This window comes from Streptococcus salivarius (genome assembly GCF_002094975.1).
Classification (GTDB): Bacteria; Bacillota; Bacilli; order Lactobacillales; family Streptococcaceae; genus Streptococcus; species Streptococcus salivarius_D.
In genome coordinates, this window is the sequence record NZ_CP015283.1 from 1936273 (window position 1) to 1993943 (window position 57671).

Sequence of the window (57671 nt, forward strand, 5' to 3'; positions counted from 1 at the left end):
GTCACTTTACGTGGCTGAGCTTTCATACCAGATACTTTTTCAGCACGATCTTGGCGAACTCCAGTTGCAACAACAGTTACACGGATTTCATCTTTCAATGTATCATCGATAGATGTACCAAGCCAAATGTTAACACCGTTACCAGCTGCTTGACCAACAATTTCAGATGCTTCTTCTGCTTCTGTAAGGGTCATATCAAGACCACCAGTTACGTTAACGATGACATCTTCTGCACCATCAATAGTAGTTTCAAGAAGTGGTGAATAGATTGCTTTGCGTGCAGCTTCAACAATACGTTCTTCACCTGAACCAATACCAATACCCATAAGTGCATTACCTTTATTTGCCATAACAGTTTTCACATCGGCAAAGTCAAGGTTGATCAAACCTGGGTTAGTGATAAGGTCTGTAATACCTTGGACCCCTTGACGAAGAACATTATCTGCTTCACTAAGAGCTTCAAGAAGTGGTGTTTTCTTATCAACAATTTCAAGAAGGTTATTGTTTGAGATAATAAGTAGGGTATCAACTTGCTCACGCAGCTCTTGAATACCTTCAACAGCGAAGGCACCACGTTTGTTACCTTCGAAGCCAAATGGACGTGTCACAACTGCAACTGTCAATGCACCCAAGCTTTTCGCAATACGTGCAATAACTGGTGCTGCCCCTGTACCAGAGCCACCACCCATACCAGCAGTGATAAAGACCATATCAGCTCCTGTAAGTGCTTCTGTAAGTGTTTCTTCACTTTCTTCAGCTGCCTTACGACCAACTTCAGGTTGACCTCCGGCACCAAGGCCACGAGTCAATTTAGGACCCAATTGGATTACTGTTTCTGCTTTAGAAGAGCTGAGTGCTTGAATATCAGTATTAGCTGCAATAAATTCAACACCAGCAAGACCTTCTTCAATCATTCGGTTGATGGCGTTTCCGCCACCTCCACCGACACCGATAACTTTAATTACCGCACCTTGAACTGATGCGCTATCAAATGAAAAACTCATTTTATTTCCTCGCTTTTACTAGATTCAATTAATCAAACATACTGCCGAAAATACCACGAACACGATCACCAAGTTTTTGTTTTTGTTCATGATTTTCTTCTTCAACTGGCAGAGGTACCTCAATGGTGTTCTCAACTGGAACAGGATTTGGCTGAGGAGCCACTCGAGGTGCTGGAGTAGGAGTTCTATCAAAACTCAAGGCAGGAGCCTCATTGTCGATTGGTTTACGACGAAGATACTCTTCACCAGACACAGCCTGTTGTGCGATGATATCAACTTCTGTAAGAAGACCAACATACTCAACAAGACTAATCACATTTGCAAACATTGGATTACGGATACCAACTTGATTTGGCACGTAAAGTTTAACATTTGTCTCAAAAATTTCTTGAGCAACTTCAACCACACCTGGCATGATAGCTGTTCCACCTACAAGGACAATGCCACCAGGCAAATCAAGTAGACGTCCTCGAGTCAAGTCTTGTTTAACTCTATCAAGGATATGCTTCACACGAGCTGAGATAATCTCAGCAAGGTATTTTTCTGTAATCTCAACTGGTGAATTCTCACCTACAACTTCTACTTGGACAGTTTCTGTTTCGCTTGCTTCTTCAATATCTGCATTACCAAAATTGAACTTAAGTGCTTCAGCAATCTGCATTGAAGTCTTCAAAACTTTTGAAATATCCTTAGTGATGTACTCGCCACCTTCAGAATAAATATTGGTAAATTGAAGTTCTTGAGCACGCATGCTTGCAACAGTTGTTTGACCGCCACCCATATCAATAACAGTAGCACCAAACTCACGTTCACCTTCATTTAGAACAGCACGTGTCATTGCAAGAGGAGAGATGATAATATTCTCTACTTGAATACCCGCACGTTCAACTGTCTTACGAAGGTTGTGAAGAATCGTTGTTGGACCTGTGTAAATGAGACCTCTCATTTCAAGACGAATCCCCATCATTCCACGAGGATCACGAATTCCTTGGAAGCCATCAACAATAAACTCTTCAGGAACTAGTGAGATAACCTCACGCTCAGGTGTAATGCTCTTTGTCAAGGCTGAGCGAACAACACTTTCAACATCTTCATCTTTGATTTCTTTTGATTCACTTGTTACAGGAATCATACCTTGTGTAGGCTCAATTTGAAGAAGATTAGCTGGAAGCCCAACGTTCACTTGCTCAATAACAATCCCAGCTTTTTCTTCTGCTTGTTCAATAGCTGTTTTGATTGATTTCGCTGCAGCGTCAATGTCAACAATGATGCCATCTTTCACACCAGAACTCTTAACATTACTTACTCCGATGACATTCATTGATCCATCAATAAACTCAGCAACAAGAACCTTAATCGAGCTAGTTCCTATATCTAATCCTGTAAAAAAGCCATCTCTAGCCATTCACTCGACCTCTCAATCTTTCCATTCAATATCTTTGTAAACTGTATAAAAACAGAATTATTCGGATACTATTGTACCATAAAAAAACGTAAAATGTCAGCATTTTACGTTTTTTATTATTCAATATTAGCCTTGAGCAGGGGAAGTCCGATGAGTTGTTTCTTGACCAACAGTTGGATTTTCTTGTCCTTGAATACCCGGATTTTCAGAATTAGACTCTTCCTCAGAATGCTGTTCCATTGATGTTGTAGTATCTTGACCTTCTTCAGAAGTTGCATTTTCTTCTTTTTTATCAGTCTTATCTTTATCTTTCTTTTTATCCCCATCAGTTTTTGATGATTCAACTTCAGGAGTCGTTGTATAAAGTCCAACTTCCATATCTACAATACTTCCATCTGAAAGTTGACTCTTAATTTTCTCGTAGTAAGGAAGCTTAACTGTTAATTGAGAAAGTGGAACACGAATGGAATTGCCATCATACAGCTCAATCGTTAGTAAATCTGAAGTTGCTTTAGTAGGCGTAAGATTAATAATTTGAATATTATTCTTGATTTTTGTATCAAGTTTATTTAATTCTTTTACTAACTCTTCAATTTTCTTCTCGTCATCCATCTTTAAGGTGATGAATTTATCAGGTAGATTACTAGTTGAAACTGTTCCTCCTGTCTTACCACTTTGAAGAATAGAAACATAACCATTTGTAGTTTGACGATAAGCCACGATTGGGTATTCTTTTACTGCAATATTAAATTGATTTGGAAAACTATATGTTACTGTAGCCTTTTTAACCCAAACATTGGTTTTTTCAACAGTTGATGCAATCTTTCCTTGGTTGAAAAAGACATGAGTGATATAGTCTGTATCAAGAATACCACTTGCAACTTTCACATCTTCTGGTAAAGCATTTTTTGTTCCTGATACAGTGAGAACCTTTTGTTTTGACCAAGGTGAAATAAAGAAAAGTGAAAATACGATTAGGAGTGCAGCGATAAAAATAACTAGTCCTGCAAGATTTTGTTGTGCAATTGGAATATTACTAGCCGTGTTCCCTTTTTTTCGTTTCTTCCTTTTGGTCTTTTTTTTCTTTCTAACCTTCTTTTTCACTGGTGGCTGGTTCTCATTTGAAGTCGCTTCTTCTGAATGCACGACCTTTCCATTCGCAAATTCTTCAGAATCTTCGGTTTCTTTTTTTCTCAAAAATTCGAGGTTTCTCTTCTGCCACTCTGTGAGAACTTGTTTTTCTTGTGATTCTTGATCCTTTTTTGCCATGAAATTCCTTTATTTTTTTGAAATACTAGTCACTAATAGGTTATAAAAATCATCAGGAGAAGTGATTTCCTCAGATTTAGCCATAGCTTCTTTGTAAGTCTCTGCATGTTCAACAAGTTGTTCAAGCTCATGATTTAAGGTTTCCCAACTTAATTCTGTTTCCTGTAATTGACGTGCGTAACCTTTTCGTTCAAAATAAGCAGCATTTTCAAGTTGGTCTCCTCGGCTAGCTTCTTTCCCTAAAGGAATAATTAAATGAAGTTTTTTCATAGCCAACAATTCGAAAATCGTATTTGAGCCACCACGAGTTACAACTAAATCTGCCGTATCCATAAGAGGTTGGTACAAATCTGTCACATAATCAACTCTATAAAGATGACGTTCTAAGGTATTCAATGAAGAGTCCCCAGAAATATTAATGACATTATATTTTTCCGTCAGTTGTGGAGTATTACTAATAAAATCATTAAATACCTTTGCACCAGCTGATCCACCAATAAAAAGGACAGTTTTTAAGTTGTCATCAAACTGTTCTTTAATCTTATCAAGGGCATCAGACTGATTAGATGTCGCCATTCCTACCTTTGTAATCGCACCTACATGTTTTGTCTTCGCCAATCCTTTTGATTGTTCAAAAGTCGTAAACATAGTAGTCGCAAATTTGTAGGCAATTTTATTGGCCAAGCCCATAGAGAGGTCAGACTCATGCACATAGACAGGAACCCCTAATAATTTAGAAGCAATTACCGGTGGCACTGAGACAAATCCACCCTTTGAAAAGAGTGCTTGGGGACGAATCTTGGCAACAATTGCAATAGACTGTAGAATCCCCCAACCAACTTTAAAGACATCCAACATATTTTGCCATGAAAAATAACGACGTAGTTTACCTGTAGCAATACTATGGAAAGTCACATCTAAGCCAGATTTATCAATCTGCTCATGTTCAATCCCGTGCTTATCACCGATATAGTGCACTTCCCATCCATCTTTGAGAAATTTTGGAATTAAGATAAGATTTAAAGTCACATGTCCAACGGTTCCACCACCGGTAAAAACAATCTTTTTCGCTTTTGCCATAGACTATCCCTTCAATTGCTCAACAGTTGTAATAAATTCGTCACCACGCACTTCGAAATTCTTGTACATATCCCAGCTTGCGTTTGCAGGACTCAACAAGACAACATCTCCTGCACTGGCTTGATCAAAGGCAATACGTGTCGCATCTGCCACATCTTTGGCATCAAGATAAGTCACGCCCGCTTTATCAGCAGCACGTTTGACACGAGGAGCTGATTCCCCTAAAATCACCATTTTCTTAAGACCAGTAATGTCAGGAATGAGTTCATCAAATTCATTACCACGGTCCAAACCACCGGCAATCAAAATGACTTTACTATTATCAAACCCAGAAAGTGCTTTTTGTGTCGCTAAAATGTTTGTTGACTTACTGTCATTGTAGAATCTTACTTCATTGATAGTGTCAACGAATTGGAGACGGTGCTTAACCCCACCAAAGCTTGCGAGGGTTTCCTTGATAGCTTGGTTTGAAATACCTGACAATTTTGCTACAGCTATAGTTGCCAAGGCATTTTCAACATTATGACTACCAGGAACGCCAATCTCATCAGCTTGCATCACCAATTCACCTTTGAAGTAGAGGCCACCATTTTCAAGATAGGCACCATCTACTTTTTCCACTGTTGAGAATGGTACTACTTGTGCTTTAGTTTGTGTAGCTAATTCCTTAGCCAAATCTTGATTGAAGTTCAAAACAACAAAATCATCCGCAGTCATCTGATTTTGAATATTCCATTTGGCAGCCACATATTCTTCAAAACTACCATGATAGTCAATATGTGTCGGCATCAAGTTAGTAATCACAGCAATATGTGGATGGAAGCTATCAATCCCCATCAATTGGAAAGAAGACAATTCCATAACTAAGATATCTTGAGCAGTAACTGACTGTGCAACTTCTGACGCAGGGAAACCGATATTTCCAGACAAGACACCCGATTTGCCACCATGGTTTAGGACATCAGCAATCATAGTTGTCGTTGTTGTCTTACCATTTGAGCCTGTAATACCGATAATAGGTGCTTCAGATACTAGGTAAGCCAATTCCACTTCAGTCCAAACAGGAATGCCTTTTTCAAGTGCACGAGCTACCATTGGATTGTCATAACGAATTCCAGGATTTTTCACCATTAATTCAAAATTTTCATCCAAAAGTTCAAGAGGATGTCCGCCACAGACAACCTTGATCCCTTCTTCAAGAAGCGCCTGTGCTGATGGATTTTCCTCAAATGGTTTCCCATCATTTACTGTGACAATAGCACCCAACTTAGCCAATAGGCGGGCAGCTGCTTCACCAGATTTAGCCAAACCAAGGACCAAAACTTTTTTATTTTCAAATTGTGTTACTGATTTCATAATTCGTCCATTCTCTCAAATTGTATCATAATCATTTTACCCTTTATCCCAAGCTATTTCAAGGAGTTACCTCTTCTTGGCAAAAGAAAAAGCCAATCTATCCGATTGACTTTTAATCTCATGCTACTTACTTATCTTCATGTTCAGCTTTTTCATGATTAAGCTCTGACATGGCGAAAAAATCTTTCAAGGTGAAATAGCTCAATACAAGCATTCCCACCGTAACAAAGAACTCACCAGGTAAACTGAAGAATTTAATGATTGATAGCAATGCTAAAAGTAGGAGCAATGCTAAAGTAGCCATGACAAAGAGAAGATTCATGGTGTTTTTTACCGACTTTGGTGCAATAAAGAAATAGAATGATGCAATCAATATAGCAACAATCAGATAAAACATCTCTTCTCCTCTCTATATATTATTCAGCTTCTGCTGCTTTTTTCTTACGTTTATTGGCTTTATCACGCTCTGCTTTATTCAAAATTTGTTTACGCAAGCGGATAGATTCAGGCGTTACTTCCATGTACTCATCATCATCCAAGAATTCAAGCGATTCTTCAAGAGTCAAGATACGTGGAGTCTTGATAACAGCCGTTTGGTCCTTAGTTGCTGAACGCACGTTTGTCATTTGTTTTGCTGTAGTGATATTGACACCAAGGTCATTTTCACGAGCATTTTCACCAACAATCATACCTTCATAAACTTCAGTACCTGGGTTAACAAAGATTGTACCACGTTCTTCAATACGCATGATTGAGTAAGTTGTCGCTTTACCAGTATCGATAGAAACGAGGGCACCACGGTGACGTCCACCAATTTCACCAGCAACAACTGGCAAGTATTGGTCGAAAGTATGGTTCATGATACCGTAACCACGTGTCATAGACAAGAATTCAGTTGAGAATCCAATAAGTCCACGAGCTGGTACGAGGAAGATAAGACGTGTCTGACCGTTACCAACCATTTGCATATCAAGCATATCACCTTTACGTTCTGAAAGGGCTTGGATAATAGAACCTTGGTACTCTTCTGGAGTATCAATTTGAACACGTTCAAATGGCTCACATTTCACGCCATCAATTTCTTTGATGATAACTTCTGGACGAGATACTTGAAGTTCGTATCCTTCACGACGCATTGTTTCGATAAGGATTGACAAGTGCAATTCCCCACGTCCTGAAACTGTCCATTTATCTGGTGAGTCAGTTGGATCTACACGAAGAGATACGTCTGTTTGCAACTCTGCCAAGAGACGCTCTTCAACTTTACGTGATGTCACGTGTTTACCTTCACGACCTGCAAATGGTGAGTTATTAGCCAAGAAAGTCATTTGAAGTGTTGGTTCGTCAATACGAAGAACTGGCAATGGTTCAACAGCATCAGTGGGTGTAATTGTTTCACCAACGAAGATGTCTTCCATACCTGAGATGGCAATCAAATCACCAGCTTTTGCTTCTTCAATTTCACGACGTTCCAAACCAAAGAAACCGAAAAGTTTAGTAACACGGAAGTTCTTTGTTGTTCCATCAAGTTTTGAAAGGGTAACTTGGTCACCGACTTTTACAGTTCCACGGAAGATACGTCCGATACCGATACGTCCAACGAAATCATTGTAGTCAAGAAGTGACACTTGGAATTGAAGAGGCTCATCTGAGTTATCTACAGGAGCTGGGATGTGGTCAATAATAGTGTCAAAGATTGGAGCCATAGTGTGCTCTTGATCAGCAGGGTTATCTGACAATGATGATGTTCCGTTAATCGCTGATGCATACACAACTGGGAATTCCAACTGATCATCATCGGCACCAAGCTCGATGAAAAGTTCAAGAACTTCATCAACAACTTCTTCAGGACGAGCTGATGGTTTATCAATCTTGTTAACAACAACGATAGGTGTCAAGTTTTGCTCAAGCGCTTTTTTCAACACAAAACGTGTTTGAGGCATTGTACCTTCGTAGGCATCGACAACAAGGACAACCCCATCAACCATTTTCATGATACGTTCAACTTCTCCACCGAAGTCCGCGTGACCTGGTGTATCCATGATGTTGATACGCGTACCATTATAAGCAACGGCTGTATTTTTGGCAAGGATGGTAATTCCACGTTCTTTTTCAAGATCGTTTGAGTCCATTGCACGCTCATCAAGCTCTTTACGCTCGTCAAGAGTGTGTGATTGTTTCAACAATTCATCAACAAGTGTTGTTTTACCGTGGTCAACGTGGGCAATGATGGCTACGTTACGGATATCTTCTCTAAGTTTAGTCATTTTTTCCTCTTTAATTTTTATTTCAACTTTTAAAGTATACCACATTTTCAACAAAATGGCAGAGCTCAGCTGATTGTAAACGTTTTTCAACAAGAAAAAGGTGCTGTCCACCTATAATTGGTCAGACACACCTTCTGTCATTCATTAGTTATCAATTGTAAGTGCAAGACTAGCAGCTCCGATGATACCAGCATCATTTCCAAGTTCTGCTAATTTCACTTTTGTTGTACGGCGAACTTGTGGGAATGCATAACGTGTAAAGTATCCTTCGACACGGCTACGCAAGAATTCACCAGCTGCTGAAACACCACCACCGATGACAACTGAATCTGGGTTAAGAATATTTGAGATATTTGCTGTTGCAAGTCCGAGGTATTCAGAGACTTTGTCAACGATGCTATCAGCAAATTTGTCGCCTTCGGCAGCGGCAACGAAAATATCTTTACTTGTTACTTGCTCACCATTATCTACAGCAGCTTTAATAGAAGAGTCACCTTCATATCCTTCTGCTAAATGACGTGCCAAACGTACGACACCTGTTGCAGAAGCTACAGTTTCCAAGCATCCTTTGTTTCCGCAAGTACATTCAAATCCTGTTTCAGCCTCAACGATAATGTGGCCAATTTCACCACCAGCACCGCCAACACCATGGATCAAGTTACCATCAGCGATAACGCCGCCACCAACTCCTGTTCCTAATGTCACAAAGACAACATCAGGATTGTTAGCACCAGCACCAACCCAACGTTCACCGAGGGCAGCAACGTTAGCATCATTATCAATTGCAAATGGAATACCGAGTTCTTTTTCGATGACAGATCCAACTTCTTGAGTTTCTGCCCAGTTCAAGTTGAAAGCACCAGTGACCGTTTTATTTTCACGATTAACAGCTCCTGGAGAACCCATACCAATTCCAATGAAATCTTCTGCAGTAAGTCCGTACATTTCCAAACGGTGTTTCAAAGACTCCACGATGTTAGGGACGATGTGACGACCATTTTCAAGCGTATTTGTTTCAATCGCCCATTTTTCTTGCACTTCACCTTCTGAAGTCAAAATACCAAATTTAACAGTTGTTCCACCAAGGTCAATTCCCAAGAGTTTTTTACTCATTTTCTTTCTCCATTTCAATGCGATGTTCACGTCGTAAAATCATTTCAGCAGTAAGATAGTTGTCCTTATCCACCAAACCATTCTGGTAGAGGGCTTCTAACTCAATCTTCATCATTTCGATATCATAAAGCCTTTTCCCTAGGTAAACTACTATGCCAAACTGTTTCAACAACTGTTGAACGTCATATAAAGTTTTCATAGCAATATTTTAGCAAAAAGCTTCTGCCATGACAAGATAGTTTTGAAAACCTTTACAGATTATTGTATACTTCAAAAAAACCTGAGTCATTTAGACTCAGGTTTTTGAAAATTCGGGCAAATCCCATGTAAAATCATCTGTTCACGAGTAATGCGAAATCCTGTTTGTGATTCTACCTCTTCCTTGAAAGACGGAATCGGTAAGTCTAAGTCAGTAATGTGACCACATTTTTCACAAACAATGTTTAAGTGGTCATGCCCCATAAAATCATAATAGGTTGTATTATCATTATTAACCTTAATTTCAGAGACAATCCCTTCTTCAACCAACACCTTCAGGTTGTTATAGACCGTCGCTAAACTCATCCCAGGATTGTCAGGGAGTAGGTCATAATATATCACATCTGCACTAGGATGTTGATCAGACATCATCAAATAGCGAATAACAGCTTTACGAGATTCCGTCAACCGAATTCCTTTAGCTTTTAACTGATTTAGGACATCTTCATAAACGCCTAGACTACGTCGATGTACAGACATATCGCCACCCCCCCTTCTTCTAAAAGTATTTTACGTCTATTATACACTTTTAGAGGAACTCTTGACAATCATCTTAACTCAAAAATGCTTATCTCAAGCCTGGCGCTTGTCCAAGCTCAGCAGTCAACATCCAGATTGTCTTATCAATTTCAGATTTAGCTGCAGTGAAGATATCATTTGAAGGAGCATCTCCTTCTTCATCTGTGATATCCAAACCAACTTGGAACAATACTGACAAATATTTGTATGTATCAACCAATAATTGAATTTGATCAGACATTGGTTTATCAAATGTACCAGTAGTTTCAGTCAAGCCTGAATTGGATGAAAATTCTACCAAAGTTGAGTATGGTTCCCCACCAATAGTAATCAAACGCTCACTAATAACATCAAGATGAGCATTCAAACTATCCATCAATTCATCCATTTTTGGATGAAGATAGAGGAAACCAGGACCACGCATATACCAATGAACTTGGTGAACGATCGAAGCTGCTACAGACAAATCAGCAACTGCTTGATTCAAAACTGCTTTAGTTTTTGTATTTGAGGGTGTTTCAGCTTGTTGGTTAACTGTTTCATTGATTGTTTCTTTAATTGAATATACCATATTAATTCTCCTTATTTAGAATTACTATTATTTATATTTTTATTTTAGAATATTTCTAAATAAGATGCAAGCAAAATGTTTTTTCTCACTCTTTTTCGAATAATTAGGTATGTTAACTATCATTTATTTTTTTCTGGGAGCCTCTTTAGGTTCATTTATCGGACTGATTTGTGATCGTTTCCCTGAGAAGTCGATTATTTTTCCTAGTAGTCACTGTAGTCATTGCAAGCATCAGTTGCGTTTTTTCGAGATGATCCCTATCCTCTCACAACTTTTCTTAAGATCTCGATGTCGATCATGTCAGACTTCTATCCCTCTTCGTTACCTCTTTATGGAACTATTTTGTGGAGTAATATGCCTGCTATATTTCTATGACTTTTTGAGTCTTGAAGTAACCTACTTTCTTTACTTCAGCCTTTGTTTATCAATTTTTGATTTGAAGCATAAATCCTATCCGCTTCTGATTTGGATAGTTGGAACACTCCCGCTCCTATTCATGGGAAACCACTATCTCACTTTTACCTTAGGACTCATATTAGCAATTATATCCTATATTAAACGTTTAAACATTGGAGAAGGCGATTTTCTCTACTTAGCTAGTGCCTCACTTATTTTCCCACTTTCAAAAACACTACTAATTATTGAAATTGCCTGCCTATTAGGACTAGCTTACTTCCTTCTACGAAGAAATCTCAAGGAATACATCGCATTTGTTCCATTTCTTTTTCTCGGGATAGTACTCCTTACTTTTTGTTCAATTGTATAGAAAAAAGCCGATAAACCTCGGCTTTTCTTTATTAGTTCATATTAACACGGTGCCACTCATTAATGACATAACAAAGCATCTCTAATTGTTGCAATCCTACATTATTAATTTCTGAAGTCTCTTCGTCCGAACCACCTAAATAACGTGTATAAATGGCTATAAGATACGGTGTATCTTCCATCACGATAGCATCAACATTTAAGGCTTCACGAACATAACCTGGTTTCTGATAAATAGTCAATCCTTGATTATATGTTTTATAATAATATTCTGGGAAAGACTCTCCCAAATATTTGAGAATATCTTTATAATCCTCTTGGTGTTTCCAAAGATAATCCAAAACTTGGATATAATAATCCGTTGTTGTCTTATTACCATGCATTTGGATAGTCTTCACTTCACCTTTTGATTTACCGTATTTATCGAGCATACCATAGAATTTTTCCATACCACCAAGGCGTTCTGCCAAAGCGTAGGCTGGTGTATTCTCTGAGTAAACTAGAGAATATTCCTGCATCTCTGGAATAGTCATTGAACCACCAAAAGCAGCAACATAATTATCATGTTCACCCTGATACTCATACTCAGTATTAGTAATATCAAAACGTTCAGTTAAAGAAAGTTTGCCCTTATTAACCTCATCCATGACCAGCATGTTTAGTGGCAATTTATAAGTTGATCCTGCAGTCATTGGCTGAGTATCATTCATAGAGTATTGCTCATTTGTCTTGGTATTTTTATATGAAAAGGCAATTTGGCTAGACTCAATACCTTGGTCAGCCATAAATGCTTCAACCACTTGGCTCAATGTCATGTTAGCATAATCATAATACAATCCATTACCATACATGGTATCTGCATCTGCTTCCATGACTGCTTGTTTAGCTTCGGCTGATTTATTAGTTGGAGTTACCTTTTCCTCTTTTTCTTTGTCTTCTTTTTTAGTGACTTTAGAATTAGAACCGAAGATATTTCCAAGGCTACCGGTGTTACTAGCTTGTTTACCACGTCCTGCTAAAGCAAGCATAGCAACAAATAAAAGAATTACCAAAACACCTAGGAAAGCTAAGATAAGATAAGCTTTTTTATCATCACGAGATGATTTTGATCTAGATTTCTTAGAGCGCTTACTTCTAAGTGCCAAAGTTTCAGTTTTTGCTTCTTTTTCCTTGTGCTCTACTGGTACTACTGTTTCCTCAGTTGCTTTCTGGTCTACTGATTTTTTAGAAGTCTTTTTAGTATCTTCTTTTACTTCTTTTTTGTTGCCTTTCTTGACATCTTTATTAGTGTCTTTTTGAAGGTCTTGTTTTAACGAATCTTTTTTCTTATCTTTAGTTTTTCGGCGATTTCCACTATACTTTTTGCTTGAATGTTTTTCCTTTTTTTTCATAACAATTATAGTTTAAGCTATAATTCACTAAAAATCAAGGAGATTTTACAATCATATTACAAAAAAATCATCCCCAATAGTGAGGATAATTTTAAACTTATTTAGCTGCTGCATAAAGCTCAGCAACTTTATTCCAGTTAATGATTTCAAAGAAAGCTTTGATGTAGTTTGGACGTACGTTACGGTAGTTTAGGTAGTAAGCATGTTCCCAAACATCAAGTGCCAAGATTGGTTTCTTACCGTCTGAGATAGGAGTGTCTTGGTTAGCAGTTGAAACAACTTCAAGCTTACCTTCAGCGTTAACAACAAGCCATGCCCAACCTGAACCAAAACGAGTTGTTGCTGCCGCTGTGAAAGCTTCTTGGAAGGCTTCAAATGAGCCGAAAGCTTCGTTAATAGCAGCTGCTACTTCTGCAGTTGGTTCTTGTTTTTCAGGAGACAAGAGTTCCCAGAAAAGTGCGTGGTTAAGGTGTCCACCACCATTGTTAATAAGTGCTTGACGGATATCTGCTGGAATTTGTTCCACGTCAGCCAAAAGTGCTTCGAGATCTTCACCAATTTCTGGGTGTTTTTCAAGAGCAGCATTAGCATTTGCTACATAAGTTGCGTGGTGTTTGTCGTGGTGAAGAGTCATTGTTTCAGCATCAATGTATGGTTCCAATGCATCGTAAGCGTAAGGAAGGTCTGGAAGGATAATTGCCATAGTAAAGGTCCTCTTTTCATTTTTTCTTCATTTTACCGTAAAGTGGTAGAGCTTTCAAAAATTTTGCTTACAAAATCAAAGAAGACTCTAAATCTCTAGCGGTTTGATACGATTTTTAGAAGTGCTAAATCAAACAAGTAATCTTTATCTAAAGTTCCTGTTTTTATCTGGTAATCTGTCTCTACTAAAATCTTAATCGTCATTTTTAAGAATGCTACTGACAAAGGACGGCTATCTCTCAATGCAAAACGAACCTGAAATTGGTTAACTTTACGCCCTAAATAATCTGACAGACTTGAAACAATTTGCTGCTCACTTTTTCCTTGAGCAGATAAGAGTTTAACCTGTAAATAGGTACGAAATTGTCCCAACATCACAGCAATCAACTTAATCTCATCTTCACCCTGAAGCCGTAAATCATGAACCAATTCACGAACACTCTGAATCTGACCTCGCAAAAGTAGTTGCGTCATATCAAAAATATTATCTTGCAAACTTTTCGGAATGGCTTCAGCAATATCTTGCGATGAGATAATTCCTTCCGTTTTATATCCCTTTAGAAAAGCTAAGTTTTTTTGAACATCTGAAAAGTCAAAATTTGACTTAATCAAAAGTTCCTCAAAGACTCCTGTATCAAATGTAAGCCCCTCTTGATGCGCCTGCTTTTGAAAATAGGTTCTAAGTTCTGCATCTTTCAAGGGACTGGCTTCAAGCACCATGGCATCACGCTTGAGAAGTTTGACTAAACGACGCTTTCCATCTAGCTTTCCTGCAGACATCAAGACAAGACGTGTTGTTTCAACAGGAGACTCAAGATAATTTTCAAGGCGCTTCAACTCTTTCTCATCCAGATATGATTTTTTAGCAGTAGTCATATCTGCGAAATGATCAAAAATAACCACCTTCTCATCTGCAAAAAAAGGCATGCTTTCTATATCGAGCTCAGCATCTTGATAATCAGTCTCAGACATATCAAAATAAGAATAGGTTAAGTCACTCGGATCAAAACCAATTTGTTTTAAAAATTTTTCTTTAGCTTGACTATACTGCCCTAAATCCTCGCCCGCTAAGACCGTTATCATGGGGAGCTTTTCTTTGGACAGCTTTTCAATCGTTTCCATAGCAATCATGGTTTTATTATAACAGAATTTTCACCATAACAAAAAGCCCACCACCAAAGTGATGAACTTTACTTTATTAACCAGAGTTACGAAGACCTGTTGCAATACCATTGATAGTAATGTGAATAAGGCTAATTTCGTCATCGGTCAAATCATTGTTACGAAGACGTTTAATCAATTCAATTTGGATGTAGTTCAAGACATTGAAGTATGGCAAACGGAAGTCCAAACTTGCTTTAAGCGATGGACTCTCATCAAGGAAGCCATCATGTTTTTCAATGGCAAGAATAACATCCTTAGTCATCTGCCACTCATCCAAAATAATATTGAAGACACTGCGTACTTCTTCACTCTCTGCCAATTGTGCATAGTGGAAGGCGATATTCATGTCTGATTTTGAAAGCACCATGTCCACGTTTGACAAAAGTGAACGGAAGAATGGCCATGTTTCAAACATATGTTGAAGTTTCTCGAGGTTGCCTTCTTCAGCTTGGATAAAGCGATTAAAGGCAGAACCCACACCATACCAACCTGGGAACATGATACGATTTTGTGACCATGAGAATACCCAAGGAATCGCACGAAGACCAGAAATCTCAGTAATTGTCTTACGAGCCGCTGGACGAGAACCGATATTCAAACTTGAGACTTCTTTAATAGGGCTTGCTTCAAAGAAGTAATCATAGAAATGTTCGTTTCCAAAGACAAGATCACGATAGATAACATTAGAATCATGAACAATACCGTCCATAATTTCACGGAAATCAACCAATTCATCTGGGTCGGCAATTTGACGTGTTACCATACGGTCAAGGGCAGCTGAAACAAGCATTTCAAGATTGTAGTAGGCAGCATCCTTATTACCATATTTATTACCGATAACTTCACCTTGCTCAGTCAAACGGATACGGTCCTTAATGGTACCAAATGGTTGAGACGTAATAGCATCGTATGATGGGCCACCACCACGACCGACAGTACCACCACGGCCATGGAAGAAGGTAATCTTAATGCCACGCTCTTCACCAATCTTAGTCAACTCATTTTGAGCTTTGTAAAGCGTCCAACCTGAAGACAAGTAACCACCATCTTTGTTAGAGTCTGAGTAACCCAACATGATTTCTTGGTAGTTGTTACTATTCTTGATCCAACGTTTAACGATATCATAACCAAGATATTGTTTCATGATATCATTAGAGTTTTCCAAGTCTTCGATAGTTTCAAAAAGTGGAACAATTTGGACACGCGCACGTTCAGTATCAACCAAACCAACTTCTTTAAGAAGGATAGCCAACTCAAACATATCAGAAACGCTCTCAGTGTGAGAAATGATATGTTGTTTGATGACATCTTCACCGATATAGTCTTTCAAGAGACGAGCAGTGCGGAAGATTGCCAATTCTTTTTCAAGTGTTTCAGACTTAGGCACATTAGTTGATGACAAGGTACGAGGATCTTCTTGCAATTCTTTAAGAAGAACAGCAACCTTTTCAACCTCTGTTAATTCACTATAGTTATCAACAATATTTGCAGATTTAAGCAACTCTGCTACACATGCTTCATGAACACTTGAATCTTGACGCATATCGATTGTAGCAAGATAGAAACCAAAGACTTCTACAGCTTGAAGAAGCTCTTCGAAATCACCTGAAATCAAGACAGCATCGTCGTTTTCAAGAAGTGAATTTTTGATTGCCAAAAGATCATCATGGAAGGCATCTGCTGTTTCGTAGAATTCTGTTGTTTGTTGTGAGACAGCTTGAAGACTTTGGCTGAGACGTTGTTGCACGTAATCAGCTACTACTTCACCTGTTGAAGCCGAACCCAGACGAACATTTTCAGAAAGGCGTTTAGCAACTCTTTCCTTGCTGAAGTTCCCTTCTTTAAAGAAAAGAAGTGTTTGAATCAACTTAGACTGGATGTAACTGAAAGCACGACGGTAAGGTTCATTTTCACGATAAACAGATGTATCTGGAGAATGTTTCGCCATCTCTGCTACTGTATCTGAAACCTCAGTCAAGCGTGATGAGAGGGAGAATGAACGGTAAAGATTATCAACTTTTTCGATATAGTAGTTGAGGATAACTTCACTTTGCAATGTTGCAGAAAGTTTAAGAGTTTCTGCTGTTACAAATGGGTTCCCGTCACGGTCACCACCAATCCACATACCCATAGTAATAGGTGTTGGATTGTCAAGTTCAATACCTTTTTCAACCGCTAAACGTTTGAATTCATGTGATAGGTTCGTAATCGCCTTAATCAATGAGGAGTTGTAATACTCCATAACGTTAGTGATTTCGTTTTTAACCTTAAGTTTTTTCTCACGAATGATATCTGTTTGCATCATAATTTCTACATAACGACGCAAATCCGCATACCATTTATCCTTGTTAATAAGACCAGCCTTAACGTCACGATGCTTACGGAGAAGTTCGTGAATGTGGTTAGTCAATTCAAGCATAGTTTTACGTTGAACCTGAGTTGGGTGTGCTGTCAAAACTGGCACGACATTGACATGTTCAAGAATGTCACGTGCATTATCACTTTCAGCGACAACATCAAAGGTTTCAGACAACTTACCTAGATAAGATTCATCAATATTGTTCTTGTGGTTGACTTCATAAGCCAAATCCACGTCCTCAGAGATATTAATCAAGAGAGGTAACAAAGAGAAATATCGTGATGCAACGACCATATCGTCATTTGTCATTTCTGAAATGACTTGTGTTAGAGCCACATAGTCACCTTCATCATAAAGTTCAACCAAATGTCGGATTGTTGTGAGACCTTGCTCTCCAGCCATGCCTCGTGTTGCATCATCCAACAATTCTTTCAAGATACCAACTTCTTCAGAGATGATTTCCTGGTTGTTACTGCTTTCCAATTTGTTAAAAGCCAAACCGTATTCTCCTTACTTTATGTAGTACCCTTTTATCATATCACTTTTAAAACAAAAGTAAACTATTTTCCTTTAAATCGTCAGTTATTTTGCAATTTTCCGACTTTTTCAAACAATTTTTTAAGTCCATTTCCGAACTTTATTAAAAAAAGACTCTGAAACAGGGTTCAGAATCTTAATTATACTTTTCTTGATAAAATTTGATTTCATCGCCATCTTCAACCTTAAGTTGGTTGGCTGCTTTTTCACCAAGTTTCCCATTGACATCAAACATCCAATAAATGCCCTTATCTTTATCTTGAGAAATACCATCAATCTCAGTGATGAAGCCATCGTTTTCTTGAACAGAATATACTTCTTCCAAGACATCGAGCACTGTATCCCCTTTTTGGATTTCTACTGATTTTTTCTTACTTTCCTTTTCTGTTTTCAAAATCAAAGTCACCTGACCTTGAACCTTAGACTGATGATTGTTTGTGCTACTAGTAAGTTTAGCTGCCTCATTTTTTCCACAGGCTGCTAGGGTAACAAGTGATAAGGCAAGAAAGAGATAAGTTAATAATTTTTTCATTTCAAAAACCTCCTAAAAATAGACTGGATGAATGGATAAAATAGAAGCGTCGATACTGCATGATAGGTGTCGTAAAGTAGACCAGAAATAACAAAGGTAATCCCACTTTTAAATAGAAGACCATACCCATAATCAAGGAGAACCCCATAGAAAAAGGACAAAAAAGTTACCAAAGCAATCTGCCAGACAAGTGATAACCTAGGTGCAATCAAACTCCAAAGAGCCATTAAGACGCCGAAGGCCAGAATCTGATTAAAGACCCAGGGACCAAAACCAAAGATGAATCCTGAGATGGCCATGGTTAAAGCCATAATCAATAGACCATCTACCAAACCCAAATAAAGAACAGCCACAAAAAACATAGCTGTAATAGGCTGAATATTTGGCAATCCTATAAATGCTGACCGTAATCCTACTGCCAGAGCTGACAGAATAGCTATCCGAGCCATTCGTTGAATCGTTAGTTTCATATATCTATTATGCCAGAAATAAAGAAATATGACTAGTTTTTAAAAATAAAAACTAAAGATTTCTTGAAATACAGAGTGAGATCATACAAATTGTAGAAAATAATGTTCCTTGTTGCCTCTCCCAAATATCAAACAGTTTGAGCAGGCTGAATATTTGATATAAAAAGTGTACTCTCATTCACTATCCTCTGTCATCTTGATAACACTAAATAATTAAGTTATGTTAATTATAAAAGTTAACTTGACTTAATTATTATTTTAAAGTATATTAAACTTAAGGAGGCAACTAATGATCCAAATCGAAAATATTAATGTGTCTTACCAACAGACATTGGCTCTAGATAATATCACCTTAAACCTAGACGGACCAAGTATCACCGGAATTATTGGTCCTAATGGTGCTGGCAAATCAACCCTAATTAAAGCACTTATTGGTATTATCCCTCACTCCGGGCAATTCCTATTCAATAAACAGCCTATTCGTCAGCAATTAAATCGTCTTTCCTATGTTGCACAAAAGGCGGAAATTGATTTTAACTTTCCAATTACTGTCAAAGAGTGCGTCTCTCTAGGCCTCTATTCCAAAACCAAGTTCTTTAAACGTCTAACTAAAAGAGATTGGTCTAAGGTCACAAAAGCTTTAGCTCTACTCGGTTTAAATGATCTGGCCCATCGCCAGATAAGCCAATTATCAGGGGGCCAATTTCAACGGGTTCTGATTGCTCGTTGTCTTGTACAAGAGGCAGATGTCCTCCTATTAGATGAGCCCTTCGTTGGGATCGATTCTGTTAGTGAAGATATTATCATGAACACCTTGAGGGAACTTAAGAAACAAGGAAAGCTTATTCTCATTGTTCACCATGATTTGAGTAAGGTCCCTCATTATTTTGACCAAGTCATCCTCCTCAATCGTAAATTGATTGCTAGCGGGCCTACTAATCTTATTTTTAATGAGGATAATCTCCGTAAAACCTACGGTAACAGTTTATTTTATAAAGGAGATGCAAATGTTTTCTGAATTTATTGATGGTTTGCTAAATTTCCACTTCTTGCAGAACGCCCTTATAACGGCTTTAGTTATTGGAATTGTCGGGGGGGCTGTTGGTTGTTTTATTATTCTAAGAGGTATGTCACTAATGGGTGATGCGATTTCACATGCGGTTTTACCTGGCGTAGCCATTTCCTTTATCTTAGGTATCAATTTTTTCATAGGAGCCATCGTCTTCGGTCTTTTAGCTTCTACAATAATTACCTATATCAAAAGCAATTCCATTATTAAGAGTGACACAGCAATCGGTATTACCTTTTCAAGCTTTCTAGCTCTTGGCATTATTCTCATAGGTGTCGCAAATAGTTCCACAGATCTCTTTCATATTCTCTTTGGAAATATTCTAGCTGTACAAGACTTGGATATGTGGATAACGATTGCCGTTGCCCTTCTCGTACTAACAACAATAAAAATTTTCTTTCGTCCTCTACTCCTGACATCCTTTGATCCAATCTTAGCTAAGTCTATTGGAGTTAGAGTCACCTTCTACCATTACTTACTTATGGTTATTCTCACCTTGGTTGCTGTGACTGCTATGCAAAGTGTTGGCACTATTCTTATTGTGGCTCTTTTAATCACACCGGCTGCTACCGCCTACTTATATGCTAATAGTCTTAAAACCATGATTCTCCTCTCATCAGTTTTTGGGGCCCTAGCCTCTGTTCTAGGTCTTTTTATAGGCTATAGTTTTAACATTGCGGCCGGTTCAAGCATTGTGTTAACATCTGCCCTTCTCTTTCTCATCAGCTTTTTCATCGTCCCTAAACAGAGTGGCATGAATAAGACTTATCAACAATAAAATAAAAGGATGAAAATAATATGAAAAAAATACTATCTATGAAAAAAATACTATCAACAATGGCACTATTACTTTTAGCGGTAGTTGCTTTAGCAGCGTGTAATAATAAACAAGACAGTAGCAAAGATAAATTACGAGTTGTTACGACTAATTCCATTATTGCCGATATCACCAAAAATATTGCTGGAGATAAAATCACTCTCCACAGTATTGTCCCGGTTGGTAAGGACCCTCACGAATATGAACCTCTTCCTGATGATGTAAAGAAGACGTCACAAGCTGACTTGATTTTTTATAACGGTATCAATTTAGAAACTGGTGGGAATGCCTGGTTTACTAAGTTGGTCAAGAATGCCCATAAGACAGAAAACAAAGATTATTTTGCAGTTAGTGATGGTGTTGAGGTGATTTACCTTGAAGGTCAGTCAGAAAAAGGTAAGGAGGATCCCCACGCTTGGCTTAATCTGGAAAATGGGATTATTTATGCACAAAATATTGCTAAGCAACTCATCGCTAAGGACCCAAAAAACAAGACCTATTACGAAAAGAATCTAAAAACCTATACTAACAAGCTTAGTAAACTGGACCAAGAAGCTAAAGAGACCTTTAACAACATTCCCGATGAAAAAAAACTAATTGTCACTAGTGAAGGATGTTTCAAATACTTCTCTAAAGCCTATGGAGTACCATCTGCCTACATCTGGGAAATCAATACTGAAGAAGAAGGTACACCGGACCAAATCAAAACGCTTGTGGAAAAACTCCGTCAAACCAAGGTACCAGCACTCTTTGTCGAATCTAGTGTCGATGACCGCCCTATGAAAACAGTCGCTAAGGATACCAATATTCCTATTTATGCAAAAATCTTTACAGATTCTATTGCCAAAAAAGGGCAAAACGGCGATAGCTACTACAACATGATGAAATATAATCTGGATAAAATCGCCCAGGGTTTGAATCAGTAAAAATCTTGTCTGAGATACGTTCTGTATTCTTCTGAAAAATCTGTTATACTAAGGTGAGACTATTTTTAAAGGAAAAAACATGACACCTAATAAAGAAGACTACCTCAAATGTATCTATGAGATTGGTACTGAAGAAGGTAAAATCACTAATAAGGAAATCGCAAACCGCATGGAGGTGTCTCCACCTGCTGTGACGGAAATGATTAAGAAATTGATTTCAGAAGACCTTATCGTCAAAGATAAACACAAGGGCTACCTCCTAACGGAAACAGGTACAATCAACGTTGCTGAACTCTATCGTAAACATCGCCTCATCGAAGTCTTTTTGGTGGACCACTTGCAATATTCTTGCGATCAAATTCATCAAGAGGCTGAAATCTTAGAGCATACTGTCTCTGATCACTTCATCGATGCTCTTGACCGCCTACTCAACTATCCTCAAACCTGTCCACACGGCGGGCAAATTCCCAAATCAGGTCAACTCATAGAAGAATTTTATAACCAGACTTTTACACAAGGTCTTGCTCCTGGAAATTATGTCCTTCGTCGAGTTCAAGATCAACATGATCTACTCCATTATTTGGAGACTGTCGGTCTTAAAATTGGAACACCTTTTACCTTGGAAGGCTTTGACCCTTTCACACAACTCTACCGACTACATATTGATGGAAAGGACGTCCAAATACCAGAAGCTATTGCTAGCAATCTTTATATTGAATCAAACTAAAAAAGCGAGGCTGATGAACACACTTAGATGTGTCATCAGTCTCACTTTTTTTTACATTTGTTTCAAGCGTTCCACCCGTTCTGAAATTGGTGGATGAGTATAAAAGAGCTTCTGCAAACCAGATTCCTTTTTAGGATCATTGATATAGAGGGCTGCACTAGCATCATCCACGTGATGTTGCATTGGCGCACTATTATCAAGTTTGAGCAGAGCATTAATCATACCTTGTGGGTTACGTGTCAATTCGACGCTAGAAGCATCAGCTAGAAATTCACGTTGGCGTGAAATAGCCAACTGAACCAAGGTAGCCGCCAAAGGCGCCAGGATAATGGCAATCAAAGAAATAATGAGAAGAATAATTTCCAAACCGCTACTTCCATTACGGTCATCATCATTTCTACGACGGCCTCCACCCCAGAACATCATATTACGAGCCATCCCAGCTAGCATGGTAATGGCAGATGCTAAGGCAACTGCTATGGTAGAGATTCGGATATCGTAGTTGCGAATATGACTCACTTCATGTCCGATAACCCCTTCAAGCTCCTCACGATTCATAACTGCAAGAAGACCGGTTGTAGCAGCTACTGCAGCATTCTTAGGGCTTGATCCAGTCGCAAAAGCGTTCATAGAAGGATCATTGACAATAAAGACACGTGGCATTGGGATTTGGGCCACCATAGCCATGTCCTCGACCACATGATAAAGGTCTGGAGCCGTTTGTTCATCAACTTCTCGTGCACCGTTCATGGCCATAACGACATTGGTTGATTGGAAAATCATGGTAATGGCATAGATAAAACCAATAACTAGGGCAAGAATCAGACCACCAAAGCCTGAACCTAACCAAAGATAGCCAACACCGTAGCCAACAAGGCCCAGCAAGAGGAAAAAGACCAGGAGCAAAAGCCAAGTCTTTCTCTTATTTCGAGCAATTTGATCAAATAACATATTAGTTACCTAGTCCACTGAAATCAACCTTAGGCACAGCTTTTTCTTCTTCTGGTGTTTCAAGGAATTCAGCTGCCTTAAAGCTAAACATCTTAGCAATAACATTGCTTGGGAATGTTTCCAATTTCACATTGTAGTTACTTGTCACACTGTTATAAAGTTGACGTGAATAGGCAATTTTATTTTCAGTGTTCGTCAACTCTTCTTGAAGCTGGCTAAAGTTGGCACTAGCCTTAAGATCAGGGTAACTTTCAGCTACCGCAAAGATGCCAGAAACCTGACGAGTCAATTCATCACTGGCACGCATAGCTGCTGCAGGAGAAGTCGCAGCTGCTACTTGATTACGAAGTTCTGCTACTTTTTCAAGCGTTGAACCTTCATATTTAGCGTAACCTTTAACCGTTTCAATCAAGTTAGGAAGGAGATCATTACGACGTTTCAATTGAACATCAATTTGACTCCATGCCTCCTTGGTTTGCATACGGCTTTTAACCAAGCCGTTATAACTTGCAATAACAAAAATCACAAGAACAACAATAATGGCAATAATAATCCAAATCATATTTTAATCCTTTCTTATACCTAAAAAGAGTCATTACGACTTCTCTTTCAAGTACCTTTGATAGTCTCAGTATATCAAATTTTCAGATAAAAGTGGTAAAATCTGAGTCGTTTTACAAAAAAACTGGACAAGATGTCCAGCTTTTGTATTACTCTTTAGACGTGTGTCGTTTACCTTGGGCTAGGGCATCTGCTTCTGTCATTGTAACGACATTTGCTTTGTTGGTATTGCTAGGCATACTGTTGATGTCATACCAATAAACATCTGCTGTACCATGACGCGCCACATAAACTGTTCGACTTTCTTCTTGTGCAGGTTGCACAGGCTCTGGCTCAGAACTTGGTTGTTCAGTCACCTGTGAACTCTCAGAACTAGGCTCAGATGGCGCTTCAGTAAATTCAGTAACCGTATTTGTCGCTGTCCCATCTGCATAATTGATTTCTGCATTTGGTGATTGGTTATCCAATATAACATGCGTAACTCCCTGACTGTCAAGAGTCTCCTTATCTCCACCAAGTTTAATTTCCAAGAGATTTCCAGAACTATCAATACCAACATACTGAAGTTCTACTTGACGAGGCAACAACTCGTCTCCACTGTAAATAGCTGTTACCTTATAGTCTAACCAATAGTTAGGGTGTAGTGCTAGCCAGTTATCCAAACGATTCTCGTAATAAAGCATACCTGACTGATTACCTTCGTCGGTTCCTTTATAATTTCCAGAATTCAACCAGGCAGTCATAGGTACTAAATTCTTGCCCTCATCATTGACACCAGAAAACTGATAGCCAATCAAATGCCCTCGATTCATTAGCCAAGATTTTGATTTACCGTCACCATAATAAAACTTATAGTTATGCCACCCTACAGGATTATATTTTATTTTACCGGGACGCTTATTCTTCGGCTCGTCCTTATCTTGTAACTGTATATGAGCACTGTGGGCACGTCCTAGCTGGTCCTTCTCCTCCATGACAAACTGCTTTTGACCATTAAAAGCCAAGATACCATTATTCTCATCCGCTTGAACCACTTGAGAACTCACAGCCAAAGATTGTTTGCTAGTATCTAATGAAAATCCGAAACCTAACGTAAATACTAAAAGAAGAAGAGAAAATAAACGAATCCTACCATTTCTTTTTTCTTTCATCATCTTAACTCCTTAATTTTTCTTATCACTTTAATTATACAGGACCAAATCAAAGTGGATGATTAAAAATAAAGAATAATGATATTAGGTATCTTAGAGCTTGCTTAAAAACAAAAACACCCAATTTAATGGATGTTTCTTACCTATTATTTACCTGCTTTTTTACCTTGTTTTGTAAGATAAACTGTAGATATACTTAGTGCTGCAGCAACTCCGACAAGAAAGAAGACCGTTGTCGTATCAGACTTACCTTTTTCTTTTGAAGTGCTAGCTTGGCTTTCAGAACTCTTGGTCACCTGTTTTGCCTCAGTTGCTTTATCAATACGGGCGACATTCTTAGGTGTGTCATCCTTCTTGCTTTCCGCCAATTCTGACAAATCACTGCTAATCTCTTTGGCAACACCTTCAGAGCTTGTAAGTGATGCCGCTTCTGAAGCTAATGTTTCAGAGGCCATAACCGCCATAACTTTACTTGCAATCACATCCACAGACTTCTCATTCAAAAGAGAATTAAAGCGAATAGCTTCTGAGGCAAGCTGACTGCTTGTTACAGGGGTTTTTAGGTCATTGTTATAAGCGACCTGACTATTTGGCAAGATGCTGACAACTTCAGATGTACGTGCTGTTGTTGGAGATTCAGAAACCTTGACATCAACCTGACTTGTTGAACCTTTTTCAATAACTTCTGAAGAAACCTCGCTAATCGGATCCTTTTGTGTACTTTCTGAAGTTGGAGATTTCTCTGGGCTGTCAGAAGTAATTGCTACGTCAACCTGACTAGTAGATGAAGCTACTGAAGTTTCCTCATTCTTTGGTGACTCAGAGGCTGGAGCAGTTGAGCTTCCCTCACTCTTTGGTGTTTCTGAAACTGAAGACTCTGAGATCACTTCACTGTTAGAAGCTTCAGAAACTGGAGTGCTTGAACTTTCCTCACTCTTTGGTGTTTCTGAAACTGATGTCTCTGAGATTACTTCACTGTTTGATACTTCAGAAACTGGAGTGCTTGAACTTTCTTCACTCTTAGCTGTTTCTGAAACTGAGGTCTCTGAGATCACTTCACTGTTAGATGCTTCAGAAACTGGAGTGCTTGAACTTTCCTCACTCTTTGGTGTTTCTGAAACTGAAGTCTCAGAAACTACTTCACTAGTTGATGTTTCAGAAACTGGAGTGCTTGAACCTGCCTCACTCTTTGGTGTTTCTGATGCTGAGGTCTCGGAAATTACTTCACTAGTTGATGCTTCGGAAACCGGAGTGCTTGAACCTGCTTCACTCTTTGGTGTTTCTGATGCCGAAGTTTCAGAAACTACTTCACTAGTTGATGCTTCAGAAACTGGAGTGCTTGAACTTTCCTCACTCTTTGGTGTTTCTGATGCTGATGTCTCGGAAATTACTTCACTTGTTGATGCTTCGGAAACCGGAGTGCTTGAACCTTCTTCACTCTTTGGTGTTTCTGAAACTGAAGACTCTGAGATCACTTCACTGTTAGAAGTCTCGGAAACTGGGGCTGATGAACTTACCTCACTCTTTGGTGACTCGGAAACTGAAGTCTCTGAGACTGGATTATTGACAGGTTTTGGTTCAGTTTTTGTTGGAGAAACTGCTGAGACAGCCCCAACAATCGTCGCCTTATTGTCAATCGTATTATTAGATAAACGGATTTCTCCATTACCATTGTCACCCATCTCAAAGTTTTTGGTAATCACTGGATCAGCCAAGGTATTCAATAGTTTATTATCGTAGACATTGACATTCTTGATTGTTCCACGAACTTGTTGGAAATCAATGGCACCACGATGGAGGTTATAGAGGTCATTAGTTGTCCCTGAACGTAGAATGGTATTGTCATGAATCTTAATTCCAGAATCATTGAGGTCAAAATTGTGACCTGCAAAGACAGTGTTTACACGGATACCTGCTCCAGCAAAGACGTCCTTGATGAGGTTTCCTGAAATTTCATGCCCCTTACCACCAAAAATACCGATACCAGCCGCACGCCAGCCTGATTCAATGGTATTGTTAAGGAATTTATTATTTTCCTCAGCTGCTGCATTTGTCCCATCTGAAATACTTGACCAGATAGCTAAACCATCATCACCATTCCCACGGATATTAGAGTTTTTAACTGTTGAATTCTTGGTCCCTTGGGCAAAGTTAATACCATCAGCCAAGTTATTACGGATACGAGCATTTTCAACAACAAGACCGTCCGTATACTTCATATTCCCCGTCTGGTCGTAGTCTCCAATCCACATACCGACTTCAAAATGCTGAACCCAGATGTCGTGAATTTTCGAATCCTTACCAAGTGTTCCCGAAATAGCCTTGTACTGTGCATCCTCGTTATAACGAGACGTCAAGTTGGAATCCATGTAAAGATTGCTCAACTCAATGCCATTACTATTATGACCGAAGACAATACCACCACCATAGCGTTTGTCACTTGTAAAGTGTAGTTGTGTATGCCAAACACCGGCACCTGAGATTTTTAGATTATCAGCTTCGATATTAACCTGTTTATCAAAATTGAAACGTCCTTCTGGAATATAGACAGATTTTCCGCTGGCTTTAGCTTCTTCCACAGCCGCAAGTAGGGCAGCAGTGTCATCACTATCATCATTGGCAGATGCACCCTTATCCACGATACTGATACTATTTTCACCTTGGGCAACAGGCGCTGGAGCCTGTTCAAGCTCAATAAAGTCAATACCGTAAGGGACATTGTCATCTTTCTTCTTAACTAGAGAAATCTTATCTCCAGATTTCAATTGGATATCCTTGAGGAGAAAACGTGTCTCATCAAAACGAAAACGTGCACTTGAACCATCAATGGCTTGATCATACTCATGGTCCCCTTTAAGGTACTGCCATGCTGAGTGAGATGACAAATCAAGATTACCAACGCTTGAACCATTGACCTGCACATCCAACTGACCTGATGCACCATCAGGTATTGTATAACGCACATTCAAAGCATTGGCTGGCTCAGTGACATTGAAAGTAACTGCCGCATCCTTTTTAGGAAGTTCAACATAAGTTTGGTTAGTCGCTTCCACAGCCGTAGATTCCATGTCCGTTGACTGCTGGATTGTAGCACCATTTTCAACACTTGCATTTTCTGCCTCATGAGTCGTATAAGGCATTTTTGCACCGTAACCATCTGTGCTGTACTCCTTGCCTTGACCTTGGTCCTCAGTCGCATTGGTTAAGACATTTGCTGAAATTTCTTGAGTTTGAGGGTTGCTTGTCTCAACCAATTGATCAATAGTCGGAGTCTGTTCAGCTGCTTGAACAGTTGTTACCTGAGGCTGAACTGAAGCAATATTGGCAGGCCGTGACGTTTGTACTGGCTCAACTGATGCTGGCTCTGAAGTCGCCAATTGTGCCGTTGAGGCTGTTTGAGGTGTCTGTGCTTGATTTGAGGCATCAGTCAAATCACTAATTGATTGTGCCTCATCAGCCTGAGCAGCTTGCCCATTAGCAAGAGCCATAAAGCCAATCAAAGCTGATGCTGCGCCAATAGAATATTTACGGATGCTGTACTTTGGTTTCGTTTTTCTTTCTTTAAACAAGTCTATTCTCCTGATACTTTTTTTCACAATCTCTCTATCTTAGGACCAAGCCGTCCTTTGAAAGAAAATAAAGATTCCCTCATATTAAAGATTGTTAATAATGCTGTTGTTTTTCTTATTAAAAACAAACCAAAGTAAATTATAAGGGATGAAAAAGTAAAAAAAAAGGCTAGGCTATCCATTTTAACAAGGCCTTAACAAAATTGTCATATTAGAAAGTTCAGTCATTCACGTCTAAATTATAGTCTAAAAATGTCGCACAAAAAGGTGATTTCTTTCACGTGTAAGAAATAAAAAACTCTAAATTTCCATAAAGGCTTATTTAGCAAGAGTTATCGGCCAAAACGATCAAAATGTTTTAAATCTGTTTTCTCAGATTTCTGTCAAACGTTTGACAGTCTTTTTTAATTTTACGCTTCAAAGTATTATTTTCCGAATGTTTTAGTATTACAAATGTTAAACATCAAAAAAATAAAAAAGAGACAAAAATCTGCCTCTTATTTTTCAAAAAAATAACTAACCTAACTAGATTTTACGATAACATTGCCTCTAATTCTTCAAGCGACAGACCAGTCACATCTGATACTACTTCTAGAGATAGACCTTTTGACAGCATCTTGCGAATCAACTCTAAGCGCTCCTCATGACGACCTCGTTCCAAGCCTTCTTCATGCGCTTCATCAATTGCTGTTTCCATGGTCATGTCATAATTTTCTTGAATACGTATGCGTTCATCAATCATCGCCTTTTCCTCCTGTGTCCAGCTGGATGAATCCAGTAATGAATCGGCATGCGTGACCGCTCGGCTAGGTGCCTTAGAAAATGGGAGATTTCCAAAGAACTCTAGCCACTGCCGCCCTTCATCCCTGATATGCTTATCTTTATTATACTTATCCAACTCTAAAAAGGCAATCTGAAGAAGGTTCTGCTGTTTCCCATCCTTATAGTAAGCATTCAAAGGCCTCCCCGTCCTACTATTGGCCATCCAATAAGTATTAATCGGGGACTCCTCATCTGGCAACAAGGTCTTCTCCAAGATAGCTATACCATAGACCGGCTCCATCTGCTCATACATCTTATGCGTCTGCCCTTGTTGGCGTAATTGTTGCACATTTTCCACCATCTGGTTAGCCAAATAATAATGAAAACGATTGAGAAAATAATGCTGCTTACGCACCTGAATCTCAATGATAACCTCAGTTCCATCATTCAACTTGGCTCGAACATCCACCGAGGTTGAAAAGAGCTCATCCTCGTCAAAGTCCTTCTTATGAAACTGTGTCCCCTCCAAAATCTGCGCATCCACAACATCCAAATCCAAAATATCTCGAATAAACGCCACCGTCACCTCAGGCAGGCTAAAAATCTTCTTATCCATGATATCCAAGGTTGGTGAGACATGCTTGTGTCTTTTTTCCATCTACCCCTCCTCAATTAAAAATAGAGGGTTGGCCCCTCTACTTCTATCTATTCGGAAAAAGTAAATGAAAGATGGCAATTACCCCTTAAATGCTTCCACAAAAGCCTTGAGTTCTTCGTCTGCTTCTGGTGTTGTTCCATGAAGCTGGCCAAGCATGTCAAGAAGGGACGCTGTCTGACTCTCAATCGTCGCATTGGTTTGGTTGATCTTAGCCACAATCTCTGTCAAGGGCTCCACTTCTTCTTCCTCAAAGGTATCCACATAGCGAGGAATATTAAGGTTGTAGTCATTTTCCACAATCTCTTCAAAACTAGCCAGATGGGCGAACTTGTCCATATCCTCACGGCTCTTATAGGCATTGAGAATCTTCTCAATATGGGCATCTGTCATGATATTCTGGTTCTTCCCCTTATCAAACTCCTTAGAGGCATCGATAAAGTAAACATCACGATTGGTGCGATTCTTTTTGAGAATGATAACCGTCGTCGGAATACTAGTGTTAAAAAAGATATTAGCAGGTAGACCAATAACCGTATCAATAGCACCTTCTTCCAATAAAGCCTTACGAATAGTCCCTTCGGCATTACCACGGAAGAGCACCCCATGAGGTAGAACGATGGCCATAACACCATTGTCTTGTTTCAAGTGATAGTAACCATGCAAGAGGAAGGCAAAATCAGCCTTAGACTTAGGAGCTAGTTTCCCAAATGGTGAGAATCGAGGGTCATCCATGAATCCTGAGCTAGCAGACCACTTGGCTGAATAAGGTGGGTTCATGAGAACACCGTCAAAGTTAGTTGGCTCTTGAGTTGGCCAATCCTCATCCAAGGTATCAGCGTTATGTAAAAACTGATTTTCAATCGGCACACCATGTAGAATCATGTTCATACGTGCCAGATTATATGTTGAGGTATTCAACTCTTGACCAAAGTAAACCACTGTCTGTGGTTGACGTGAATAACGTTTGGCATTAAGCAAGAGCGATCCTGACCCCATAGTCGCATCGTAAAGGGTAAAGCCTTGCTTATCCTCACGTCCTAAAAAGGCAATCTGGGTCATGAGTTTGGCAACAGGTTGCGGTGTATAGAACTCACCAGCTTTTTTACCCGAATCCGTCGCAAACTGACCAATCAAGTACTCGTAAGCATCACCAAGCATGTCACCAGCATGACCTGCCACATCTAAGACAGCCAACTCTTTCATCACAGCCGCAACCGTCTGGTTCTGCTTTTGAGGAGTCGCCCCAAGTTTCTTAGAATAGAGGTCGATGTCTTCAAAAAGGTTTTCATAAAGCTCGTCACTCTGCTCAATATCACGGAATCCTTGAGCCAAGTCCTCTAGCTGGAAGCTTCCATCATTCACTCGCTCAACCAAGGCCGTAAAAGTCAAGTCAGGATGAATGGCATAACTCATCTCATCAGTAATAACTGCCAAGAGGTCCTCGTAAGTCTCCTCATCCTCATAGTATTTACGATAGACTGCCAGTGCCTCTTCCAAGCTTTCTGTCTCCTCCTCCATGGTCTCTGCCACGAAAAAGAGCATCTTGTCCGACAAATACTTGTAAAAGACCATGCCCAAGAGATAAGACTTGTAGTCGTTAGCATCCATCTTAGAGCGGAGCACATCTGCTGAGTTCCACAGGGCTTGATAAAGCGACTGAGAGGTTTGTGTTGTTTCTGACATAATTTTTCTTTCTTTGTATTTTTGAATGTTATCCTATTCGTTCTAATAGCCAATCACGACTGTTTCCACTTCCTTGATGACCTCATCTGAAATCTCAGAAATAGGCAGTTGGTAAATGGTGTTTTGACGTGGGTTGAAAATACCTAGATTTTCAATGGTTTGAAACTCTGGATGAATCGAACGCCTACCCATAAGATAGTAAATCAGTAGCTGCAAGGTATGGTCCTTATTAGGCTTGCTGGTGGCGACTTTAAAGTCCCAAAGCGTATCTTTGGTCAGGAAATCCCCATCACCAGTCGTTACGGTAGCTGTATAAGCCCCTTCCATAGTAAAACCATCCGCAGTCACAGGACCAAAGGCCTTGAAAAAGCTCAAACTACGCTCAACCATGATACGAATATTAGCAATAGTCGCCTGATCTGGAACAATCTTCTCCACTGGACGATAAGCCAGAGGACCAGCACGAAAGGCACTATCAAAGCCTGCCAACTGACAAGCCTTAGTAATCGACAAATCGTCCAGCCCCTTAACATCATCCAGAAGACCAAAAGCCTTGGCCTCCATCCTCATGGCTCTAGCCCCAAGCAAGGAAACCTCAAAAGACTCCTCAACGGATGTACCATCCATGAAACGACTGAGATAGTCCACAGCAGTCCCAACCAAACTAGCCGCAATAGACTCCTCAGGATTAAGAACCTGACCATCATCAAGCGTCGTCACTGTAAAAGTCTTAACAGGCAGATAACCACCACGAGGCTGTTTAATCTGTTTGATACGTTGTGTTACTGATACCATGTCTGTCTCCTAGGTCGTAATAGTAATTTAACTAATCTTTCTCCAATCATCATCAATTTCATTCTTCGTGATAGTCCATGGATCCTTAACGTCAAATAGCTTACTTTTATGATACCTATCTTTAAAATCATAATAAGAAATCCAAACTTCATCAAATTCACAACCAACCGCATCGTAAGATATTCCAAAATCTAAATCATATCTTTTTAACTCATAAGAATCTAATAAAAACGAATAAGCACCATTTTCTCCATATTGATAACTTTTTTCATTTTGTTCAAATCCACTATACTGAATCATTTTTGTAACAGGAGCTCCCTTACTATAAAGAACCAAATTCATATTTCTAATAATTTGTCTTTTTGATTTTGTATTATGAATTTCAACCCATAGTGGAACATCAAATGTCAATCCAATTCCTGAATGATGAAATCCCCAAGGTTTCTGTGTTACCTTATTAAATACAGATTTAACATAAACATTGACACTTCCCCTACTAGATATGTAGTATTGAACAGCTGTTTGAAGTAAGAAGCCAATAAATGAACCAACTAATGAGAAAAGAGCCGAGTACATCACCAAAGTTACTTGAAAATTTTCAAATAAACTTGTCATTTTTATCCCTTCTAAATAAACATATCTTGTAAGAGTTTCTTTTTGAGTGTTTCTAGCTGCGAAATTTTTTCTTGATAGGAAGTAATGAGGTTATCGAGATTGGTGAAGTATTTGCCGATGGCTTGTTGTTCTTCAAGATTTGGAAATATAAATTTCAAGCTAGAAAAGTCTTTAAAACTGATACTTTTCCCATCTCGAATTCCATAGGTAACTGTCTCTAACCGTTTTATAAACTCTTTCGAAGTTAAAATCGAGTTCCAAAAACCAGATAAGTGATTTTTTTTATCAATAAAATCTATAATTGTATATGCAGGTGAAGTTATTCCTTCTAATTTAGATAAAGCAAAACCTCCTTGAAAAGAACGTAAATGAATTACAAACTGACCTGGTTTGACAACCTTATAATTATTGAGAGTAGCTTCATCATACTTAATATCAATACCTATTTCATCTCTCAAAACCATACCATCAATTTGAGATGCAGATAGCACAGGTAATAATGCTCTATTTTTCTCAGATACTGACTTAAAAATCTCATCTGCACGTTTTATTTTCCATTCACCTTCAAATCCATCCAACCGAATCTCAGGAACAGTCTGTCCAGCTTTTGGAAACATCTTAGAGAGCATGGTCGCCTTGAGAGATTGGTAGTTAGCAAGATTGTCCTTGTAGCTAGATAGAAGTTCATCGAGAGTACGAAATAGAGAGCCGATGGCGGATTGTTCTTCAACTGTAGGAAAATCCATCTTAAAGCTTTTCATCTCTGAAGCTAAAATATGCTTGATAGTATTACCAGTAGAAATTAAATCAAGTTCTTTTCTCTTACTACTAGATTGAAATTGATAATTTAAAAAATGCGGATTTACTTCTTTTTTGTAATCAGTAAAAACTATCAATGCGTGGGCTGCTGTATTATTTAATTCTTTTGGAATAACAGCTGTGTGACCAACATGTCCAGATTGTACCATTACGATGTCATTCGTTTTCAACCACTTATCTCTTTGTTTTTCATAGAATTCATCATTAATAAAAATTTGAGAATTGTAATTAATTTTACCATTTTTAACGTTATTCGATTCTAGATAAAAATGACCCTTTTCAACATAATAAGGAGTTGCTGTCCCTACAAAAGCATTTCTAATAGTCCTGAAGATATTTTTTAATCTATCGCATTCCCATAATTCTTTATAATTGTGAAATCTAATTTGCGGGGTATTACTTTGTTTTTTCATATACCTTCTTTGCCCTGTATTCATTTAAGATATTTTTTACAACCTTGGTTACTGCTAGATCATGTCTAACAATCATTTCAGACTCTTCTGATAATTCACTTCCATGACTAATAATACTTTTTAGTATTTCATGTTCCATTTTAAAATTAAAATCTTCTTTATTTTTATTTATTATATTTTCAACTTTTGACTTCTCCTCATCGTTTTTATATATAGGTATTAAAGCCAAATGATTTTCTAAGACTAAAGTTCCTTGTCTTAGCAAATCTTGTAACAGAAACATCAACTTGATTTCAGTACATTCTTGAAAATAATAACAATACTGTTTTGTAGAAACTAAAGTTTCATCTTCTCGTATTTTTATGGAGCTAAATCTAGGAGCAACCACGACACCTCTTGTCTCATCAACATAGTGAGCAGTATATTCCATTAAGGTAGTTTGATGATATTTTACTCTTAAAATTTGCCATGAACTTTTACAATTCATCTGAACATAAGCATAGTCAGGACTTGCTAATGTTTCATTATCAGGATCCCTAGATAATTCAATAGTATATTCAGGAAATTTCTCATAGTACCAAGAACGAGTCTCATAATCTTCCTTCATCTCAATCCAATGACCATGATCACTTATATAATTAATCACACGTTCTTTAGGATAAGGTGTTAACCCAAATCTAAATTCGAATAGTTTTTCAATATCACCTATTTCTGCCTGACTATCAATAGCAGTGTTCTTAGAACCTTTTCGAACATAAATTTGATTTTCTCGAACCTTATTACATTTTTTAGTTATGTAAAATGGAACCCTATTTGATTTTTTTATAATTAAAACATCTAACTCTCCATTATGAATCGTTCGGAATTCAACTATCGGAATCATATCTCCAGCCCAAGTTAAATTTTGTAAAAAATCTTGATAACTTTCTTGTGTCCACTTATTCGAAAATTGCTTAGCTCCTGTTATTTTAACAGGTTTATCTTGAATACCCATGATAATAAATGCATCACGGTTACTTAAATTATTTGCCATGCAAATTATATCATGGAGAAGGTCACCTTTCTTTTTATTCTTATCCTTATCACTTTGACCTTCGAAAAAATATGGTTTTTCTTTAAAATCCCAATATTCCCCCTCCACTCCTAGGTGAAGTAATTCCATTATGATTTCATCTAATTGATCATTCGTCAACAATTATCATTTCTCCCTATAAACTTAAATTTCTCTTTTGAAAATCCTAATTTAACGTTTCCGATACATAGAGAAACAAGAAATTTCAAAAAATCCACTTCATATCAATTGTCTGAATATTACTTCTTTTTTCATAGTTCAGCTCCACAATTGAGTCAAAATAACGTCATCACTATTCGGTCTAATTATTTTTTCTTTCTCTACCTTTACAAATACTGGTACTTGGATAGCATTACCAGTAATTATAACCTCTCCTTTACCTAAACTTGGAATTTTATTAAAGGATGTTTTATCCAAGGTAGGCATAGTATTTACCAGCATTCGTAAATCATTATCATTAACCAATCTATGGATGAAATAATTATGAACCTGTGAAAGAATAGTAGGTGAAATATCTGCAGGTCGTTGACTAGATAAAGTTAAGTAGAAACCAAATTTTCGCCCTTCTTTAATGATTTCCTCAAAAATATTCAATCTATAGTCCTGCCAAGTATCTCCTACAGAATGGTTTTGAGCATTTAAAATATTATGTGCTTCATCAATAATCAAATGACTGGTACATGTAACATCGTTTCCTGCTATTCTCGCTTTCTGTTGATCATAGATCATCTTAGAGATAAGCATAGGAATTAATCTAGTAATCTCCTGATTAGCATGGACTAGGTTGATAATATTCAAACTAGAAAAATCACCTTCAATACTGTCTTTGACTTCAACAACTTTCTTCAAACTATTTAAAGCTGTATCAATTCTATGAAACAAAGGATTAATATGTTCTATGTTTGTTGATTTCCAAGTACTATAGTGAACTTTTTGAAATTCTAAAAAGAACTTTAGTCTGTCTATCAAGTCCAAAGAATCAAAACTCTCTGCAAGATTTTGCCTAATTTTATTTATTTGTAACTTTTTTTCTTCCTGTACAGTTAAATCAGACTTATCATTTAAATAAATGTGTTCTTCTCCCTGAGTAAAATAAGCTTTTGATGTTGCATAGTACGATAATGAAGAAACTTGATTAAATATCATCCAATTATCTCTTGCTATGTATGACTTTGCTACTTTGATCCAATTATCTCTTGAATCGGACAATGCTGCGTCTCCAGTTGTAAGAATTTTTTTCAACGTTCCAACCACAAATTTTGCAATAACTTCTCCCGTATGTTCTTTTTCGCTCCACTCTTTCATTGCTTTCCTCAGAAATGGAACTTGAGTTGCTGAAGTAGCGCCAAATAAAATTGAAAGGATGTCTGGATCAAAAAGGTATTCTTCAGTAATTGGGATTTTTTTTGATGTTTTACTCCTTGTTTTAACATTAAATACTTTTTTATGGTTACCGGTTATACCAAAACTATCAATTTTAGTATATTCACCATTAAAATCAATAACATAGAATTTTGAATGCTCTAAAATTTTCTCTTGATACTCTGACCGGAATAGTTCTAGAAATAACTTGTGCAAAGTATTAGATTTACCGCTACCAGTATTTCCAAAAACACCGATATGAGAAGCAAAAATTTTATTAATAGATAAAGGAACAACTTGACCTTCCAAGATTGACTTGCCAATAGAAATTGTGGGCTCTGCATCATTAATCCCATATATTAATTCTAAATCCTTTTTCGAAGTAATACATACCTCATTACCAATCATTGGCACATACTGACTTGTGACTTTGAATTCACCATTTTCAATTACGCCTTTAGTTTTTAAATGAACGATTCGATTTATCGAATTTTTTGAAAAACGATTATCAAATTCTGTACTTCGAATTGTATTTTGTTGATCAGCAACTTTTTCAGTAACAACAGAAGCGATAATTTTTACATTATTCTGTAAAATTGTTAGATATGCTCCGATTTTTGCTCCTTGTAACACATCACCATACCATAAATATTCTGCATCATTAGATAAATGATACATTCCAACTTGAGAAATATCACCATCAACACCAACAATGACACCCAGTTTTTTGATATTTGACTTCATACTAATTATTCCTCAAAAGACACATCTCTAAGTAACTCAGTTAGATTGCTAAGATCGAAACTAAACCATTCACTTCCATCTTCGCTTTTTTGCTTTGATTTATACTTTTCCTCTAATTCATTAGGTGTAATGACATTTAGATTTCTTGGACAATCACTGAGGCCCAAATTTGTTAATATTGTTTGTTTATCAGATTCAAAATAACAAAATATAAAGACATTTAGTTCAGGATTTTTCAAAGATCTGTTCAGCATTTTAGCAATATGTTTATCTTGAAACGAGAATCCAATAACAATAAGAATAGATTGTGGTTTATCTAGCTCAAGTTGAAATACTCTTAGCATGTCATGAAAATGGTTATTTAGAAATGTTTCTTGACCTTCTATGCCAGTTGGTTTAACTACCACTGGATTTTCAACTACACTTTGTCTTATTAAAATATTGCCCTCTTGATCTCTTTCCCAGTTCATCGAACCATGTGGTTTAATCAAAGATAATGTAGGAAGTTCATTAAGGTAGTTATCATTTAATCCTCTATATGCGACAGACTTATTATAATTAGCACTATCTAAAATCCTATTAAAATATCCATTACTTCCATCATTGAAAACAAATGATTCATATTTCATCAATTCATCCAATGACTTCTCAATGAAGAGATCGTAGTTAGTAGTAAATATATTAATATTTTTTGTCACTTGTCTAGAATTTGCATGGTAAAGTAGTTGAAGTATAACTTTAATAAATTCAGAATATCTTTTTAAAACTGCTTTAATAATTTCTTCTTCACTAGCCTTGCTAATATCTTCAAGAACTTTCTTAGAAACATCTTTAACTTTATCGGATAGTGAATTATTAGCTTTCTCATCTGAAATATCTTCACCTTTGAAAAAAGACATTAAAGGTATTGCAGGAACTGAAGTCCCTGATCCAATTAAAAAATTAAGTCTCTTAGTCATTGCAAAATAACGCAACTGTTTTATATCAAATTTTTCAACCATATATTTTCCTCAAGTAAAATCAAATACTACCCTCTACCTCCCCACTCTCAAGAGTTCAATGACCTCTTCGATGAGTTTGGTGTAGGCTTCTTTGATGTGTTTTTTGTAGCTGAGCGGGTTGAGGGCATCAGCTGTTTCTGCTTTGTAGTCTTTGTAGCGTTGGCTCTTGGTGAGCTGGCTTTCTCCAGATTGCTTCTTAGCACCTTTACGATAGTGTTGGACGTAGTAACGAAGTTCATCGAATCCGACATACCATTCTCTGGCAAAGCGTTTGAGATGGTCGTCGATGATGGCTTCAATCATAGTGTCCAAGACGCCAGTAATCGATTGTCCTTGGTAATCTTTAGGATTGGCTTGGACTTCTTTCCACAAGTTTCGGATGATTTCGGCTAATTTAGGATTAGTCCTCTCCAGACTCTGGATATAGTTATCAACAGTTTCGATATCTTTATCACTGAGAGCCTGTGGACTATCCTCTTCCTGCTGAATCATACTTTGAATCAAGGTCAGGATGTAAGCATAGTTAATCTCGTCGACTTGGACGGATTCCAGTTCGTAGTGGATATCAAAGAGATTATCATCACCATCGTCTTCGGCTCGGCTTTTGAGCTCTGCTAGGATATTTTGATAGATTCCTAGATAGGTTTCGAGCTTTTCATCTGATAGTCCTGTCTCCGTATAGATAGCCGCTTCATCGTATTCGCTATAGACACGGATAGATGCCAGATACTTGTCGAAGGTCTGGTATGCCTTGGCAATGCGACGGAGTTGTGGGCTAGTGGCCTGCTCAATCGTGATGACATAGTTTTCCACATCTTCCACTTTTACTTGGAAGTCGATCCAGGCTTGGATAAAGTTAGCTTTTTCTTCTGCCCAGTCTGGGGCAGTGACGTCATTTTCACCACCGTTTGAGTAGAGTCTAAGGGCGTTATCCACAGCCTCTTTAAAGGCCTCTGGTCTTTGGAAAGTGATGATATGACCATAACGCTTTTTACTGTCAAAGATGCGGTTAGTGCGACTAAAGGCTTGAATCAAATCCTGTGGACGCATGGGCTTACGGTCGATAAAGAGAGTGGATAGACATGGGGCATCAAAACCGGTCAAAAGACGGTCAACGACGATGACCAAATCCAACTGCTCTTTACGAGGAATGAATTTGTCTAACTTTCTTGCTAAACGATTATTGATATCCGTGTTAAAACCACGTAAATCAGCCATATTAAAATGGGTCCCATACTCTTGATTGTAATCGTCCATGACCTGTTTCATGTGCTCTTGGTAGCCGATAGATTCTTCTTCATTTTCCGACACTGAGTAAGTGACTGTCACCTTTGGAAAGTCAAGTAGCACGCGCTTAACCCGCTCTGACACCTTGACACGTTCCTGTCCTGCCTTGATACTCTTGAGCAGATTGTAATAGGCCTGAGCCTGTGGAATGGACTTAACGGTTAAGATGGCCTCGTAGGTCTTGCCCTCACCATTTGGGAAGCCCAACTGTTGATAACTTTTGTTTAGGATAGCATCCAAGACTTCTAGAATGTGCTCTTTATCTTCATAGACAGAGTCAGGAAGGTCTTCTTCAGGAATCGGCGAAATAATGGTATTACGATAGTCCACCTTAAATCCCAGAACTGCCCCGTCATGGATGGCTTCTTTGACCGTATACTCATGGAGGCGTTCGCCATATTGTTGGTGGGTGGTTTGTGCCAAATCACCTAATTGCTTGCGTTTATTTTCCTTAAAAATCGGTGTGCCTGTAAAGCCATACCAGAGCGAATTGTGGAAAAAGCCTTTGATGTCTTTTTGCGTCTGTGGTGTGACCGCACGGTGACATTCATCCACAACGAAAGCCACACGAAGGTCCTTGATTTTCTCCGAATCCTTTTGGTATTTACCTTCTTGGAACTTGCGCATCATGGTTGTGATTTTCTGGATAGTCGTCACAATCACACGCTTATCATTTCCTGCCAAACACTTGACCAAGTCATGGGTATTGTCCGTTTCGTCAATATCAATGACATCATTAGCGGCGTAAGAAAGAAAGGACGACGTCGTCTGCTGGTCAAGGTCCCTACGGTCCACGACGAAAATTGTCTTCTGAATAGCTGGAATCTGCAAGAGGTTGCGAGCCACCTTGTAGGAGGTTAGGGTCTTACCAGAACCTGTGGTATGCCAGATATAGCCTGATTCCTGTCGGCGAGAGGCATCTTGAACAGACTCGATGGCATGGATTTGATAGGGACGTAAGAGGATGAGGGCTTTTTTACTATCATCAATGACGGAATACTGCATCACCATCTGATGGGCACGTGGAATAGATAGGACCTCATGGGCAAAGTCCATGAGACTGGTCATGGGTTTATTATCTTTATCCACCCAAGATGTCAAGAATTGTTTATTGAGCTTATCCTCTCGTGCAGCTGCAATGTAGCGTGTGTCTACTTTATTAGTCACAACAAACATCTGAAGGGCAGAATAGATGCCACGTAACTTTCCTTCACGGTCATACTTTTTGATTTGATGAAAGGCATCCAAAAAGGCCACACGAGGACTCTTGAGCTCGATATGGATAAGAGGAAGGCCATTAATCATCAGTGTCGTATCTAAACGGCGGTCCTGATCTTGTGGATAAGCCTTGTCACGTTCTACTTGATTGACTACTTCGTAACTCGATTTTCCAGCAGCAATATTATCACGCCAGATGACAGAAAGTCGGATAGTCCCAAGGCTAGCATCTTCACGCTGTACCTCGACTTTAGCAATACCATTTTCACCCGCCAACCACTTAGCAGCTTCATAATAGTTAATGAAATTAAGCTGGTTCTTGATTTGACGTTTCTCCTGCTCAGTCAAGGGATGGTCAGCAAGGAGGGCAACGTTATTTTGCGCTAACTTCTCAAAAAAGTTGTCCCATAATTGATCTTCATTTTTTAAGTCTGGGCGATAGGTCCACTGGCTCTCACCAGAGATTAATTGCTCGATTAATTGACGTTCTATCTCAAGTTCTGGAGTAACTGGTGGCATGACTAATCCTTTCAATATTGTCGTAATCCCTTACATTATAGCATTTTCACGGTTTCTTTCATAGTTTTGGGAAAATTCCAACAAAAAAACACGGTAAGTCCGTGTTAATCGTTTTAGAATAGTAAATCATAATTGTTATGAAGATACATTATCTTCCCTAAACTTACTTCACATGTGAATCAAGTGGGACTACTGCCAATGTCTTTCCTAGACTAGCCAGTATTTTAAGAACCGTATCTAACTGAGGTGCCGTTTTTCCTTTCTCCATACGTGCGATAACAGGTTGTTTGACACCACTTAGCTCTTCTAGTTTCTTTTGGGAAATGCCTTGTTTTTTACGAGCATCAATAATCTCAAGCATCAGTGCGACACGGAGTTCACTCGCCGCAATTTCCTCTTTAGTGAAAATAGTTTTCTGTAAATCATCCCAACTACTTCCAATTGCTGGATTCTTTTCTAGGGTCATCTTACAATCCTCGCTTTCTAATATCATCTAAAGCTTTTTGAGCCTTCATCAGCTCACGTCTTGGAGTCTTTTGTGTCTTTTTCACAAAATAATGAAGCAAAATAAAACCATCATCTAGCCATGCTGCAAATAAAATTCTATCTCTTAAGGGTCTTAGTTCCCAAATCTCTCCTTCCAAATGTTTAATGAATGGTTCACCAATCATGGTTCCTCTATTTTTTAACATAGTCAGGTAGTCTTGAATTTTATGCAATTTAATTCTAGAATCTTTACTTGAATTCATAGATAATGTTTCAATATACTCTCTAACAGGTTCATGTCCATTTCTATCTTTATAAAAATGAATAGGATACATACAAATCTCTCTTCCTTTATTATAACTTATAAGTACTTACATGTAAATACTTATAAGTTATTATTTTAAAATATCACTATTTAAATTTATATTCGTAAAAGGTTAGGAAAAATGATAAAAAGCCACCTATAGTGGCTCAGAATGTATATTATTTATGATCTAGACATGGCAAAAATACGAGTAAGCGACCAAATTTTGTAGCCCTTTCCATCTGGAAAAGGTTTATCGGAGACTTTTTATTCCTCCCTATGAATGGTAAACCCTGTGGCTTGTTGGTTTGCCATGATGGTCATGTCTGAAATTTGGACGCGTCGTGGTTGCTTGGTGACATAGAGAACTGCGTCCGCAATATCTTGAGCTTGGAGGGCTTCTAACCCTTGATAAACTTTCGCCGCCTTGTCCTTGTCACCGTGAAAGCTAACTTGAGAAAAGTCGGTCTCAACGATACCAGGCTGAATGGTTGTCACCTTGATATCTGTGGCAATGGTATCGATACGCAAGCCATCACTGAAAGTTTTTACTGCAGCCTTGGTTGCTGAATACACGGCAGCACCTGCATAGGCATAGATGCCCGCCGTAGAGCCCATATTGATGATATGGCCCTCATTGGCAGCAACCATGCTTGGCAAGATCTGACGTGTCACCATCATCAAGCCCTTGACATTGGTGTCGAGCATGGTCAGCATGTCCCACTCCTCATAGTCTTGATAAGCTGTTAGACCTAGTGCCAGACCTGCATTATTGACCAAGACATGGACTTGCCCCACGCTTTTGAGAATGGCTTGGCAAACATCCTTGACCATGGCCATATCTGTGACATCCAGGGCAAAGGTCCAAACTTTTTGATTTGGATAGGTTGCTTGGAGCTCTTCTTTTAGAGCTTCTAAACGCTCCACACGGCGACCGGTTAGGATGAGATTTTCTCCCTCTTTGGCAAAGGCACGCGCTGTTGCTTCGCCAATTCCTGATGTTGCTCCTGTAATAAGTACGTTTTTAGACATAAAATCCTCCACTTCTATGGTTCCGCTGTCTCTAATCGTTGTTGGTTAATTCACTCAACTTCTTGATAAAATCAGGAAGTTCAAGTTTGGGCAGGTTAGATTTCCTATTTCCCGACTTCCAAAATATCCAGAGTAACTGGTTGAAACCATCCTGCAGCACTTTCTTTTGTTGGTCCGAGAGATTGCCAAATTCTTGCAACATCTGGCCTAGCTTAGGGAGAGTTTTTATCCCAATATCATCCAGACTTTCAATTCCAGAATCAAGAATGGTATCAAAGAACAAGTCACAAACCTGCTTGAGTTCTTGATTTGGCAAGGTCTCAATCCATTCTTGGAAGGTCTCTTTTAAGCGTTGACTCAAGTCCGTCGGCTGGTCCTCATAAACAAAATCATTTGTTTCCAAGTCAACCTGCCAAAGCAAGACATTGTGTTGAGCGATGCCTATGCCATCTGCTGCTACGAGCTTTGCGGTTTTGTCCCAGTAGAGCATAACTCCCACAACTGATTCTTGAGGTCTGATAACCGTCATCTTGGGTTTCAACTCTTGGTAAGAAGGCTTCTCTAAGAGGGACTTCATCAAGCCCGGAGAATCAAGAAGCAAGAGCTCTGCTATTTGCTCACGCAAGACAGTCGAACTCTGAACAGCCGAATAGAGGGCAAGATTGCCACCCTTGGAGTGTCCAGAAACAACGATATGACCACTGAGGTTTGACAAGTGCTTCTCCAGAAAGGCCATGGCTGAGCGATGCGCAGGAATTTCCCGACTGTAGGTCAACTGAAAATCCTCCTTCCACCCAATGACGCTATCATCTGTCCCACGAAAGACAATCTGCTGGTAGTCCAACTCAGGCAGGCTGAAAATCATAGCCGCAAACTGTTTTTCGACTTCCTTGTCCAAGACACTACAGTAGTCACTTAGATTAAGTCCAGTGAAACGCCTAGACCTGACCATGGCTTCAGCCAAATCGACACGTTCCTTAGTCACCATGAAGGTATAATCGGGATTTAGGTCCTTCCCTTCAGCATAGTCATGTAGATTGATGGTTTCCTTCAAATCACTTGCCGTGAGCCATTTTTCATAAGTCAGGTAACCAATCTCATTGATGCAAACCTTATCCAAAATATTAAGAGGCTCTTTGTCGAAAGGCAAATCCTTAACCTTTTCAAGATAATCGATTAAATTGGACATCATTACTCCTTAAAGTCTTTCTTACTTTGATTTTACTAGAATTTTCAATAAATTGTTAGTGAAAAATGTGATATGATAAGAGAGATTATTTATTAGGAAAAGGAAGCTTATGACTGTTTCACGATTTTACCGTATCTTACTAGCTCTCTGTGAACTGGTAGGAGTCTCTATCCAAATCCTTGATGATGGTTGGGGCATGTTGCTCTATTACACTGTTTTGTCCAATATCCTTGTCTTTTCTAGTTTGATTTTCTTTATCATCTATGACTTCAAAAAAGGGGATGCGACGACTAACACCAAACTCTTGCGTTACAAGGGTGGTGTAACTATGGCCATCCTCATCACTGGGGTCATCTATCACATCCTCTTGGCACCTATTACGGAACCTGAGAAATTCTGGACGCTCCGTAACTTCTTGGTCCACTATATTGTGCCTTGGGGATTGGTGCTTGATACCCTTATTTTCGATGCTAAGAAAGCCTACCATCTACGTGAGCCAATTTACTGGTCAGCGGTCCCTCTGTCTTACTTTGCCTTTGCCCTGCTAAATGGGCTGGTGCTAAAACTCCCAATTCCAGGCGCCAAAGATAGCCCCTTCGCCTACTTCTTTATCAATGTCAATAAATTTGGTTGGAACAAGGTCTTGGTAAACGTCCTGGTCATCAGTGCTGAGTATATCGCTGTTGGCTATCTCTTATATCTCTTGAAAAAATTTATCGGTCGTAAACCGGCATAAAACACAAACTGAGCTACCTTATGTAACTCAGTTTTTTCTATTGCAACAAGCCCAATTTATCAAAAGCTTTGTACAAGCCATCAGCTTCAACATCATCTGTAACTAGGTCTGCCATATCCAAGATTTCTGGACCACCATTTCCCATGGCAACGCCAACCTCACAGTATTCCAACATAGGGATATCAATCTTGGCATCACCAAAAGCAATGGTATCCGAACGCTTAGCCCCCAAATATTCCAAAAGAACATCAATGGCATGAGCCTTGTTAATATCCTTAACACCCAAATCACCAAACAGGGCTGTTTCACCTCGACCTCCCCAAGTATGGGCTTCAAGCTGTGGAAAAGCTTCTTTTGAATCCAAGTGATCCTGATAGGACTCCAAAACGAAACTGACCTTGTTTAGGTCGTCACGATAGAGTTCCCCACCATACTTGAGGCCATGAATGAAATCTTCTGGTTCCTTACCCTCCACAGACTCTGCAGATTGCCCTTTTGAATAGCGTAAGTCTTAAGTGTCTCACGCGCCCGCTCCCGAAAATCAGGACTGGCAAAGAGGCCGTTATTGCTCTCCAGATAAAAGGCCAGATGGCGCTCTGTTAGCCAATCCACAATCTTTGCTGCATCTTCCTTGGAAATCAGCTGATGCATGAGGACTTGACCATGATGCTCCACATAAGAGCCATTACCACCAATCATCCCATCCAAGCCAATTTTCCATAATTCTGGTTGCATTTCTGCCTTGCTACGGCCAGTACAAACATAGACCAGATGCCCCTTTTCACGCGCCTGACGAATTGCCTTTACTGCTGACTCTGGAATGCGGTTATGATAATCTACCAACGTCCCATCAACATCTAGAAAAATAAGTTTTGACATATTTTCACCTCGAGTCTTCTTTTACTTTATTATACCCTGATACTGCTCCAAGAGATAATACTTTCCTCGGACAAACTGATACTATCCTATGATAGTATTGTTTCCAATCCAAAGCATTGCCATTTCTCCTGAAAGAAGCTATGATGAAGGTATGAATGATTTAAAAACACTACTGAATCACCTGCCCTATAAATTAGCAGCCTATGATGCCCAAGGAAACTTTCTCTACGACAACGGTGGCGCTGACGGTAGTTTCTTCCCCCGTGAGCCTGAAAATCTGCCTGATTGGGTCATGTCTGAAGTTCTAGCATCCTCTACCAAAGAAAGAAGTTATCAGATTCCAACTGACAGTTTTGATCAAGTTCTCATCCAGACCTACCAAGCTGCTATCGACAACGAAGGAAAAGTCCTAGGATTTTGGGAGACTATTTATGATTTGAAGCAACCTCTCAAGACCTATCTTGATAACTCTGCTCAAGCTCTTGTCGCCTGGTCTGATGCCACTAGTGGCGCTAGTTTCAAGGAAGAAACTGACTTTTAGGCTAAATTTCTTGCTTTAATAAATGAAAAATTCACTTAATTCAAGACCAGCGCAAAACACCCTTATTCATAAAATGTGCCTAAGTCAGCACTACAAAGGCTTTTTGGAAATCAGTCACTTTAATATCTCTCACAGAATTTATAAACACTCTATTTTGCATTTTTGCGCTATTTAAGGTAGAATGGGAGTAATGAGAAAAAGAATAAAACCGATCGTTGTTTACGTGGTTCTAGCTCTTTTAGGATTAGCATTAGTTATTGCAAATATTCACAATACGTCCAAACAGCAGGCGCATCTTCAAAACGTGAAATCTGCTATTCCTTATGCTACTACACCAAAAACAACAACCAGTAGTACATCTAGTAGTTCCGACGAGGAGCTGAAACTCAATCCCATTATCGACCTTTCGGGGTGGCAACTACCTCAGGATATCGATTACGATGTCTTGTCAAATCATATTTCTGGTGCTATCGTCCGCGTCTTCGGTGGATCACAGATTAGTAAGGATAGCAATGCCGCTAGTTCGAATGGGGTCGACAAATCTTTTAAAACACATATTAAAGAACTCAAAAAACGTGACGTTCCAGTTGCCGTCTATTCCTACGCTCAGGGTGCTTCTGTCAAGGAGATGAAGGAGGAGGCTCGTATTTTCTACAAAAATGCTTCTCCATACAAACCTACCTATTACTGGATTGACGTGGAAGAGGAAACCATGCCTAATATGGAGGAAGGTGTCCAAGCTTTTCTAGCTGAGCTCAAACGTCTAGGAGCTGATAAAGTCGGTCTCTATATTGGTGCTTATTTCATGCTTGAGCAAGAGGTTTCAACCAGAAACTTCGATGCTGTTTGGATTCCCGCCTACGGTACTGACTCTGGTTACTATGAGACTTTGCCAAACACTGATATTGACTATGATCTACATCAGTATACCTCACAAGGAAGTCTTCCTGGATTCGATAATATTCTAGATCTTAGCCAAATCAATCCCGAGAAAAACAAACGTAAAACCTTTGAAAAACTCTTTGGTAAGATTAAGCAAAAACCAACTAAAAATAAGAAGACTACTTCGACAAGTTCATCTAGTAGTCAGTAAAAACCAGTGTCTAAAGCACTGGTTTTCTTCTTGTCAAATTGGTTTAGGCTTGTTCGGACGAATATGGTATAATGGATGGTAGAAATGAATAACTTTAAAAGGAGATATGACAATGGCTAAGAAAGGCAAAGTCAAGAAGACCCTGGTTGACCAAATTCTTGATAAAGCTAAGATTGACCATGATAGCTTATCCTTCAATGGTTTAGAGGGGGAGCTTCCAGAAGATGTGGCGCGTGAGAGCATTTATAAAACCCTCGCCCTTAAGGGAGATAAGACAGGGCCTGTCATCGGCATTGTCCCTATCACCGAACACCTGTCTGAAAAGAAATTAGCTAAAATTTCAGGGAACAAGAAGGTTCAAATGATTCCACAAAAGGATCTCCAAAAAACAACTGGCTATGTTCACGGGGCTAACAATCCTGTGGGAATTCGCCAAAAACATAATTTTCCTATTTACATCGATCATTCTGCCCAAGATGCTGGCTTCCTCATTGTCTCAGCGGGGGAAATTGGGCGTTCTATTCGTATCAATAGTCAAGAACTTGCTGATTTTGTTAATGCTGAATTTGCTGATATTAAGGAGTAATCATGAAACTGTATTTTGTACGTCACGGTAAAACTGAGTGGAACTTGGAAGGCCGACTTCAAGGTGCCAAGGGAGACTCGCCTTTACTTAAAGAATCTATCGAACAAGTACGTGAGCTAGGTCACTACCTCAGTGACACTCATTTTGACTTGGTCTTCTCAAGTGACCTACCTCGTGCTAAAAAAACTACAGAGCTCATCATGGAGTCTCAAAAACCTAAAGCTAAAGTTACCTACACTAAAACTTTGCGTGAATGGCAACTAGGTAAACTAGAGGGGCAAAAGATTTCCCTTATCCAAGCCATCTATCCAAAAGAAATGGATGCCTTCCGTAACAATCTAGCCAATTTCCGTGCTAAGGACTTCCAAGCGGAATCTGTCTACAAAACAACAAAACGTGTGGCCGAATTTGTCAAAACACTTAAAGACAGTGATGCTAAAAATGTCCTCATTGTCGGTCACGGAGCTAACTTAACAGCTTCTATCCGTACCCTCCTTGGTTTTGAACCTGGTCTTCTTCGTAAAGCAGGAGGTCTTGACAATGCTTCTGTCACTATTCTCGAAACCAACGATTTCGAGCACTTCACTCTTAAATGTTGGAATGATACGTCCTATATGGATGAACAAAACAAGATTAGCTAAATCATCGACTGACTTCATAAGACAAGCGATCCTGATCAAGGGTCGCTTTTTAGCACTCAAAAAACCCTTAAAGCCTACTACTTCAAGAGCTTCACTTCTATTATTTCCTCCCTCTTGATAAATAAAACGGCCACACGAGGCCGCTCTATTTATCTTCCATATTTCATACGAAGGATTTTTTCCTGATTAGCATTCAAACGAAGAAGGATAACCACTTTATCAATACTCATATTGCTCTCAAGAAGACGTTCAGCCGCCATCATAAGACCATTATTGATACCTAGTTGAAGGACTGGATTTTCATTATCATTGATATCAAAGATATATTTGTTATTTGGAAGGTCGAAAAGGACTTTCACCGCTCCAAAGAGTTGCTCAAAACTATCGATTTCCAAGTCGAAGACTGGCTTAGTACCTGGTTTAAGGCTACGTCCACGGTGGTTAAACCACATAGAATGCCAGCCACCATTGAAGGCACCCATGACATCATTGTCATAAGAATCTCCAACATAGAGTGTCGTCGATGGATTCATGTCAAATTGCTCAGCTGCGAGGTTGAAGATTTCCTTCTCAGGCTTTTGGAAACCTGTCGCCTGACTGACGATGACACGCTTAGGATCAACGTAATCATAAAGTCCCAACTTCTTAACCTTTTTAAGTTGGTGCTCTGTTGGTCCATTGGTAATAATACCCATAGGAACATTTTTTTCCTTTAGGAAATCAAGGGTCATGCGCATCTCATCAAGCATGGTGATATTTTCCAACTCATGCTCGTAAACCTCTTGAAAATGGCTGCCCGTTTCTTCATCAATTTCACGGTAGCCAAACTCCAAAAGCGTCTCTTTACAGCGCCAAAAACGGAAATATTCGGTTGTCCACTCACCGGCCATTACACGTGGAAAACCAACATCAGAATAGTGGCGGAAACGAATGTAGGCTTGATTCATGTGACTCATATCAAAGTCAGGGAAACATTTTTCCATGGCAATACGATAAGGTGCCTGTTGGTCGTAAATAGTATCGTCAACGTCAAAAACAATAGAGGTAATCATCTGTCCGTTCTTTCTTATATCATTCTCTTGTCAGAGACTTAGATAAATTAGGAAGCTAACAACTAAACTACTACATGAGTCTGCTCCTAATTTAATCTTCAGTCTTGCAAAAGTAAGCTTTAAGTCAACTGTCTAGGGGCAATCTTACTCGTCTGTTTTTTATCAGATTGCAATTGCCCAAACAGTCTTATTATACCGTTTTTACCTTCTTATTTCAATTTTCGACCCCACTTAAGAAAAGATTATTCGTGTTTTGAAGACAGAAAAAGGTTTGGAACAATTTGTCCCAAACCTAATGCATCTTGTCATATTCAGACACTTATTTAATTTCTTTAAAGGTCATTTTTTGTTTGACTTCACCCTGACCACCTTTGGCAATCTGGTAATAGAAATCTTTTGATGTGAAGTGGTCACCATAAGCAAAGACCTTGTTGTACTGCCATTGTGACAATTGATCGTCCTCTTTTTTACCGAGAGTCAATGTTGTCTTCGTCACGCTGTATTCCCACTTAGCTGTTTGATCATTATAGGCCTTGTCAAAATCAGTCTGACTCTTAGCAGCATTAACCACTGTCGTACGATCCTGACTCACAAGTGCCTTGTTACCGCCTTCTTGGAAAGCTACATACATGACACGATTATTGACCTCACCATTTAGAGAACTTGAGTATTGGTAAACCTTACCAGGTACAACACTATCCAAATGGTGTGTTCCCCAGTAATAGAAAGCACCAAATCCAGCTCCCGTAACCAAGAGACAGGCGAGAACGACACTAATAATGATATTTCTCTTTGACATGTCTTGCCCCTCTCTATTCGTCACCAGTTAGGTCAGAGAAAGTTGCCTCTGAGTCTGTTTCAGTGTGGCTTGAAGAACTTGATGATGAGCGTTCAACACTTGATGAAGCCTTAGATTCAGATGATTTTTCAGTGCTTGATGATGAACTTTCTTTTTCCTTGTAAACATCAACGTTGAAAGCCCACTTATCACCCTTATAACTTACCTGAATTTGAGCATATTTTGCCTTGATAAGATCTGACAACTTACTATCACTGTTAAGAACATCGTAAATCTTTTGAGCGAGAGCTTTGGCATTGTCTTCCGTTTTAGCACCATCTTTAGGTCCATCTACAATGTCTTGAGCCTTAGGCGTTTCACCTTGACGGTAGAGGGACGTGCTTTCAGTGTCCTTCTTAGCAGTAGCATTTTCACCAGTCTTATCACCTTCATGTGAGAAGAAACTCCATGCAGGACGACCTGAACGTTTTTGTTGATATACTTGTTCGAATTCACTTTGAACCTTGTCTTGGAAAGCATCATCAGTCAATTCTTTTTCCTTAGAACTTTCTGTACTTGCTTTGCTTTCACTACTGCTTGCTGTTGAGCTTGATGCAGAAGATGATGATCCACTTGTCGAACTTGATGAAGCATCTTTAGATTCTGATGATGACGAAGATGAATCCTTGCCATCTTTAGAATCTTTGTCTTTATCGTTGTTATTGTTTGTAGTGCTATTTGAGAATGAAACGCTATTGTCAGAATTATCTGGAGCGTAAATCACTGTATTCTTAGAATGGTCATCAGAGACAAAAGTGCTGTTATTGATAATCACTCTGTTGTTATCACCATAATAGTTGTTGATAACAATCTTAGAATGTGCACAACGGTAACCATTACCAGTCACATGGTAACCTGCTGGGACATCACCATCACGTTTCAAGATGAGGACGTCACCTGCGAAGATAAGGTCAATATTCTGAATATTATTATCGTAGGCTAATTTTTCAATAGAAATTCCAGTCGCTTGAGAGATTCCCCACAAGGTATCTCCCCATTGAATCACGTATTGTTGGCCATCTAACTGCTGTGGATTGATGTTCTGAGTTGTCAAATTATTTGTAATTTGTTCAGGTGTGCTGGCAATCCAGTTTGTAATATCAGCAGCGTGAGCACTCGTTTGATTTTGATAAAAGCTATCTGCTAACACAGATACCATAGGCATCCCAGTAGGTGCTAGTAAAGCGCCAAGCATCACAGCTTTACTAACATAATTTTTCTTTTTCATCGTATTTCCTCCTTATATCATACGAAACTTACTTTGCTATTGTACACCCTTATTATTATATTTGTCAATAAATTCTATAACTTTCTAATCTAACGTTAATACTAGTTAATGATTTGTCCTAAAAATAGACTAACCCTAGCTTTATTCATCTGACATTTAATCATTTGTCCTATCTTTAGAAGGTGATTTATGATACAATAATTACGACTATTTTATGGAGGACTAACATGTCAAATCAACACATGGAAGAATTGAACGATCAACAGATTGTCCGTCGTGAAAAAATGGCGGCCTTGGCTGAACAAGGAATCGATCCTTTTGGTAAGCGATTCGAACGCACAGCTACATCTGGTCAATTAAAAGAAAAATACGCTGACAAAACAAAAGAAGAATTGCACGAAATCAACGAAACTGCTACTATCGCAGGTCGCTTGATGACTAAACGTGGTAAAGGTAAAGTTGGCTTCGCCCACATCCAAGACCGCGATGGTCAAATCCAAATCTACGTGCGTAAAGATGCTGTCGGTGAAGAAAACTACGAAATCTTCAAGAAAGCTGACCTTGGTGACTTCCTCGGTGTCGAAGGTGAAGTTATGCGTACAGATATGGGAGAACTTTCTATCAAAGCTACTCATATCACACACTTGTCTAAAGCCCTTCGTCCATTGCCTGAGAAATTCCACGGACTTTCAGACGTTGAAACAATCTACCGTAAACGTTACCTCGATTTGATTTCTAACCGTGAAAGCTTTGACCGCTTTGTTACACGTTCAAAAATCATTTCTGAAATCCGTCGCTACCTCGATGCTCAAGGTTTCCTTGAAGTAGAAACACCTGTTCTTCACAACGAAGCTGGTGGTGCTGCTGCCAAACCTTTCATCACTCACCACAATGCACAAAACATCGACATGGTGCTTCGTATCGCAACTGAGCTCCACCTCAAACGTCTCATCGTTGGTGGTATGGAACGCGTTTACGAAATCGGACGTATCTTCCGTAACGAAGGTATGGATGCCACTCACAACCCTGAGTTCACATCTATCGAAATTTACCAAGCTTACGCTGACTTCCACGATATCATGAACTTGACTGAAGGTATCATCCAGCACGCTGCTAAAGCTGTCAAAGGTGACGGACCTATCAACTACCAAGGAACTGAAATCAAGATCAACGAACCATTCAAACGCATCCACATGGTTGACGCTATCAAGGAAATCACTGGCGTTGACTTCTGGCAAGACATGACTTTGGATGAAGCCAAAGCTATCGCTGCTGAAAAGAATGTTCCTGTTGAAAAACACTACACTGAAGTTGGTCACATCATCAACGCCTTCTTCGAAGAATTCGTTGAAGAAACATTGATTCAACCAACATTCGTTTACGGTCACCCAGTTGCTGTGTCTCCATTAGCTAAGAAAAACCCAGAAGACCCACGCTTCACTGACCGTTTCGAACTCTTCATCATGACTAAAGAGTACGGAAATGCCTTCACCGAATTGAACGACCCAATCGATCAATTGTCACGTTTCGAAGCACAAGCTGCTGCTAAAGAACTCGGTGATGACGAAGCAACAGGTATCGACTACGACTACGTTGAAGCCCTTGAATACGGTATGCCGCCAACAGGTGGACTCGGAATCGGTATCGACCGTCTCTGCATGCTCCTCACTGATACAACAACTATCCGTGATGTCTTGTTGTTCCCAACGATGAAATAAAGAATGATAAAAGTTTTCTTTGAGACCTACCTTAGGTGAAACGGGCGCTAGCGACTTCCTTGGAAATTCCATAACTAATTTTGAGCCTAAAGTCTCAAAAATTCTGAGTGGCTGAAACATAATGTTTCAGCCACTTTTTTCATAGCAGAAAGTCTTGATGGGGCTTGCTTTGAAAAAAATCTATCGTATAAAATAAAAGAGTTAACTTCCCTAAATATACTGACCACAAGAAGTTAGAGAGAAGGAGATTACAGCACCATAACGCTTGGTCGGATAAAATTTTTTTCATGCTAGCGAGAGTTTCAAAAACTGATGCAAGCTCCTGTCATGCTAGGATTTTTGAAGTACTCCACGTAATTTGATACCAAGTTTCCTAATTATGTACGTGAAAACATTAGCGATCGATGAGTGGAACTTTGATATTTCAAATCTTAAAATTAGATTTTTATTTTTTTGAAACTCTATATAATACCAATTAATCTGTACTTTTAATAACCATCATAATAATGGGTATAAGTAATCGTACATAATAAGCATTTTGTACTCGTCTTTCACCTTTTTCCATTACTACTTTTTTGATAAAATATTTCTAACAAAAGGAGGGAATTATGAAAGAAATCATTAAAATTTTCGAGTACATTGTCGTTTACTTTATACCTATCTTATCCATTAGCATACAATTATTTTCTGAGCTAAAAGCTAAAAAAAGTGAGGAAAAAGTTACTGCCGAACTGGCGAAAAATGAAGTTAATTTTACAATTGAAGAAAACAATGGTCAAATTATAATTAACCAAAACACTGACACAATCAACCAAAAATTGCAAGAACAAGTTGAACAATACAACCGAAAACTTGAAAATAGCAAATTTTATTCTAGAGTCTTATTCAAAATCTCAAGTTATATTTTCTTAGCAATTATCATTTTAAATTTCACCTATCAAATTATTAATGTTTTAGATACCCTATCAGCAGCACCTTGGCCACTAGCGAATCTCTTCACAAATCCAAATGCGGAAACTAAATTTCATGTTCTGATTATAGCTTTTAAGGATGCGTTACCAAGTATCTATAATCAAATTTTACAATTTATAGCTCTATTTTTACTTATAAACTCTATAAAATGGGGGGCACGTATCTATCTTTCAGTACGAGGAAGTACTGGTAAATTCTTATATTATTTATTTGTAAGTTCTATTTATTTCTATAACTCCATGCTGAACTTCAGCAGTACTATCAATAGCTATACTCAAAGACTACTACCTTATCTTAAAGACTCGTCTCAAGTATTTGTTACTCTTATTTCTACATTTATATTACTCTATATTGGTCTAACAGTTTCAGAAGTAACCGTCAATAGGTTCTTCGACTTACAAAAAGCAGAGAAAAAATCAACTGTTCAAAATTTTATCATCAACTCAATGGACAACTTTATTACCCAACTACTTATACCTATTTTTATATTAATTGTTATACGCTACATCAGTTAAAATAATATCCTAAAAGTATTGTTTATAAAAATAAATGATACTTTTTTAGTATCACTACTCAATAAAATTACTTATTCAACATTTTTTTATTCCTCACCTAACAAACCAATTGATGTTATTGTTTAACATCATACCGTAAAAGTTCATCATATAAACACCCTGGAATTAATTGGACATTGTATATTCTTCTACAACCCATTCCTTTCTTGCACATCTTCCTCATAGTGTTATAATAAAATTGTCGGTCTGTCTAGAAATATGCAAGTTTTAGGCAGATATGACTTAGAAAGAGGTGTTTATGACATCTTCAAAAAAGGTTTCCCTTTCTGAGGTTAACCAATCAATAGATACACCAAATAATAATCGTTTTTGGCAAAATCTTAAGGCTTTCTTGGGACCTGGGGCTCTTGTAGCCGTGGGTTACATGGACCCAGGGAACTGGATTACCAGTGTCGTCGGTGGGGCAACCTACAAGTACAGTCTTCTTTTTGTCATCTTAATTTCATCTTTAATCGCTATGCAGTTGCAACAAATGGCTGGAAAATTAGGGATTGTGACTCAAATGGACCTGGCTCAAGCAACTGCATACCACTCGCCCAAATGGCTACGATACACGCTTTGGGTGATTCTGGAGCTTGCCTTAATGGCGACGGACTTGGCCGAGGTGCTTGGTTCTGCCATCGCACTTAACCTGCTCTTTGGTATTCCAATTATGGTTGCCATTCTGGTGACAGTCCTAGATGTCTTCCTACTCCTACTCATCATGAAGCTGGGATTCAAGAAAATCGAGGCTATTGTTTCAACCTTGATTTTGACCATCTTGGTTATCTTTGTCTACTTGGTAGCCTTGTCTGAGCCTAGTATTAAGGGAATCCTCGAGGGTTATCTCCCTACGCCAGCGCTCTTTGAGCCACATGCTGCTGGGCACACCAACCAGTTGACTTTGGCACTTGGGATTGTGGGTGCAACCGTTATGCCACATAACCTCTACTTGCACTCATCCTTGTCACAGACTCGTAAGGTTGACTATTCTGATGGTAAAGACGTGACTAAGGCTGTCCGTTTCATGACCTGGGACTCCAACATTCAGTTGACTTTGGCCTTTGTGGTTAACTCCCTCCTCTTGATTTTGGGGGCAGCTCTCTTCTTTGGTCACGCTTCTGATATTTCAGCCTTCTCACAAATGTACAATGCTCTTCAGGACTCTAAGATTGCTGGTGCGGTTGCTAGTTCAACACTTTCAACCCTCTTTGCCTTGGCACTCTTGGCTAGTGGTCAAAACTCTACCATTACTGGTACCCTAACTGGTCAGATTGTCATGGAAGGTTTCCTCCACATGAGGTTACCACAGTGGGTAATTCGTTTGTTCACACGTCTCTTCGCCTTGCTACCTGTTATCATTGTAGCCATTCTCTACGGCGATCAAGAAAAGACACTGGATCAACTCTTGGTTTATTCACAAGTATTCCTTTCCATTGCCTTGCCATTTTCTATCTTCCCTTTGATTTACTACACTTCTAAAAAATCACTCATGGGAAAACACGTCAATGCCAAGTGGAATACCTTCCTCGGTTATGCCATCGCTATTGTCCTAACCATTCTCAATCTCAAACTTATCTTTGATACGTTTTAAACCTTGAATTGTCAAATTAAGTGCATACTTTCCCCATAGAATACTTCATAAGGTGTTTTCCAGTTAAGACATTTTCGTGGCCTATTATTAAGTTTGTTCTCCCATAGCTGAATAGTCTGATCATCAACCAATGTTAGATCACTACCCTTTGGAAAATATTCTCTAAGTAATCCATTCGTGTTCTCATTGGTTCCTCGTTGCCATGGAGCATGAGGGTCAGGAAAATAGACTTCAATGTTCAATTGATCACTCAATTTCTGATGATACGTGAATTCTTTCCCTCTATCAGGAGTTACTGTATACTTCGTCAAGGGTTCTAACATTTTTACCATAGCTTCTATTACCAACTTGCTTTTCTTAACAGCTACCTTTTTGATTTTTAGAAAACGAGAATAACGGTCTGTTAGAGTAACTAAACAAGCTTTTCCAGTTTTACCTGCAACAGTATCGGCTTCCCAATCTCCTATTCTAGTTCGATTATTAGCTTCTTCTGGTCTTTCGTGAATTGTATGAGAAATGGATATTTTCCCTCTATTTTCAACATGACCTTTAGTATGACGTGTTTTCCCACGATGACGAAGTTTACGAATGACACCACGAGCACCATGAGATAATGAGTTATCCTCAAAATGTCCTCGGTAAATGGCTCTATAGATTGTTTGATAACTAATAACAGTTTTTCCGTACTCTAATTGCAACCGACCTTCTATTTCTTCAGGAGACCATTGGTAATCGAGAAATAGATGT

51 protein-coding genes and 1 pseudogene (2 of these 52 only partly in view) are annotated in these 57671 nt (G+C 38.8%); 13 read left to right on the forward strand and 39 right to left on the reverse strand.

Annotated features, from left to right (window positions below; translation table 11 throughout):
* From ftsZ to V471_RS09120, 11 genes are all read right to left on the reverse strand, one after another.
* On the reverse strand, positions 1 to 1004 hold the 5' portion of the coding sequence (ftsZ, locus tag V471_RS09070; protein WP_014633298.1) for a cell division protein FtsZ. It extends 319 nt beyond the left edge of the window; only the first 1004 of its 1323 coding nucleotides appear in the window; its start codon is at positions 1002 to 1004; the stop codon falls past the left edge of the window.
* Positions 1005 to 1032: 28 nt separating this feature from the next.
* A complete protein-coding gene (gene ftsA, locus V471_RS09075; RefSeq protein ID WP_014633299.1) occupies positions 1033 to 2409 on the reverse strand; it encodes a cell division protein FtsA in 1377 nt (458 codons plus the stop codon).
* Positions 2410 to 2535: 126 nt separating this feature from the next.
* Positions 2536 to 3678, reverse strand: coding sequence for a cell division protein FtsQ/DivIB (locus V471_RS09080; RefSeq protein WP_013990787.1), 1143 nt, complete (start codon positions 3676 to 3678; stop codon positions 2536 to 2538).
* A 9-nt stretch (positions 3679 to 3687) separates the two neighbouring features.
* Positions 3688 to 4758 (reverse strand): UDP-N-acetylglucosamine--N-acetylmuramyl-(pentapeptide) pyrophosphoryl-undecaprenol N-acetylglucosamine transferase, encoded by a 1071-nt coding sequence (locus tag V471_RS09085; RefSeq protein WP_049528743.1) that lies wholly within the window; start codon positions 4756 to 4758, stop codon positions 3688 to 3690.
* A 3-nt stretch (positions 4759 to 4761) separates the two neighbouring features.
* Positions 4762 to 6114, reverse strand: coding sequence for a UDP-N-acetylmuramoyl-L-alanine--D-glutamate ligase (murD, locus tag V471_RS09090; RefSeq protein ID WP_013990789.1), 1353 nt, complete (start codon positions 6112 to 6114; stop codon positions 4762 to 4764).
* 127 nt (positions 6115 to 6241) lie between these two features.
* Positions 6242 to 6511, reverse strand: a complete 270-nt coding sequence (locus V471_RS09095; RefSeq protein ID WP_049528741.1) for a DUF3165 family protein — start codon at positions 6509 to 6511, stop codon at positions 6242 to 6244.
* 19 nt (positions 6512 to 6530) lie between these two features.
* On the reverse strand, positions 6531 to 8381 hold the full coding sequence (typA, locus tag V471_RS09100; RefSeq protein ID WP_002884130.1) for a translational GTPase TypA: 1851 nt from the start codon (positions 8379 to 8381) through the stop codon (positions 6531 to 6533).
* Between the two features lie 144 nt (positions 8382 to 8525).
* On the reverse strand, positions 8526 to 9494 hold the full coding sequence (locus tag V471_RS09105; protein ID WP_045768883.1) for an ROK family glucokinase: 969 nt from the start codon (positions 9492 to 9494) through the stop codon (positions 8526 to 8528).
* On the reverse strand, positions 9487 to 9693 hold the full coding sequence (locus V471_RS09110) for a YqgQ family protein (RefSeq protein WP_004182729.1): 207 nt from the start codon (positions 9691 to 9693) through the stop codon (positions 9487 to 9489). Before V471_RS09110 ends, V471_RS09105 begins: the two co-directional genes overlap by 8 nt.
* An 86-nt stretch (positions 9694 to 9779) precedes the next feature.
* Positions 9780 to 10232, reverse strand: a complete 453-nt coding sequence (locus tag V471_RS09115) for a Fur family transcriptional regulator (protein WP_084871419.1) — start codon at positions 10230 to 10232, stop codon at positions 9780 to 9782.
* Positions 10233 to 10320: 88 nt separating this feature from the next.
* Positions 10321 to 10842, reverse strand: a complete 522-nt coding sequence (locus V471_RS09120) for a Dps family protein (RefSeq protein ID WP_004182731.1) — start codon at positions 10840 to 10842, stop codon at positions 10321 to 10323.
* Between the two features lie 109 nt (positions 10843 to 10951).
* On the opposite strand from V471_RS09120, the gene V471_RS09125 reads away from it, so the two are divergent.
* Entirely contained in the window at positions 10952 to 11608 is a 657-nt protein-coding gene (locus V471_RS09125; protein ID WP_014633306.1) for a prepilin peptidase, read from the forward strand.
* Between the two features lie 31 nt (positions 11609 to 11639).
* Here V471_RS09125 and V471_RS09130 read toward each other — a convergent pair whose 3' ends face one another.
* The 6 genes from V471_RS09130 to V471_RS09155 form a co-directional block, all read right to left on the reverse strand.
* Positions 11640 to 12998: a serine hydrolase gene (locus V471_RS09130; protein WP_013990793.1), complete on the reverse strand. Its 1359-nt coding sequence runs from the start codon at positions 12996 to 12998 to the stop codon at positions 11640 to 11642.
* Between the two features lie 97 nt (positions 12999 to 13095).
* Positions 13096 to 13701, reverse strand: coding sequence for a superoxide dismutase SodA (sodA, locus tag V471_RS09135; RefSeq protein WP_004182735.1), 606 nt, complete (start codon positions 13699 to 13701; stop codon positions 13096 to 13098).
* Positions 13702 to 13796: 95 nt separating this feature from the next.
* Positions 13797 to 14831 (reverse strand): DNA polymerase III subunit delta, encoded by a 1035-nt coding sequence (gene holA, locus V471_RS09140; RefSeq protein ID WP_004182736.1) that lies wholly within the window; start codon positions 14829 to 14831, stop codon positions 13797 to 13799.
* A gap of 67 nt (positions 14832 to 14898) precedes the next feature.
* Positions 14899 to 17721: a phosphoenolpyruvate carboxylase gene (ppc, locus tag V471_RS09145; RefSeq protein ID WP_049528735.1), complete on the reverse strand. Its 2823-nt coding sequence runs from the start codon at positions 17719 to 17721 to the stop codon at positions 14899 to 14901.
* A gap of 175 nt (positions 17722 to 17896) precedes the next feature.
* A complete protein-coding gene (locus V471_RS09150) occupies positions 17897 to 18292 on the reverse strand; it encodes a DUF4430 domain-containing protein (RefSeq protein WP_049528733.1) in 396 nt (131 codons plus the stop codon).
* Entirely contained in the window at positions 18289 to 18762 is a 474-nt protein-coding gene (locus tag V471_RS09155) for a membrane protein (RefSeq protein ID WP_037605591.1), read from the reverse strand. Before V471_RS09155 ends, V471_RS09150 begins: the two co-directional genes overlap by 4 nt.
* A gap of 289 nt (positions 18763 to 19051) precedes the next feature.
* On the opposite strand from V471_RS09155, the gene V471_RS09160 reads away from it, so the two are divergent.
* From V471_RS09160 to V471_RS09175, 4 genes are all read left to right on the forward strand, one after another.
* Positions 19052 to 19780: a metal ABC transporter ATP-binding protein gene (locus tag V471_RS09160; protein ID WP_013990797.1), complete on the forward strand. Its 729-nt coding sequence runs from the start codon at positions 19052 to 19054 to the stop codon at positions 19778 to 19780.
* The gene (locus V471_RS09165) at positions 19770 to 20609 is read left to right on the forward strand and encodes a metal ABC transporter permease (RefSeq protein WP_004182741.1); all 840 of its coding nucleotides are present in this window, start codon (positions 19770 to 19772) and stop codon (positions 20607 to 20609) included. The genes V471_RS09160 and V471_RS09165 overlap by 11 nt, the downstream gene beginning before the upstream one ends.
* 38 nt (positions 20610 to 20647) lie before the next feature.
* The gene (locus tag V471_RS09170; protein WP_045772021.1) at positions 20648 to 21574 is read left to right on the forward strand and encodes a metal ABC transporter substrate-binding protein; all 927 of its coding nucleotides are present in this window, start codon (positions 20648 to 20650) and stop codon (positions 21572 to 21574) included.
* A 79-nt stretch (positions 21575 to 21653) separates the two neighbouring features.
* Complete coding sequence (locus V471_RS09175) at positions 21654 to 22301, forward strand: metal-dependent transcriptional regulator (protein ID WP_045771816.1); 648 nt, start codon at positions 21654 to 21656, stop codon at positions 22299 to 22301.
* Between the two features lie 51 nt (positions 22302 to 22352).
* On the opposite strand, the gene htpX is transcribed toward V471_RS09175, so the two are convergent.
* From htpX to V471_RS09260, 17 genes are all read right to left on the reverse strand, one after another.
* Positions 22353 to 23252, reverse strand: coding sequence for a zinc metalloprotease HtpX (gene htpX, locus V471_RS09180; protein WP_084871420.1), 900 nt, complete (start codon positions 23250 to 23252; stop codon positions 22353 to 22355).
* A 1-nt stretch (position 23253) separates the two neighbouring features.
* Positions 23254 to 23814 (reverse strand): LemA family protein, encoded by a 561-nt coding sequence (locus V471_RS09185; RefSeq protein WP_013990801.1) that lies wholly within the window; start codon positions 23812 to 23814, stop codon positions 23254 to 23256.
* Between the two features lie 148 nt (positions 23815 to 23962).
* The gene (locus tag V471_RS09190) at positions 23963 to 24967 is read right to left on the reverse strand and encodes a DNA/RNA non-specific endonuclease (RefSeq protein ID WP_084871421.1); all 1005 of its coding nucleotides are present in this window, start codon (positions 24965 to 24967) and stop codon (positions 23963 to 23965) included.
* Positions 24968 to 25110: 143 nt separating this feature from the next.
* On the reverse strand, positions 25111 to 28533 hold the full coding sequence (locus V471_RS09195; protein WP_084871422.1) for a YSIRK-type signal peptide-containing protein: 3423 nt from the start codon (positions 28531 to 28533) through the stop codon (positions 25111 to 25113).
* Positions 28534 to 29065: 532 nt separating this feature from the next.
* Positions 29066 to 29953, reverse strand: coding sequence for an Rpn family recombination-promoting nuclease/putative transposase (locus V471_RS09200; protein WP_084871423.1), 888 nt, complete (start codon positions 29951 to 29953; stop codon positions 29066 to 29068).
* 78 nt (positions 29954 to 30031) lie between these two features.
* Complete coding sequence (locus V471_RS09205) at positions 30032 to 31636, reverse strand: type I restriction-modification system subunit M (protein ID WP_084871424.1); 1605 nt, start codon at positions 31634 to 31636, stop codon at positions 30032 to 30034.
* 42 nt (positions 31637 to 31678) lie between these two features.
* A complete protein-coding gene (locus V471_RS09210) occupies positions 31679 to 32431 on the reverse strand; it encodes a hypothetical protein (RefSeq protein WP_084871425.1) in 753 nt (250 codons plus the stop codon).
* Positions 32432 to 32458: 27 nt separating this feature from the next.
* Positions 32459 to 33046: a hypothetical protein gene (locus tag V471_RS09215; RefSeq protein ID WP_084871426.1), complete on the reverse strand. Its 588-nt coding sequence runs from the start codon at positions 33044 to 33046 to the stop codon at positions 32459 to 32461.
* 11 nt (positions 33047 to 33057) lie between these two features.
* Positions 33058 to 34278: a restriction endonuclease subunit S gene (locus tag V471_RS09220; protein WP_084871427.1), complete on the reverse strand. Its 1221-nt coding sequence runs from the start codon at positions 34276 to 34278 to the stop codon at positions 33058 to 33060.
* A complete protein-coding gene (locus V471_RS09225; protein WP_232326832.1) occupies positions 34262 to 35440 on the reverse strand; it encodes an RNA-binding domain-containing protein in 1179 nt (392 codons plus the stop codon). Before V471_RS09225 ends, V471_RS09220 begins: the two co-directional genes overlap by 17 nt.
* Positions 35441 to 35608: 168 nt before the next feature.
* Positions 35609 to 37456, reverse strand: coding sequence for an ATP-binding protein (locus V471_RS09230; RefSeq protein WP_084871429.1), 1848 nt, complete (start codon positions 37454 to 37456; stop codon positions 35609 to 35611).
* 5 nt (positions 37457 to 37461) lie between these two features.
* A complete protein-coding gene (locus V471_RS09235) occupies positions 37462 to 38457 on the reverse strand; it encodes an SIR2 family protein (protein ID WP_084871430.1) in 996 nt (331 codons plus the stop codon).
* Positions 38458 to 38490: 33 nt separating this feature from the next.
* On the reverse strand, positions 38491 to 41481 hold the full coding sequence (locus tag V471_RS09240) for a type I restriction endonuclease subunit R (RefSeq protein WP_084871431.1): 2991 nt from the start codon (positions 41479 to 41481) through the stop codon (positions 38491 to 38493).
* Between the two features lie 163 nt (positions 41482 to 41644).
* Complete coding sequence (locus V471_RS09245) at positions 41645 to 41947, reverse strand: helix-turn-helix domain-containing protein (RefSeq protein ID WP_045768898.1); 303 nt, start codon at positions 41945 to 41947, stop codon at positions 41645 to 41647.
* Position 41948: 1 nt separating this feature from the next.
* A complete protein-coding gene (locus tag V471_RS09250) occupies positions 41949 to 42302 on the reverse strand; it encodes a type II toxin-antitoxin system RelE/ParE family toxin (RefSeq protein WP_045768899.1) in 354 nt (117 codons plus the stop codon).
* A gap of 236 nt (positions 42303 to 42538) precedes the next feature.
* Entirely contained in the window at positions 42539 to 43303 is a 765-nt protein-coding gene (locus V471_RS09255; RefSeq protein ID WP_045768900.1) for an SDR family NAD(P)-dependent oxidoreductase, read from the reverse strand.
* 31 nt (positions 43304 to 43334) lie between these two features.
* Entirely contained in the window at positions 43335 to 44492 is a 1158-nt protein-coding gene (locus V471_RS09260) for an Mbeg1-like protein (protein ID WP_045768901.1), read from the reverse strand.
* Between the two features lie 109 nt (positions 44493 to 44601).
* On the opposite strand from V471_RS09260, the gene V471_RS09265 reads away from it, so the two are divergent.
* Complete coding sequence (locus tag V471_RS09265; protein WP_084871432.1) at positions 44602 to 45228, forward strand: Pr6Pr family membrane protein; 627 nt, start codon at positions 44602 to 44604, stop codon at positions 45226 to 45228.
* Positions 45229 to 45265: 37 nt separating this feature from the next.
* Here V471_RS09265 and V471_RS09270 read toward each other — a convergent pair.
* Positions 45266 to 46107: pseudogene (locus V471_RS09270) on the reverse strand (HAD family hydrolase).
* Positions 46108 to 46258: 151 nt separating this feature from the next.
* Between V471_RS09270 and V471_RS09275 the strand changes: the two are divergent.
* From V471_RS09275 to V471_RS09290, 4 genes are all read left to right on the forward strand, one after another.
* Positions 46259 to 46648: a hypothetical protein gene (locus tag V471_RS09275; RefSeq protein WP_004182763.1), complete on the forward strand. Its 390-nt coding sequence runs from the start codon at positions 46259 to 46261 to the stop codon at positions 46646 to 46648.
* A 190-nt stretch (positions 46649 to 46838) separates the two neighbouring features.
* Complete coding sequence (locus V471_RS09280; RefSeq protein ID WP_013990823.1) at positions 46839 to 47741, forward strand: glycoside hydrolase family 25 protein; 903 nt, start codon at positions 46839 to 46841, stop codon at positions 47739 to 47741.
* Positions 47742 to 47853: 112 nt separating this feature from the next.
* Positions 47854 to 48327 (forward strand): aminoacyl-tRNA deacylase, encoded by a 474-nt coding sequence (locus V471_RS09285; RefSeq protein ID WP_013990824.1) that lies wholly within the window; start codon positions 47854 to 47856, stop codon positions 48325 to 48327.
* Positions 48328 to 48329: 2 nt separating this feature from the next.
* Positions 48330 to 48968 carry a histidine phosphatase family protein gene (locus V471_RS09290; protein WP_013990825.1) on the forward strand — a complete coding sequence of 213 codons (639 nt, stop codon included), beginning with the start codon at positions 48330 to 48332 and terminating at the stop codon, positions 48966 to 48968.
* Positions 48969 to 49117: 149 nt separating this feature from the next.
* Here the strand turns inward: V471_RS09290 and V471_RS09295 are convergent, their stop codons facing one another.
* The 3 genes from V471_RS09295 to V471_RS09305 all read right to left on the reverse strand — a co-directional run bounded on the left by V471_RS09295 (position 49118) and on the right by V471_RS09305 (position 52086).
* On the reverse strand, positions 49118 to 50020 hold the full coding sequence (locus V471_RS09295; protein ID WP_013990826.1) for an HAD family hydrolase: 903 nt from the start codon (positions 50018 to 50020) through the stop codon (positions 49118 to 49120).
* A 319-nt stretch (positions 50021 to 50339) separates the two neighbouring features.
* Entirely contained in the window at positions 50340 to 50819 is a 480-nt protein-coding gene (locus V471_RS09300) for a hypothetical protein (protein ID WP_004182767.1), read from the reverse strand.
* A 13-nt stretch (positions 50820 to 50832) separates the two neighbouring features.
* Positions 50833 to 52086, reverse strand: coding sequence for a LysM peptidoglycan-binding domain-containing protein (locus V471_RS09305; protein ID WP_061652213.1), 1254 nt, complete (start codon positions 52084 to 52086; stop codon positions 50833 to 50835).
* A 227-nt stretch (positions 52087 to 52313) separates the two neighbouring features.
* Between V471_RS09305 and lysS the strand changes: the two genes are divergently transcribed.
* The 3 genes from lysS (at position 52314) to V471_RS09320 (ending at position 56924) form a co-directional block, all read left to right on the forward strand.
* Complete coding sequence (gene lysS, locus V471_RS09310) at positions 52314 to 53804, forward strand: lysine--tRNA ligase (RefSeq protein ID WP_073687074.1); 1491 nt, start codon at positions 52314 to 52316, stop codon at positions 53802 to 53804.
* A 608-nt stretch (positions 53805 to 54412) separates the two neighbouring features.
* Entirely contained in the window at positions 54413 to 55291 is an 879-nt protein-coding gene (locus V471_RS09315; RefSeq protein WP_004182770.1) for a hypothetical protein, read from the forward strand.
* A gap of 298 nt (positions 55292 to 55589) precedes the next feature.
* A complete protein-coding gene (locus V471_RS09320; RefSeq protein WP_004182771.1) occupies positions 55590 to 56924 on the forward strand; it encodes an Nramp family divalent metal transporter in 1335 nt (444 codons plus the stop codon).
* Positions 56925 to 56935: 11 nt separating this feature from the next.
* Here the strand turns inward: V471_RS09320 and V471_RS09325 are convergent, their stop codons facing one another.
* Positions 56936 to 57671, reverse strand: the 3' portion of a protein-coding gene (locus V471_RS09325; protein WP_084871102.1) for an IS30 family transposase. It continues 251 nt past the right edge of the window; 736 of the gene's 987 nt are visible here — the last part of the coding sequence; its start codon lies off the right edge, out of view; the stop codon is at positions 56936 to 56938.

Excerpts from the sequence above, each read along its gene's own strand:
- V471_RS09175 (WP_045771816.1), top strand. The coding sequence starts at position 21,654 with ATGACACCTAATAAAGAAGACTACCTCAAATGTATCTATGAGATTGGT.
- V471_RS09290 (WP_013990825.1), top strand. The coding sequence starts at position 48,330 with ATGAAACTGTATTTTGTACGTCACGGTAAAACTGAGTGGAACTTGGAA.
- V471_RS09210 (WP_084871425.1), bottom strand. The coding sequence starts at position 32,431 with ATGGTATCAGTAACACAACGTATCAAACAGATTAAACAGCCTCGTGGT.
- V471_RS09260 (WP_045768901.1), bottom strand. The coding sequence starts at position 44,492 with ATGTCCAATTTAATCGATTATCTTGAAAAGGTTAAGGATTTGCCTTTC.
- sodA (WP_004182735.1), bottom strand. The coding sequence starts at position 13,701 with ATGGCAATTATCCTTCCAGACCTTCCTTACGCTTACGATGCATTGGAA.
- lysS (WP_073687074.1), top strand. The coding sequence starts at position 52,314 with ATGTCAAATCAACACATGGAAGAATTGAACGATCAACAGATTGTCCGT.
- V471_RS09120 (WP_004182731.1), bottom strand. The coding sequence starts at position 10,842 with ATGGTATATTCAATTAAAGAAACAATCAATGAAACAGTTAACCAACAA.
- murD (WP_013990789.1), bottom strand. The coding sequence starts at position 6,114 with ATGAAATCAGTAACACAATTTGAAAATAAAAAAGTTTTGGTCCTTGGT.
- V471_RS09305 (WP_061652213.1), bottom strand. The coding sequence starts at position 52,086 with ATGAAAAAGAAAAATTATGTTAGTAAAGCTGTGATGCTTGGCGCTTTA.
- V471_RS09300 (WP_004182767.1), bottom strand. The coding sequence starts at position 50,819 with ATGTCAAAGAGAAATATCATTATTAGTGTCGTTCTCGCCTGTCTCTTG.
- htpX (WP_084871420.1), bottom strand. The coding sequence starts at position 23,252 with ATGTTATTTGATCAAATTGCTCGAAATAAGAGAAAGACTTGGCTTTTG.
- V471_RS09235 (WP_084871430.1), bottom strand. The coding sequence starts at position 38,457 with ATGGTTGAAAAATTTGATATAAAACAGTTGCGTTATTTTGCAATGACT.
- V471_RS09275 (WP_004182763.1), top strand. The coding sequence starts at position 46,259 with ATGAATGATTTAAAAACACTACTGAATCACCTGCCCTATAAATTAGCA.
- V471_RS09080 (WP_013990787.1), bottom strand. The coding sequence starts at position 3,678 with ATGGCAAAAAAGGATCAAGAATCACAAGAAAAACAAGTTCTCACAGAG.
- V471_RS09320 (WP_004182771.1), top strand. The coding sequence starts at position 55,590 with ATGACATCTTCAAAAAAGGTTTCCCTTTCTGAGGTTAACCAATCAATA.
- V471_RS09085 (WP_049528743.1), bottom strand. The coding sequence starts at position 4,758 with ATGGCAAAAGCGAAAAAGATTGTTTTTACCGGTGGTGGAACCGTTGGA.
- V471_RS09205 (WP_084871424.1), bottom strand. The coding sequence starts at position 31,636 with ATGTCAGAAACAACACAAACCTCTCAGTCGCTTTATCAAGCCCTGTGG.
- V471_RS09115 (WP_084871419.1), bottom strand. The coding sequence starts at position 10,232 with ATGTCTGTACATCGACGTAGTCTAGGCGTTTATGAAGATGTCCTAAAT.
- V471_RS09125 (WP_014633306.1), top strand. The coding sequence starts at position 10,952 with ATGTTAACTATCATTTATTTTTTTCTGGGAGCCTCTTTAGGTTCATTT.
- V471_RS09160 (WP_013990797.1), top strand. The coding sequence starts at position 19,052 with ATGATCCAAATCGAAAATATTAATGTGTCTTACCAACAGACATTGGCT.
- V471_RS09220 (WP_084871427.1), bottom strand. The coding sequence starts at position 34,278 with ATGAAAAAACAAAGTAATACCCCGCAAATTAGATTTCACAATTATAAA.
- V471_RS09155 (WP_037605591.1), bottom strand. The coding sequence starts at position 18,762 with ATGAAACTAACGATTCAACGAATGGCTCGGATAGCTATTCTGTCAGCT.
- V471_RS09250 (WP_045768899.1), bottom strand. The coding sequence starts at position 42,302 with ATGTATCCTATTCATTTTTATAAAGATAGAAATGGACATGAACCTGTT.
- V471_RS09315 (WP_004182770.1), top strand. The coding sequence starts at position 54,413 with ATGAAAGAAATCATTAAAATTTTCGAGTACATTGTCGTTTACTTTATA.
- holA (WP_004182736.1), bottom strand. The coding sequence starts at position 14,831 with ATGATTGCTATGGAAACGATTGAAAAGCTGTCCAAAGAAAAGCTCCCC.
- ftsA (WP_014633299.1), bottom strand. The coding sequence starts at position 2,409 with ATGGCTAGAGATGGCTTTTTTACAGGATTAGATATAGGAACTAGCTCG.
- V471_RS09150 (WP_049528733.1), bottom strand. The coding sequence starts at position 18,292 with ATGAAAAAATTATTAACTTATCTCTTTCTTGCCTTATCACTTGTTACC.
- V471_RS09230 (WP_084871429.1), bottom strand. The coding sequence starts at position 37,456 with ATGAAGTCAAATATCAAAAAACTGGGTGTCATTGTTGGTGTTGATGGT.
- V471_RS09255 (WP_045768900.1), bottom strand. The coding sequence starts at position 43,303 with ATGTCTAAAAACGTACTTATTACAGGAGCAACATCAGGAATTGGCGAA.
- V471_RS09215 (WP_084871426.1), bottom strand. The coding sequence starts at position 33,046 with ATGACAAGTTTATTTGAAAATTTTCAAGTAACTTTGGTGATGTACTCG.
- V471_RS09200 (WP_084871423.1), bottom strand. The coding sequence starts at position 29,953 with ATGGAAAAAAGACACAAGCATGTCTCACCAACCTTGGATATCATGGAT.
- V471_RS09165 (WP_004182741.1), top strand. The coding sequence starts at position 19,770 with ATGTTTTCTGAATTTATTGATGGTTTGCTAAATTTCCACTTCTTGCAG.
- V471_RS09105 (WP_045768883.1), bottom strand. The coding sequence starts at position 9,494 with ATGAGTAAAAAACTCTTGGGAATTGACCTTGGTGGAACAACTGTTAAA.
- V471_RS09110 (WP_004182729.1), bottom strand. The coding sequence starts at position 9,693 with ATGAAAACTTTATATGACGTTCAACAGTTGTTGAAACAGTTTGGCATA.
- V471_RS09280 (WP_013990823.1), top strand. The coding sequence starts at position 46,839 with ATGAGAAAAAGAATAAAACCGATCGTTGTTTACGTGGTTCTAGCTCTT.
- V471_RS09095 (WP_049528741.1), bottom strand. The coding sequence starts at position 6,511 with ATGTTTTATCTGATTGTTGCTATATTGATTGCATCATTCTATTTCTTT.
- V471_RS09130 (WP_013990793.1), bottom strand. The coding sequence starts at position 12,998 with ATGAAAAAAAAGGAAAAACATTCAAGCAAAAAGTATAGTGGAAATCGC.
- V471_RS09265 (WP_084871432.1), top strand. The coding sequence starts at position 44,602 with ATGACTGTTTCACGATTTTACCGTATCTTACTAGCTCTCTGTGAACTG.
- V471_RS09225 (WP_232326832.1), bottom strand. The coding sequence starts at position 35,440 with ATGGAATTACTTCACCTAGGAGTGGAGGGGGAATATTGGGATTTTAAA.
- V471_RS09185 (WP_013990801.1), bottom strand. The coding sequence starts at position 23,814 with ATGATTTGGATTATTATTGCCATTATTGTTGTTCTTGTGATTTTTGTT.
- V471_RS09295 (WP_013990826.1), bottom strand. The coding sequence starts at position 50,020 with ATGATTACCTCTATTGTTTTTGACGTTGACGATACTATTTACGACCAA.
- V471_RS09285 (WP_013990824.1), top strand. The coding sequence starts at position 47,854 with ATGGCTAAGAAAGGCAAAGTCAAGAAGACCCTGGTTGACCAAATTCTT.
- V471_RS09170 (WP_045772021.1), top strand. The coding sequence starts at position 20,648 with ATGAAAAAAATACTATCAACAATGGCACTATTACTTTTAGCGGTAGTT.
- V471_RS09245 (WP_045768898.1), bottom strand. The coding sequence starts at position 41,947 with ATGACCCTAGAAAAGAATCCAGCAATTGGAAGTAGTTGGGATGATTTA.
- typA (WP_002884130.1), bottom strand. The coding sequence starts at position 8,381 with ATGACTAAACTTAGAGAAGATATCCGTAACGTAGCCATCATTGCCCAC.
- V471_RS09240 (WP_084871431.1), bottom strand. The coding sequence starts at position 41,481 with ATGCCACCAGTTACTCCAGAACTTGAGATAGAACGTCAATTAATCGAG.
- V471_RS09190 (WP_084871421.1), bottom strand. The coding sequence starts at position 24,967 with ATGATGAAAGAAAAAAGAAATGGTAGGATTCGTTTATTTTCTCTTCTT.